This is a genomic window from Saccharopolyspora antibiotica, from assembly GCF_047200635.1.
Classification (GTDB): domain Bacteria; phylum Actinomycetota; class Actinomycetes; order Mycobacteriales; family Pseudonocardiaceae; genus Saccharopolyspora_C.
The window spans coordinates 1-57,671 of sequence record NZ_JBJZOI010000032.1; the positions used below are offsets into that span (position 1 = coordinate 1).

The 57,671-nt window shown below is 73.3% G+C and carries 49 protein-coding genes, 1 tRNA gene, 1 pseudogene and 1 riboswitch (1 of these 52 running past the window's edge); of the genes and pseudogenes, 5 read left to right on the forward strand and 46 right to left on the reverse strand.

Annotated features, from left to right (window positions below):
- Window positions 1-86 precede the first annotated feature (86 nt).
- From ACL03H_RS22040 to rsmI, 8 genes and pseudogenes are all read right to left on the reverse strand, one after another.
- Complete coding sequence (locus tag ACL03H_RS22040; RefSeq protein ID WP_412813206.1) at window positions 87-770, reverse strand: methionine ABC transporter permease; 684 nt, start codon at window positions 768-770, stop codon at window positions 87-89.
- Window positions 767-1,789: a methionine ABC transporter ATP-binding protein gene (locus ACL03H_RS22045; RefSeq protein WP_412813207.1), complete on the reverse strand. Its 1,023-nt coding sequence runs from the start codon at window positions 1,787-1,789 to the stop codon at window positions 767-769. The genes ACL03H_RS22040 and ACL03H_RS22045 overlap by 4 nt, the downstream gene beginning before the upstream one ends.
- A 109-nt stretch (window positions 1,790-1,898) precedes the next feature.
- Window positions 1,899-2,066 (reverse strand): hypothetical protein, encoded by a 168-nt coding sequence (locus tag ACL03H_RS22050; RefSeq protein ID WP_412813208.1) that lies wholly within the window; start codon window positions 2,064-2,066, stop codon window positions 1,899-1,901.
- Between the two features lie 4 nt (window positions 2,067-2,070).
- A riboswitch (SAM riboswitch) is annotated at window positions 2,071-2,162 on the reverse strand.
- Window positions 2,163-2,363: 201 nt separating this feature from the next.
- Complete coding sequence (rsmA, locus tag ACL03H_RS22055) at window positions 2,364-3,239, reverse strand: 16S rRNA (adenine(1518)-N(6)/adenine(1519)-N(6))-dimethyltransferase RsmA (protein WP_412813209.1); 876 nt, start codon at window positions 3,237-3,239, stop codon at window positions 2,364-2,366.
- 109 nt (window positions 3,240-3,348) lie between these two features.
- Entirely contained in the window at window positions 3,349-4,884 is a 1,536-nt protein-coding gene (locus ACL03H_RS22060; RefSeq protein ID WP_412813210.1) for a ubiquitin-like domain-containing protein, read from the reverse strand.
- A 784-nt stretch (window positions 4,885-5,668) separates the two neighbouring features.
- Window positions 5,669-5,920: pseudogene (locus ACL03H_RS22065) on the reverse strand (transglycosylase family protein); the annotation flags it as partial.
- 319 nt (window positions 5,921-6,239) lie between these two features.
- On the reverse strand, window positions 6,240-7,085 hold the full coding sequence (locus ACL03H_RS22070) for a TatD family hydrolase (RefSeq protein WP_412813211.1): 846 nt from the start codon (window positions 7,083-7,085) through the stop codon (window positions 6,240-6,242).
- 104 nt (window positions 7,086-7,189) lie between these two features.
- Complete coding sequence (gene rsmI, locus ACL03H_RS22075; protein ID WP_412813212.1) at window positions 7,190-8,035, reverse strand: 16S rRNA (cytidine(1402)-2'-O)-methyltransferase; 846 nt, start codon at window positions 8,033-8,035, stop codon at window positions 7,190-7,192.
- A gap of 23 nt (window positions 8,036-8,058) precedes the next feature.
- Here rsmI and ACL03H_RS22080 point away from each other — a divergent pair, with 23 nt between their 5' ends.
- Entirely contained in the window at window positions 8,059-9,633 is a 1,575-nt protein-coding gene (locus tag ACL03H_RS22080; protein WP_412813213.1) for a dolichyl-phosphate-mannose--protein mannosyltransferase, read from the forward strand.
- Between the two features lie 45 nt (window positions 9,634-9,678).
- Here ACL03H_RS22080 and lat read toward each other — a convergent pair whose 3' ends face one another.
- From lat to ACL03H_RS22265, 37 genes are all read right to left on the reverse strand, one after another.
- The gene (gene lat, locus ACL03H_RS22085) at window positions 9,679-11,034 is read right to left on the reverse strand and encodes an L-lysine 6-transaminase (RefSeq protein WP_412813214.1); all 1,356 of its coding nucleotides are present in this window, start codon (window positions 11,032-11,034) and stop codon (window positions 9,679-9,681) included.
- A 245-nt stretch (window positions 11,035-11,279) separates the two neighbouring features.
- Complete coding sequence (locus ACL03H_RS22090) at window positions 11,280-11,513, reverse strand: hypothetical protein (protein ID WP_412813215.1); 234 nt, start codon at window positions 11,511-11,513, stop codon at window positions 11,280-11,282.
- A 48-nt stretch (window positions 11,514-11,561) separates the two neighbouring features.
- Window positions 11,562-11,867 carry an ArsR/SmtB family transcription factor gene (locus tag ACL03H_RS22095; protein ID WP_412813216.1) on the reverse strand — a complete coding sequence of 102 codons (306 nt, stop codon included), beginning with the start codon at window positions 11,865-11,867 and terminating at the stop codon, window positions 11,562-11,564.
- Window positions 11,868-11,985: 118 nt separating this feature from the next.
- On the reverse strand, window positions 11,986-14,142 hold the full coding sequence (locus tag ACL03H_RS22100) for an MMPL family transporter (RefSeq protein WP_412813217.1): 2,157 nt from the start codon (window positions 14,140-14,142) through the stop codon (window positions 11,986-11,988).
- A 197-nt stretch (window positions 14,143-14,339) separates the two neighbouring features.
- Entirely contained in the window at window positions 14,340-15,104 is a 765-nt protein-coding gene (locus ACL03H_RS22105; RefSeq protein WP_412813218.1) for a sensor domain-containing protein, read from the reverse strand.
- The gene (locus tag ACL03H_RS22110) at window positions 15,101-15,322 is read right to left on the reverse strand and encodes a hypothetical protein (RefSeq protein WP_412813219.1); all 222 of its coding nucleotides are present in this window, start codon (window positions 15,320-15,322) and stop codon (window positions 15,101-15,103) included. Before ACL03H_RS22110 ends, ACL03H_RS22105 begins: the two co-directional genes overlap by 4 nt.
- 341 nt (window positions 15,323-15,663) lie before the next feature.
- On the reverse strand, window positions 15,664-16,599 hold the full coding sequence (locus ACL03H_RS22115) for an ATP-binding cassette domain-containing protein (protein WP_412813257.1): 936 nt from the start codon (window positions 16,597-16,599) through the stop codon (window positions 15,664-15,666).
- A gap of 65 nt (window positions 16,600-16,664) precedes the next feature.
- A complete protein-coding gene (locus ACL03H_RS22120; protein ID WP_412813220.1) occupies window positions 16,665-16,883 on the reverse strand; it encodes an MbtH family protein in 219 nt (72 codons plus the stop codon).
- Between the two features lie 182 nt (window positions 16,884-17,065).
- A complete protein-coding gene (locus ACL03H_RS22125; protein WP_412813221.1) occupies window positions 17,066-18,277 on the reverse strand; it encodes a cytochrome P450 in 1,212 nt (403 codons plus the stop codon).
- A gap of 267 nt (window positions 18,278-18,544) precedes the next feature.
- Window positions 18,545-19,366 (reverse strand): ABC transporter permease, encoded by an 822-nt coding sequence (locus tag ACL03H_RS22130; protein ID WP_412813222.1) that lies wholly within the window; start codon window positions 19,364-19,366, stop codon window positions 18,545-18,547.
- The gene (locus ACL03H_RS22135; protein ID WP_412813223.1) at window positions 19,363-31,146 is read right to left on the reverse strand and encodes an amino acid adenylation domain-containing protein; all 11,784 of its coding nucleotides are present in this window, start codon (window positions 31,144-31,146) and stop codon (window positions 19,363-19,365) included. Before ACL03H_RS22135 ends, ACL03H_RS22130 begins: the two co-directional genes overlap by 4 nt.
- Before the next feature lie 19 nt (window positions 31,147-31,165).
- The gene (gene sbnA / locus ACL03H_RS22140; RefSeq protein ID WP_412813224.1) at window positions 31,166-32,155 is read right to left on the reverse strand and encodes a 2,3-diaminopropionate biosynthesis protein SbnA; all 990 of its coding nucleotides are present in this window, start codon (window positions 32,153-32,155) and stop codon (window positions 31,166-31,168) included.
- Window positions 32,156-32,186: 31 nt separating this feature from the next.
- Window positions 32,187-33,218, reverse strand: coding sequence for a 2,3-diaminopropionate biosynthesis protein SbnB (gene sbnB / locus ACL03H_RS22145; RefSeq protein ID WP_412813225.1), 1,032 nt, complete (start codon window positions 33,216-33,218; stop codon window positions 32,187-32,189).
- A 360-nt stretch (window positions 33,219-33,578) separates the two neighbouring features.
- The gene (locus ACL03H_RS22150) at window positions 33,579-34,730 is read right to left on the reverse strand and encodes an acyl-CoA dehydrogenase family protein (RefSeq protein WP_412813226.1); all 1,152 of its coding nucleotides are present in this window, start codon (window positions 34,728-34,730) and stop codon (window positions 33,579-33,581) included.
- Window positions 34,727-35,320, reverse strand: coding sequence for a DUF2786 domain-containing protein (locus ACL03H_RS22155; RefSeq protein ID WP_412813227.1), 594 nt, complete (start codon window positions 35,318-35,320; stop codon window positions 34,727-34,729). The genes ACL03H_RS22150 and ACL03H_RS22155 overlap by 4 nt, the downstream gene beginning before the upstream one ends.
- A complete protein-coding gene (locus ACL03H_RS22160) occupies window positions 35,317-36,159 on the reverse strand; it encodes a hypothetical protein (RefSeq protein ID WP_412813228.1) in 843 nt (280 codons plus the stop codon). The genes ACL03H_RS22155 and ACL03H_RS22160 overlap by 4 nt, the downstream gene beginning before the upstream one ends.
- 2 nt (window positions 36,160-36,161) lie before the next feature.
- Entirely contained in the window at window positions 36,162-36,437 is a 276-nt protein-coding gene (locus tag ACL03H_RS22165; protein WP_412813229.1) for an acyl carrier protein, read from the reverse strand.
- Between the two features lie 32 nt (window positions 36,438-36,469).
- Window positions 36,470-37,756, reverse strand: coding sequence for a type III PLP-dependent enzyme (locus ACL03H_RS22170; RefSeq protein WP_412813230.1), 1,287 nt, complete (start codon window positions 37,754-37,756; stop codon window positions 36,470-36,472).
- Entirely contained in the window at window positions 37,753-39,123 is a 1,371-nt protein-coding gene (locus tag ACL03H_RS22175; RefSeq protein ID WP_412813231.1) for a preATP grasp domain-containing protein, read from the reverse strand. The genes ACL03H_RS22170 and ACL03H_RS22175 overlap by 4 nt, the downstream gene beginning before the upstream one ends.
- A gap of 110 nt (window positions 39,124-39,233) precedes the next feature.
- The gene (locus ACL03H_RS22180; protein ID WP_412813232.1) at window positions 39,234-40,163 is read right to left on the reverse strand and encodes a 3-oxoacyl-[acyl-carrier-protein] synthase III C-terminal domain-containing protein; all 930 of its coding nucleotides are present in this window, start codon (window positions 40,161-40,163) and stop codon (window positions 39,234-39,236) included.
- Window positions 40,164-40,413: 250 nt separating this feature from the next.
- The gene (locus ACL03H_RS22185) at window positions 40,414-41,394 is read right to left on the reverse strand and encodes a LysR family transcriptional regulator (protein ID WP_412813233.1); all 981 of its coding nucleotides are present in this window, start codon (window positions 41,392-41,394) and stop codon (window positions 40,414-40,416) included.
- 236 nt (window positions 41,395-41,630) lie between these two features.
- Window positions 41,631-42,332, reverse strand: coding sequence for a 2-hydroxychromene-2-carboxylate isomerase (locus ACL03H_RS22190; protein ID WP_412813234.1), 702 nt, complete (start codon window positions 42,330-42,332; stop codon window positions 41,631-41,633).
- Window positions 42,329-43,096 carry a 3-oxoacyl-ACP reductase FabG gene (fabG, locus tag ACL03H_RS22195; protein ID WP_412813235.1) on the reverse strand — a complete coding sequence of 256 codons (768 nt, stop codon included), beginning with the start codon at window positions 43,094-43,096 and terminating at the stop codon, window positions 42,329-42,331. Before fabG ends, ACL03H_RS22190 begins: the two co-directional genes overlap by 4 nt.
- Complete coding sequence (locus tag ACL03H_RS22200; RefSeq protein WP_412813236.1) at window positions 43,093-43,599, reverse strand: 3-hydroxyacyl-ACP dehydratase FabZ family protein; 507 nt, start codon at window positions 43,597-43,599, stop codon at window positions 43,093-43,095. The genes fabG and ACL03H_RS22200 overlap by 4 nt, the downstream gene beginning before the upstream one ends.
- A complete protein-coding gene (locus tag ACL03H_RS22205; protein ID WP_412813237.1) occupies window positions 43,596-43,952 on the reverse strand; it encodes a hypothetical protein in 357 nt (118 codons plus the stop codon). Before ACL03H_RS22205 ends, ACL03H_RS22200 begins: the two co-directional genes overlap by 4 nt.
- Window positions 43,949-45,067, reverse strand: a complete 1,119-nt coding sequence (locus ACL03H_RS22210) for a beta-ketoacyl synthase N-terminal-like domain-containing protein (protein ID WP_412813238.1) — start codon at window positions 45,065-45,067, stop codon at window positions 43,949-43,951. The genes ACL03H_RS22205 and ACL03H_RS22210 overlap by 4 nt, the downstream gene beginning before the upstream one ends.
- Window positions 45,064-46,041 carry an acyl-CoA thioesterase family protein gene (locus ACL03H_RS22215; RefSeq protein ID WP_412813239.1) on the reverse strand — a complete coding sequence of 326 codons (978 nt, stop codon included), beginning with the start codon at window positions 46,039-46,041 and terminating at the stop codon, window positions 45,064-45,066. Before ACL03H_RS22215 ends, ACL03H_RS22210 begins: the two co-directional genes overlap by 4 nt.
- Window positions 46,038-46,838 carry an alpha/beta fold hydrolase gene (locus ACL03H_RS22220; protein ID WP_412813240.1) on the reverse strand — a complete coding sequence of 267 codons (801 nt, stop codon included), beginning with the start codon at window positions 46,836-46,838 and terminating at the stop codon, window positions 46,038-46,040. Before ACL03H_RS22220 ends, ACL03H_RS22215 begins: the two co-directional genes overlap by 4 nt.
- Complete coding sequence (locus tag ACL03H_RS22225) at window positions 46,828-48,075, reverse strand: beta-ketoacyl-[acyl-carrier-protein] synthase family protein (RefSeq protein WP_412813241.1); 1,248 nt, start codon at window positions 48,073-48,075, stop codon at window positions 46,828-46,830. The genes ACL03H_RS22220 and ACL03H_RS22225 overlap by 11 nt, the downstream gene beginning before the upstream one ends.
- Window positions 48,076-48,102: 27 nt before the next feature.
- Entirely contained in the window at window positions 48,103-48,366 is a 264-nt protein-coding gene (locus ACL03H_RS22230) for an acyl carrier protein (RefSeq protein WP_412813242.1), read from the reverse strand.
- A 133-nt stretch (window positions 48,367-48,499) separates the two neighbouring features.
- Complete coding sequence (locus ACL03H_RS22235; protein WP_412813243.1) at window positions 48,500-49,297, reverse strand: AfsR/SARP family transcriptional regulator; 798 nt, start codon at window positions 49,295-49,297, stop codon at window positions 48,500-48,502.
- Window positions 49,298-49,362: 65 nt separating this feature from the next.
- Window positions 49,363-50,124 carry an AfsR/SARP family transcriptional regulator gene (locus ACL03H_RS22240; RefSeq protein WP_412813244.1) on the reverse strand — a complete coding sequence of 254 codons (762 nt, stop codon included), beginning with the start codon at window positions 50,122-50,124 and terminating at the stop codon, window positions 49,363-49,365.
- Window positions 50,125-50,964: 840 nt separating this feature from the next.
- Window positions 50,965-51,040, reverse strand: a tRNA-Ala gene (locus ACL03H_RS22245).
- Window positions 51,041-51,116: 76 nt separating this feature from the next.
- Entirely contained in the window at window positions 51,117-51,893 is a 777-nt protein-coding gene (gene sepX / locus ACL03H_RS22250; RefSeq protein ID WP_412813245.1) for a divisome protein SepX/GlpR, read from the reverse strand.
- 281 nt (window positions 51,894-52,174) lie between these two features.
- Window positions 52,175-52,837, reverse strand: a complete 663-nt coding sequence (locus tag ACL03H_RS22255; protein ID WP_412813246.1) for a GNAT family N-acetyltransferase — start codon at window positions 52,835-52,837, stop codon at window positions 52,175-52,177.
- A 2-nt stretch (window positions 52,838-52,839) separates the two neighbouring features.
- Window positions 52,840-54,063: a molybdotransferase-like divisome protein Glp gene (gene glp, locus ACL03H_RS22260; protein ID WP_412813247.1), complete on the reverse strand. Its 1,224-nt coding sequence runs from the start codon at window positions 54,061-54,063 to the stop codon at window positions 52,840-52,842.
- A gap of 42 nt (window positions 54,064-54,105) precedes the next feature.
- Window positions 54,106-55,014, reverse strand: a complete 909-nt coding sequence (locus ACL03H_RS22265; protein ID WP_412813248.1) for a UTP--glucose-1-phosphate uridylyltransferase — start codon at window positions 55,012-55,014, stop codon at window positions 54,106-54,108.
- A 37-nt stretch (window positions 55,015-55,051) separates the two neighbouring features.
- On the opposite strand from ACL03H_RS22265, the gene ACL03H_RS22270 reads away from it, so the two are divergent.
- Window positions 55,052-55,669 carry a 5-formyltetrahydrofolate cyclo-ligase gene (locus ACL03H_RS22270; protein WP_412813249.1) on the forward strand — a complete coding sequence of 206 codons (618 nt, stop codon included), beginning with the start codon at window positions 55,052-55,054 and terminating at the stop codon, window positions 55,667-55,669.
- A 99-nt stretch (window positions 55,670-55,768) separates the two neighbouring features.
- Window positions 55,769-56,122 carry an FmdB family zinc ribbon protein gene (locus ACL03H_RS22275; RefSeq protein ID WP_412813250.1) on the forward strand — a complete coding sequence of 118 codons (354 nt, stop codon included), beginning with the start codon at window positions 55,769-55,771 and terminating at the stop codon, window positions 56,120-56,122.
- Between the two features lie 80 nt (window positions 56,123-56,202).
- On the opposite strand, the gene ACL03H_RS22280 is transcribed toward ACL03H_RS22275, so the two are convergent.
- The gene (locus tag ACL03H_RS22280) at window positions 56,203-56,469 is read right to left on the reverse strand and encodes a helix-turn-helix domain-containing protein (protein ID WP_412813251.1); all 267 of its coding nucleotides are present in this window, start codon (window positions 56,467-56,469) and stop codon (window positions 56,203-56,205) included.
- A gap of 84 nt (window positions 56,470-56,553) precedes the next feature.
- Here ACL03H_RS22280 and map point away from each other — a divergent pair, with 84 nt between their 5' ends.
- Entirely contained in the window at window positions 56,554-57,336 is a 783-nt protein-coding gene (gene map, locus ACL03H_RS22285; protein ID WP_412813252.1) for a type I methionyl aminopeptidase, read from the forward strand.
- 150 nt (window positions 57,337-57,486) lie between these two features.
- Window positions 57,487-57,671, forward strand: the start of a protein-coding gene (locus tag ACL03H_RS22290; protein WP_412813253.1) for a hypothetical protein. It continues 370 nt past the right edge of the window; 185 of the gene's 555 nt are visible here — the first part of the coding sequence; its start codon is at window positions 57,487-57,489; the stop codon falls past the right edge of the window.

Consider the following 57,671-nt stretch of genomic DNA (forward strand, 5'->3'; position numbering starts at 1 on the left):
TTTCCTGGAGCTCCTTTCCGCGCCCACCGGTGGCGGCGGCGCCCGCGCGGGCGCCGCCGTGGTCCGATATGAGGGGAGGGGCCGGGTCAGGCCGCCGCGGAGCGACGGCGGTCCACGGCCTTCGCCGTGACGTCGGTGAGCAGCTGCATCCCGAAGGCCAGCGCCGCCAGCACGACCACCGAGCCCCACAGGACCCGCTGGTCGTAGCCCTGGTAGCCGTCCTGGATGGCGGTGGTCCCCAGCCCGCCGCCGCCGATCGCGCCCGCCATCGCCGCGTAGCCGATCAGGGCCACCGCCGTGACGCCGACCGCGCCGACCAGCGCCGCCCGGGCTTCCCCGAGCAGGACCGTCCACACGATCCGCCACCGGCTCGAACCGGTGGTGATCGCGGCCTCGACCACGGTGAAGCTCACCTCGCGCAGCGCGTTCTGCGTGAGGCGCGCGAAGAACGGGATCGCCCCGACCGTCAGCGGCACGATCACCGCCGTGCTGCCGATCGACGTGCCCACCAGCAACCGGGTGAACGAGGCCAGCACCACCAGCAGCACCACGAACGGCACGGACCGCACCACGTCGACGACCACACCGAGCGAGCGGTGCAGCGCCGGTCTCGGGTTCAGCCCGACCGGAGAGCTCAGGTGCAGGAACACCCCGAGCGGCAGTCCGCCGAGGACCGCCAGCGCGGTGGACACCAGCACCATGTAGAGCGTCTCGGCGGTGGCGACGCCGAGCAGCTCACCTACTTCCGCCCAAGGGGTCGGATCACTCACGCCGCGACTCCATCAACGCTGACCGGGGCGCGCCGCACGTGCGCGTCGCGGTCGACCATCCACTTCAGCGCCGACTCCGAGCGCTCGCCGGTGAGACCGATGCGGAACTTCGCCACCGGGGTGTCGCCGAGCCGGGTCAGGCCGCCGCCGAGGATGGACAGCTCCACCCCGAAGCGGCTGGCCGCCTCCGGCAGCAGCGCGCCCACGGCGGCGAAGCCGACGAGGACGACCTCGGCGACCACGTCGTGCCGCACCCCGGGCTGGCCGGTGGCCTGATCGGTCTCGGGCAGCAGGCTGCTGCTGACCCGGCTGCCGGGCTCGGCGACCAGGTCGAGCACCTTGCCGTGCTCGACGACGTGGCCGCCCTCCAGCACCGCCACGTCGTCGGCGATCCGGCGCACCACGGCCATGTCGTGCGTGACCACGAGGACGGTGACGCCGAGTTCGGAGCGCGCCCGGTCCAGCACGGTGAGCACCGAGTCGGTGGTGCCCGGGTCCAGCGCCGACGTCGGCTCGTCGGCGAGCAGCACCGACGGCTTCGCGGCCAGCGCGCGGGCGACCGCGATCCGCTGCCGCTGCCCGCCGGAGAGCCGGTCCGGGTAGACGGGCGCCTTGTCGGTGAGGCCGACGAGGTCGAGCAGCTCGGCGACGCGGCTGCGGCGCTGCGGCGCGGACATCCCCGCGGCCTCCAGCGGCAGCGCCACGTTCCCGGCCGCGGTGCGCTGCCGCAGCAGCGAGTCGCCCTGCGGCACGACACCGATGTGGCGACGGGCCGCGCGGAGCGCGGCGCCCTCCAGCGCGACCAGGTCGGTGCCGTCCACCCGGATGGCTCCCCGGTCGGGCTTCTCCAGCAGCGCGATGCACCGGGCCAGGGTGGACTTGCCCGCGCCGCTCGGGCCGACGACGCCGCACACCGCGCCGGCCGGGACCTCCAGCGAGACGTCGTCGAGGGCGAGGACGTCGGACTGGCCGGACTGCTCGTGCCGGAAGGACTTGCTGAGGTTCTCGACAGTGATCACGATCGCTCCGCATCAGCTCGCGCCGGATCCGCGGACGCATCCGCGACGAACCGGGGAAGGAGGAAACAGAAGGACTCTGGTGAGGTGTGGCCGACGAGGGCCTCGCCCGTCAGCCGATGCGGCGACAGGCCGTCGTGGTGCGGCGTCCGTGATCGATGACCCGGCGCTGGGTCAACGCGAGCTCCTGCGGGCCGGATCCGGCGCGGGCGCGGCCACCGCGGGCCTGCCGACGACCGGTCCGGGACGCGCGTTCGCCTGCGAGCAGAGTTTCAGCCACCACAACTCCATCGACCCTGGCGTTAGCACCTGCTCCGCGGTGGAGTGGTTGCTGCGGCGTCGTGGAGCCAGGACTCTCGGCCGCTCGGGATGGATTTCCCGATTAGTAGAACGCGGCGACGAGGGCGAGCGCAAGCCGCAAGCCGTCACTATGTGAAATCGTTCGACACATCACATCCCCCTCACGAGGCGAGATGTGAAGTTGCTCGATGTATTCCAGTGACCTTATGTGATCAGGGCAACGGTTTTCCGCCCGGACGGCCTATGGCGAGTTCGCGGGACGCGGGCTCTCGACGACTCAGCGCGCGAGCTCGGCGGCGGCCTCGGCCACCCGGGCGAAGTCCGCGACGGCCAGCTGCTCGCCCCGCGTCGTCGGCTCCACCCCGGCGGCGCGCAGCAGCTGCTCGGCGCGGGCGGCCCCTCCCGCCCATCCCGCCAGCGCGGCCCGCAGCGTCTTGCGCCGCTGGGCGAAGGCGGCGTCGATCGCGGCGAACACCTGGGCGCGCGGCGCCGCCGAGGGCGGCTCGACGCGGGAGAACGACACCAGTCCGGAGTCCACGTTCGGCACCGGCCAGAACACGGAGCGCGGCACCGGCCCGGCCCGGCGGACGTCGGCGAACCAGGCCGCCTTCGCGCTCGGCACCCCGTAGGTGCGCCCGCCCGGCTTGGCGGCGAGCCGCTCGGCCACCTCGGACTGCACCATCACCAGGCCGGTGCGCAGGGTCGGCAGCTCCGCCAGCAGGTGCAGCACCACCGGCACGGCGACGTTGTAGGGCAGGTTCGCGACCAGCGCGGTGGGCTGCCGCTCGGCGAAGTCGGCCGCCGTGACCCGCAGCGCGTCGGCGGGCAGCACCCGCAACCGGTCCCGCAACGCGGGGGCGAACTCGGCGGCGGTGCCCGGCAGCCGCTCGGCCAGCACCGGATCGATCTCCACCGCGACCACGGCCGCCGCGGCGGGCAGCAGCGCCAGGGTCAGCGAGCCGAGACCGGGGCCGACCTCCAGCACCACGTCCTCGGCGGTGAGCCCGGCCGCGCCCACGATGCGCCGCACCGTGTTCGGGTCGTGCACGAAGTTCTGCCCGAGCCGTTTCGTCGGGCGGATCCCCAGTTCGCCGGCCAGCCGCCGCACATCGGCCGGTCCGAGCAACCGCGCCCTGTCCGCGTGCTGTTCCACGAGGTCAAAGCTACCCGCGCGGGCGCGCGCGGCCGCGATCGCCCCCGGCAACGACGACGACCGGCCACCGGCTCGGGGCCGGTGACCGGTCGTGATCAGCTCTGCGGACTCAGCCCAGGCCGAGCTTGGACGAGCAGCCCGGCCAGGCGCCGTAGCTGCCGCCGCGCGCGTCGCGCACCTTGCTGGCGACCGAGATCTGCTGCTCCCGGCTGGCCTGGTGCGGGTACGCGGCGTACTGGTCGCCGCCGTAGGCGTCCCAGGTGCTCTTGTCGAACTGGAGACCGCCGTAGTAGCCGTTGCCGGTGTTGATCGACCAGTTGCCGCCGGCCTCGCACTGGACCAGCTTGTCCCAGACCGCGCCGTTCGGCGGGGGCTTGATGCCCACGCGCACGACCTTCTCGGTGGGCTCCTTGGTGACCTTCTCGCCCACGGCCTCGCGGCCGGTCTCCTCGCCGTTGCGGGTGGTGACCCGGGTGAAGACGATCTTCTCGCCGGGCGTGCCCTGGCTCTCGACCTTCTCCTCGCCCTTGAGCATCGAGGAGTCCTCGATCTCCTTCACCGGAGGCTCGATCGGCACGGTCACGTTCACGACGGTGCTGCCGGTGCGGTCGATCTGGACCTGGGCGCCGCTGACGATCTTCTGATCGCCGCCGGGCGTGATGTGGTCCTCCGGCCCGAGCTGGAGCTTCTGCTCCCGGACCAGCTCGTCCACGGTCACCGCGGTCGTGGTCAGCTGCCGGGGCTCGCCTGCGCCATCGGTGATGGTGATGTCCTTGGCGGTCTTGACCACCAGGTCCATTCCCTGCTCGGGCACGGCCGAGCTGCGGGAGGCGGAGACCCAGGCGCCGTCGTCGGCGACGCCGAGCTGTCGCAGCGCCTGGCCCACGGTCACCGACCGGACCCACTCCTCGCGCTGCTCCCCGTCGACGGTCATCTTGAGCAGACGGCCGCGGTCCAGGGTGATGGTGTCGTTGTGGCCGACCTTCGCCTGCGGCGAGGGGCTCAGCGCGTCGTGCTCGCCGACGCTGATGCCCTCGTCCTCGAGGACCTCGCCCACGGTCGACTCGTAGGTGTTGACCTGGCGTTCCTTGCCGTCGATCTCGACGGTCACGGACTTGTCCATCGCGGCGGCGGCGCCGCCGGTGCCGGTCAGGGTGAGGATGACCGCCGCGACCGCGCCCTTGAGGAAGCGCTGCTTCCACGACGTGATCGCCTCGACCACCTCGGGGGAAGGAGCGGCCGCGCCGTCGCCCTCGCCGAGCTCCTCGGGCAGCACCAGCGGCGGCATGACCACGGTCTCGGCGTTGATGAGCCGGATCAGCTCTTCGACGTCGATGTCCGCGGTGGCCAGCATCTCGTCGGCCTGCGGGCCGAGCGCCTCGAGCACGTCGTCCGGCGTGATCTCGAGCGCGCCGGGCGGGAAGCTCGGGTGGTCCTGGGCCGGGTACCGGCCGGTCAGGGGGGCGAAGGGCTGCTCCGCGGTGATCTCCGCGTCGCTCTCCCGGTCGAGCAGGCCGACCGCGGCCGACTGCTGCACCGGGCTGAACCAGTCCGTCGAAGCGTTGAAGGATTCGCCCCAGTAGCCGTCCGCCGAGTTCTCGGCGGGGGCGTTGCCATGGGCACCAGGGATGCCGCGTCCGTTCACAGGGTCGCTACCTCTCGAAAGCGAGAAGCCGCCCGCAGCGCGAGGGTGTTCGCGTGGAGTTCGCCGAACATGGGCCGTCGAACTCCTCCACCTGCCGCTGCGCGACTTCGTGCTTCGTTTCCGTATCCGACTCCCGTAGCCAAGCGCCGTCTTAGCCGATACCAGATGCGAACAGGTCTCGTTCCCAGTTCGATCCGCGGCACCGACTTCCCCGACGTACCCGGCGGCGACTAGCGGGCGTTCCCGTGACTGCGTTGTCATCGGTTACGAGGCCGAGACTCTAGCGTGATCCTCCGGACCCGCCAAGAGCCCGCCTCGCACTGTGATCTGGGTTACGCCGAAATGCCGCGCAACCGCGCACCGTCCGTGATCGCGAGGGCTGATCGTTCGCGTGCGAACCCCTGTTTTCCCATCGCTGCCCCGGATTCTCCGCCGTCCCGCCGAGCGCGCGGATCACGGCGACCCCTCCGGCGGTCGTTCCTGGTGAGCGGATCACGAGACCACCCGGCCGGGTCTCGGGCGGCGGCGGGTGGGGCGCGGGCGGCAGGAGAGCGGCGTCATCTCCCGCCGCCCGCGGCAGGGGCGGCACCGGTCACTCGGCTGCGCACGGTGATGACGAACATCACCTCGTCACACGGCCGAGCGATCTCGGGGCCCGAAGCCTGTCCGCCGTCCTCCGGAGACCGCGGGTCACCGGGGTCCGGGCGCTCGTCCGAGCCCGGATCGGCGGCGCGGGAGGGGAGAGATCCCGCCGTCCGCGCACCGGAGGTTCGACGGCAGGCGGTCAACGGGGGAGGCCCAGCTTCTCGGCGCAGGACGGCCAGGCGCCGTAGCCGTCCCGGTCGTCGCGCAGCGAGGTGGCCACCGAGATCTGCTGCTCGCGCGAGGCGCGGTGCGGGTAGGCGGAGAAGGACTGGCCGCCGTAGGCCACCCAGGTCCGGCGGTCGAACTGGAGCCCGCCGTAGTAGCCGTTGCCGGTGTTGGTCGACCAGTCGCCGCCGGACTCGCAGTGCGCGAGCCGGTCCCAGACCGAGCCGGAGCGGTCCTCGGCGGTGGATTCCGGTCGTGCCGGGTCGGCGGCGTTCGCCACCGGCGCCGCGCCCAGCGCGATGGTGGCGGCGAGACCGATCCTGGTGATGCCACGGATGTGCATGCGAGTCCTGACTGCCGTGCTTCCGGACCGGGGCCGCGGCGGGCCGGGCCCTCCGGCGCCCACTGCTCGCCGGAGTCCACTGTGGCCGATCGCCGAGCTGGTCCCCTCCCGGCTTCCGGGGAGGACGCTAGGTCGCCGGACGGGGGTCGCAAGTCCGTGCGCTCCCACGGCGACTTAGCACAGCACGCTCAGTCAGATCAGGTCAGGAACCCCCTACCTGATCGAGACCGAACACCCGCTCGGCCGTGGCGGTGGTGGACACGGCGAGTTCAGCGAGATCGGCGCCGCGCAGCTCCGCGAGATCCCTCAGGGTGTAATTGACGCAGTACGGCTCGTTCGGTCGTCCGCGGAACGGGTGCGGGGTGAGGAACGGGGCGTCGGTCTCGACCAGCATCTGCTCCACCGGCACCAGCCGCGCCGCTTCGCGCAGGCCCGCCGCGTTGGCGCCCCGGAACGTCGCGGTGCCCGCGAACGACAGCACGAAGCCGCGGTCGACGCAGGCCTTCGCGAACTCGGCGTCGCCGGAGAAGCAGTGGAAGACCACCTGCTCCGGTGCGCCTTCCTCGACGAGGATGCGCAGCACGTCCTCGTGCGCGTCCCGGTCGTGGATCATCAGCGGCTTGCCGGTGCGCTTGGCCAGGTCGATGTGCCAGCGGAACGCCTCGTGCTGCGGCTCCGGCGGGGAGAAGTCCCAGTAGTAGTCGAGGCCGGTCTCGCCGATGGCGACCACCCGGGGCCGCAGGGCCAGTTCCTCCAGCACCTGTCGCTCGGCCTCGCCGAAGTCCTTCGCCCGGGTGGGGTGCAGCGCCACGGCGGCGAACACCCGATCGTCCCAAGTGGACGCTTCGGCCGCCCAGCGCGCGGCCGCGACGTCGTCGGCGACGGTGATCACGCGGGTGATCCCGGCCGCCTCGGCCCGGTCGAGGAGCACCCGCACGTCGGCGGCGGTCTCGGCGCCGCAGGCGTCGAGGTGGGTGTGCGCGTCCACCGCGGGCGCGGGCAGCGCCTCGGGCTCCGGCGGCCGCTCCTTCTTGTCCTTCTTGCTCACCGTCCACCCTTCGCGAGCTCGTCCCGGCCGCGCGCAGCCTACGGTTCCCCGGCGGATCCCGGGGATCCCGGTCCGCGGCCCGGGACGAGCTCGCGGCCGGGCCGTCAGCCGCGAGCGGCCAAGACCGCCTGGTAGAGGTCGTTCTTGCGGACGCCCGAGAGCTCGGCGACCTCGGCGACCGCGTCCTTCAGGCGCATCCCCCCGGCGGCGCGCTCCTCGACGCGGGGAACGAGGTCGGCCGGGTCCCGCGAGACGGGTGCGGCGCCGGCGAGCACCACCGTGATCTCGCCGCGCACCTCGTCCGCGGCCCACTCCGCGAGCGAGCCGAGGTCGCCGCGGCGCACCTCCTCGTAGGTCTTGGTCAGCTCCCGGCACACCGCCGCCGCCCGCTCGGCGCCCAGCACCGCCACCGCGTCGGCGAGGGTGTCGGCGAGCCGCCGGGGCGATTCGAAGAACACGCAGGTCCGCTCCTCGGCCAGCAACCGCCCGAACCAGCGCCGCCGCTCCCCCTGCTTGCGCGGCGGGAAGCCCTCGAAGCAGAACCGGTCCGAGGGCAGGCCCGACAGCGCGAGCGCCGTGGTCACCGCGGACGGCCCGGGCAGGCAGGTCACCGGCAGGTCGGCGGCGACGCAGGCCGCGACCAGCCGGTACCCGGGGTCGGAGACGCTGGGCATCCCGGCGTCGGTCACCAGCAGCACGTCCTGCCCGCCGCGCAGCGATTCGAGCAGGCGCGGGGTGCGGGCCGCCTCCACGTCCTCGTAGTAGCTGATGACCTTGCCGGCCGGGGTCACGCCGAGCGAGCTCGCGAGCGCGCGCACCCGGCGGGTGTCCTCGGCGGCGACGATCGCGGACGAGGACAGGGCGTCGACCAGCCGGGCCGAGGCGTCGCGGGCGTCACCGAGCGGGGTCGCGGCGAGCACGAGCGTGCCCGATCCGGATTCGAGGTCCATGAGCACAACCCTACGATTCAGGGGTGACCGTGCTCGTGCCGAACTCCGCAGGCGGCCAAGCCGAGAACCTGACCGGCCCGGGGCAGGTGCCGCCCGCGCGCGAACCCGGATCCCGGGACGCCCGGGCGCTGCTCGCCCCGAAGCTGCCGGCCGACCGGACGCGCGGCTGGATCGTGACGGTGGTGATCGGTCTGATCGCCGGGGTGGTGCGGCTCTGGGACCTGGGCCACGCCACCGACAAGGGGACGCCGGTCTTCGACGAGAAGTACTACGCGATCCAGGCGTGGCAGATGCTGCGCAACGGCGGCTACGAGGACAACCCCGGCTACGAGGTCGTGGCGCACCCACCGGTGGGCAAGCAGCTGATCGCGATCGGCGAGTGGTTGTTCGGGTACGGCCCGTTCGGCTGGCGGGTCTCGGCCGCGCTGGCGGGCGCGGTGATGGTCGTGCTGCTGGTGCGCATCGCGCGGCGGCTCACCCGCTCCACGCTGCTCGGGGCGCTCGCCGGGATCCTGCTGATCTGCGACGGCCTCAGCCACGTGCAGTCCCGGGTCGGGATGCTGGACGTCTTCCAGGCGCTGTTCGTGCTCGCGGCGTTCGCGCTGCTGCTGGTGGACCGCGATCAGGTGCGGCAGCGGCTGGCCGACGTGGTCGCCGAGGGCCGGATCGGCGACAGCCGGTGGGGGCCTCGGCTGGGGTTCCGGTGGTGGCGCTTCGCCGCCGGGCTCTCGCTCGGTCTCACCTGCGGGGTGAAGTGGAACGGCATCTACTACATCATGGCGTTCGGCCTGCTCAGCGTGCTCTGGGACGCGCTGGCGCGGCGGACGGCCGGGGTGGAGCGGCCGTGGGCGGGCGCGCTGGTGCGGGACGTGGTGCCCGCGCTGGGCTCGCTGCTGGCGCTGCCGCTCGCGGTGTACTTCGCGACCTGGGCGAACTGGTTCGCCAGCGAGACCGCCACCGACCGGCACGCGGCGATCATCGCCGACGACGTGGGGTTCGGCTTCCTGCCCGCCCCGCTGCGGTCGCTGCTGTACTACCAGCTCAACGTGCTCGACTTCCACACCCACCTGTCCACCGGGAGCAACCCGCACCCGTGGGAGTCGAAGCCGTGGGCGTGGCCGATGGGCATGCGCCCGATGCTCTACTACTACGAGTCGGGCCTGCCGGGCTGCGGTGAGTCGAACTGCGTGCAGGCGACGATGCTGCTGGGAACGCCCGCGCTGTGGTGGTTGTCGCTGCCGGTGGCGGCCTGGGCGATCTGGCGGGCGGTGAGCCGGTTGGACTGGCGCTACACCGCGGTCCTGGTCGGCTACGCCGCCGGGTACCTGCCCTGGTTCGTGAACCTGGACCGGCAGATGTACTACTTCTACGCGACGCCGATGGCGCCGTTCCTGGTGCTGGGGATCGTGCTGGTGCTCGGCGAGGTGCTGGGCGCCGCACCCGAGCACACCGAGCGGCGCCGGACGGGACTGCTGCTGGTCGCGCTCTACGTGGGCCTCGTCGTGGCGAACTTCGTCTGGCTCTGGCCGATCCTGAACGGGTTCCCGATCACCCAGGAGCACTGGCAAGCGGAGCTCTGGCTCCCCTCCTGGCGGTGACGCGGGCCCCCGCCCGGTCGTGCCGGCCGGGCGGGGGCGCTCCGCTCAGGACAGTTCGGCGAGCGCGGCCCGGAGGGCGGCCACGGACTCGGTGATCTCCTCCGGGGTGACCGTGAGCGCGGGGCGGAAGCGCAGCGAGTCCGGGCCCGAGGGCAGGAACAGCGTGCGGTGCCGGTCGCGGGCCAGGCCGATCGCGGCGTCCCGGGACCGCGCGTCGCGGAAGGTCACCGCGCACATCAGCCCGCGCCCGCGCGGCGAGCTGATCAGCCCGTCGAACTCCACGGCCAGCGCGCCGAGCTCGCCGAGCAGCAGCTCGCCCATCCGGCGGCTGTGCTCGAACAGCCCGTCCCGCTCGACGACCTCCAGGATCCGGGTCGCTCGCACCATGTCGACCAGCGAGCCGCCCCAGGTGGAGCTGATCCGGCTGGCCTCGCGGAAGGCGTTGTCCTCGATCTCCAGCACCCGGCGCCCGCCCATCACGCCGCACACCTGCAACCTCTTGCCGAAGGCCACCAGGTCGGGCTCCAGCCCGAGCTCCTGGTGCGCCCAGGCTCCGCCGGTGAGCGCACCGGTCTGCACCTCGTCGGCGACGGTGAGCACGTCGTGACGTCGGCAGAGCTCCTGCACCGCGCCGAGGAACAGCGGCCGCAGGTGCCGGTCGCCGCCCTCGCCCTGCACGGGCTCGTAGACGAAGCAGGCGATCTCGTGCCCGTAGCGGCGCAGCGCGGCCTCGGCCGCGTCCAGCGCGACCCGCTCCTCCGCCAGCAGCTCCGGCTCGTCCCAGCGGGGGCCGGGGGCGATGGCGGGGCTGGGGATGCGCGGCCAGTCGAACATCGGGTAGTCGCGGACCTTCGCCGGGTCCGTGTTGGTCAGCGAGAGGGTGTAGCCGCTGCGCCCGTGGAACGCGCGCTCCAGGTGCAGCACCCGGCTGCCGCGGGCACCGATGCCGTGCCGGGCGTTGTGCTTGGTCTTCCAGTCGAAGGCGACCTTGAGCGCGTTCTCGACGGCGAGCGTCCCGCCGTCGATGAAGAACAGCAGCGGCAGCTCCGGCACGCCGACCACGCGGCGGAAGGTCTCGGCGAAGCGGGCCTGCTCGACGGTGGCGAAGTCCGGGTTGGCCGGCTTGACGCGGGCGGTGCGCAGCAGGGCCTCCTCGAACCGCGGGTCGCGCAGGTCCGGGTGGCCGTGCCCGAGGGGCGCGGAGCTGAAGAACATCGTCATGTCCAGGTACTCGGTGCCGTCGCGCAGGTCGCGCAGGCGGCAGCCGTCCCCGGAGTCGAGGTCCACGACGATGTCCAGCAGGTCTCCGGTGACCTGCGCGCGGAGCGCGGGCACCACGTGCCGGACGTCGTCGTCGGTGCCGGTGGTCTTCTCGAGTGCGGCTTCCTGCTGGGTGGTCATGTCAGCCTCCTCGTGCGCGGTGCGGTCGCGGTGACGCCGTCCTACTCACGAAAAATTATGACCATCGACCCATCAAGATCACAATAATATTCAGCCAAAACGCCGCATCGCGAAAATATTTCTTTCGCTCAGCGTCAACGCGGCATCGTCGGCCCCTGAACGCGGAACCGCCCGGCCGGTCCCGGGGTTCCGGGGCCGACCGGGCGGTCGCCGAGGTGTCGCGCCCCGGGAACCGGGGCGGCGGGTCAGTCGATGCTCTTGAGCAGCCGCTCGACCTCCGCGAGCCGCTCGCTCAGCCGCGCCAGCTCCTCGCGCAGGGAGTCCTGCTTGGCCACGGCCTCCTCGGCGAGCTTCCGGTAGGCGGCCATCGCCACGGCGTCGGCGCGATGCCGTTGCAGGCGGAAGTAAGCGCTGACGCTGACCGTGATGCCGACCACGACGATCAGCACGATCACGATGGCCACGAACGCTCCGGACATGTCGAGATTTCCTCCCCAGGGTCGACCGCGCGCGTCGCCGACGAGCGGTCAGTGGTCCTCCTCCTCGTCCGCGCGGAGCGCGGCGAGGACCGTGTCCACCGTCAGGTCCAACTCGAACGGCACCAGTTCGAAGTACTTCATCGCCTTGCCGTCCGAGGAGAGCTCGAGCTTACCGGTGACCAAGCCCGCACCCTCCAGACGTTCCAGGTGCATGTAGAGCAGCGGGCGGGAAAGCCGGAGCCTGCGGGCGAGCTCGCTCACGTGCACCCGGCCCTCGGACAGACCGGCGATGATCCGCAGCCGCTGGGTGTGCCCGATCGCGGAGAGCAGGGCCAGCAGTTCTTCGCTGTTCACGACCCCTCCTCCCCGATTTCGGACGTCGATCCCGGCGACGCCAAGATACGTGATTCCGGCATCCGCCCTCCTCGGCGGACGCGGTGCCCCGACCCGCTCGCCGGGGCACCGCCCGCGATCACCCCGCCGAGGCGGGGACCGCCTCCCGGTCCCGGTCCCGGCCGCCGCGCGACGTCCGGATCCGGCCGGGCCACCAGCTGCGCTCGCCGAGCAGCACCATGAGCGAGGGCAGCACCAGCACGCGGATCACGAACGCGTCCAGCAGCACCGCCACGGCCAGCCCCAGCCCGAGCTGCTTCATCTCCGGCAGGCCGGTGAACACGAAGCTCAGGAACACCGAGACCATGACGATCGCCGCGCTGGTGACCACCCCGGCCGAGGACGTGATGCCCTCGTGCACTGCCTTCGAGGTGGGCAGGCCGCGCTCCACCGCTTCCTTGATCCGGCTGACCACGAAGACGTGGTAGTCCATCGACAGCCCGAACAGGATCACGAACAGGAACAGCGGCACCCGCGAGACGATGAACCCGCCGGACTCGAAGCCCAGCAGCCCCTCGGCCCAGCTGCTCTGGAAGACCAGCACCAGCACGCCGAAGGTGGCGCCCGCGGACAGCAGGTTCAGCAGGATCGACATCCCCGCCAGCACCGCCGAGCGGAACGAGATCAGCATCATCACGAAGGTCAGCAGCAGCACGAAGGCGACCACCCCGGGCAGCGTCTCGGACTGGTGCCCGGCGGTGTCGACGTTGCGGGCGACCCCGCCGCCGACGGCGAACTCGGTGCTGGGCACCCCGCCCAGCTCCGCGAGGGTGAGCTCGCGCAGCTGGTGCAGCGAGGCCGCGGCCTCCGGCGAGTCCGTCGCGTACGGGATGCCGAGCTGCGCGGTGCGCACCAACCCGTCGGCGGAGGTGCGCACCTCGGCGTCGTCCTCGCGGGTGATCGTCGGGTCCTGCTGGGCGCGCTCCACCAGCCGCCGCAGAGCCGCCTCGGCGTCCGCCGCGTGCGCGGAGTCGGAGCGGACGGCGACGAAGTTCGAGGCGCCCTCGGCCGGGAACTCCTCGACGAGGCGCTCGTTCACCTGGATCCCGGGGATGCCCTCGGGCAGCGTGTTGTTGCCCGGCAGTCCCAGTCGCATCGTCAGCGCGGGAGCGGCCAGCAGCAGCATCGCCAGCGCGGAGACCGCGAGGGTCACCCCGGGGCGCTTCATCGACGGCCGCAGCATCGCGGGCCAGAACCGGCCGGGGCCCGGCCGCTCGGCGAGCCGCCCGAAGAACGGAACCCGGGGCCGGTCGATGCGCGGCCCCAGCTTCGCCAGCACGGCGGGCAGCACGGTCAGCGAGCTGATCACCGCCACCAGCACCACCGCGATCGATCCGGTGGCCAGCGAGGCGAACACGACGTCCCCGGCCAGGTAGAGGCTCGCCATCGAGACCATCACGGCGATGCCGGAGACGACCACGGTGTGCCCGGAGGTCGCGGCGGCCAGCTCGATGGCCGCGAAGTGCGAGAGCCTGCCGCCGGAGCGGGCCCGCTCCTCCCGCTCCCGCTTGATGTAGAACAGCGAGTAGTCCACGCCGACGGCCATGCCCAGCAGCAGGATGATGTTCTTGACCGTCCCCACGTCGGGGATGAGGTGCGAGGTCAGCGCGGACAGCGACATCGCCGTGACCACGCAGGACAGCGCCAGCAGCACCGGCACCCCGGCGCCGAGCAGCGAACCGAACACCATCAGCAGGATGATCACCGTGACCGGCAGGGTGATCTTCTCCCCGAGCGCCAGGTCCTCGCCGAGCTGCTCGTCGATGCCCTGGTCGATGGAGACCGCGCCGGTCTGCTCGACCCGGAGGCCCGGGTGGGCCTGCTGCACCGAGGCGGTCTGCTCCAGCAACGCGCCGACCTCGGGCAGGGCCTGCTTGTCGTCGCCGGTCATCCGCACCGGGACCAGGAGCGCGTTGCCGCTGGGAGCGCGGACCGGCTCGCCGACCTCGGCGACCGCGGGCAGCGCGCGCATCCGCTCCGAGACTTCGCGCGCCGCCGCGTCGGCCTCCGGCGTCAGTCCGCCGCCCGGCGAGGTGATCAGCACCTTCTCCACGACCGGGTCGGTCATGCCGCCCTCGGCCAGCAGCGTCTCGGCGCGGCCCGCCTCGCCGATGCGGTAGTCGGCGCTGGTGGCGTCGACCGTTCCCGCGATGCCGCTGGCGACGACGCAGGCGGCCACGAAGACCACCCAGCCGACGATCGCCTTCCACGGATGGGTGGCACTCCATCGGGCCATCCGCACTGTCACGGATCGCTTCTGCACGTTGCTCAACTCCTATCCGGCGAGCTGCCGGAGCGGTCGCGTCATCACTCCGGTCGGGATGTTTCGCGGACACGTCTTCCCGCGCGTGCGTCGCGGTTCGGCGCATGCGGGGCGGATCTCGGTTCAGTTCTGGGGGGGGAGGTGCGCCGGGGCTCAGCCCCGGCGCCGGATCACTCGGCGGCCGAGCGGGACAGCGGTCCGGCCTCGTCGAGCGTCCGCCTGGCCGCGTCCAGCGGATCGGCGTGCGGCGCGAGCAGGGCGCGGGCGATCCCGGCGTGCAGCCGGGCCGCTCCGGTGACCACGTAGGACAGCGCGAGGCCGAGCACGAAGAACACCGCGGCGACGCCGAGCGCGGTCGGCAGGTCGCCGACCCAGATGCCGAACTCCCCGCCGCCGAAGGCGTTCCGCGGCTGCTCCAGGTAGCCGATCATCACGCCGTGCGTGGTGATCCCGCCGGCGAAGTCCTGCGGGATCGACCAGAACCACAGCGGAACGGTGATCATGCCGACGAAGGCGAGCCACACCGCGAGCACCACGGCGTCCAGCACCAGCAGCGGGACGTAGAGCAGCACCAGGTACACCAGGTCCCGCAGCGTGGCCGGGTCCGCCCAGCGCGTCTTGAGCTGGGCGAACAGCCCGCTGCCCACGACCTCCCGGTACGCGGCCGGGATCGGCTCGATGACCATGGCGGCGCGGAAGCGCTCCACGTTCGCGCTGCCGCGCACCACGACCGCGGCCGCCACGAGCAGCGGGAGCCCGATCCAGACGATGCTCAGCACCCCGGCGGTGAGCACGACGGTGAGGGCGACGGAGAACAGCAGGGTTCCGGTGAACAGGTAGGTGGCGAGGTATCCGGTCGCCGCCCAGGGGGCGGGCGAGAAGAACATCCGGAGGGGGTTGCCGTGCGTTCGGTGCGCACTGCCGACGGCGGTCATTCGTAGCTCCTCAACAACTGCTCCACGGATTCCACCCGGGCGGAGAGCTCACCCAACCGGAACCGCAGCCCGGCCTGCTCCGCCACGGATCGTTCGACGAAGGTGCGGTAGTGGGCGTTCGCCACGGCGTCGATCCGGTGCGCTTGCAACCGGAAGTACGACACGAGGCTCACCGAGATTCCCCCCACGACCACCAGCACGATCAAGGCGCCGACCATACCGGGATCCCTTCCTTGTCCGGGGCTTCTTCCACCGCGTTCCACCCGGTCGTCGACGTGCCCGGCGCCGGCCGTTCGGCGAGCGCCGCACCGAGCGGGACGCGGCGGTGCTCCCCGGGACGGGGCGCGCCCCGGGCTCCGTGCCGGTCGCGCTCGTCCCGGGAACATTCGTTCATCCCCAGTGCTTCATCTGTAAGAACAGACTGACACGTGACCTGATGACTGTCAACGGCGGGTGCCCCGAACTCCCCCGCACCCCTACTGATCAGGGTTTTTCCCGCGGCACAACGCGAAACGGCGCCCCGGCGGATGCATCGCCGGGGCGCCGTCGGGCACCGGGGTCACTTCGCCGAGCGCCCCACCAGGTCGAAGAACACGTCGTCCAGCGTCGGCCGGCGCAGCGCGAAGTCGCTGACCTCCACCCCCGCCTCCCGCAGCGCGCCCGCGGCCCGCTCGATGCCGCCGACGCCGTCGCGCAACCGCAGCCGGATCCGGCCGTCCACCTCGTCCCGCACCGGACGCTCCACCGCCACCGGGTGCAGCGCCGCCAGCGCGGCGCCCGCGCGCTCCGGCGCGGCCACCACGACCTCCAGCCACTCGCCGCCGACCTTGCGCTTGAGCTCGTCGGGGGTGCCGTCGGCGACGACCTCCCCGGCGGAGATCACCGCGATCCGGTCCGCGAGCTGGTCGGCCTCCTCCAGGTACTGCGTGGTCAGCAGCACCGCCACCCCGTCGCGCACCAGCTCCCGCACCATCTCCCACAGCGTCGCCCGGCTGGCCGGGTCCAGACCGGTGGTCGGCTCGTCCAGGAACAGCACCGCCGGATCGCCCACCAGGCAGCTCGCCAGGTCGAGGCGGCGGCGCATCCCGCCGGAGTAGGTGCCCAGCGGGCGGTCGGCGGCTTCGGTGAGTTCGAAGCGCTCCAGCAGCTCAGCCGCCCGCTCGCGGGCGCGGCGGCGCCCCAGGTGCAGCAGGCGGCCGATCAGGACCAGGTTCTCCCGGCCGGTCAGCAGCTCGTCCACCGCCGCGTGCTGCCCGGCGAGACCGATTCGCCTGCGCACCTCGTTCGGTTCCCGGACGACGTCGTGGCCCGCGACGCGCGCCCGGCCCTCGTCCGGCGCCAGCAGCGTCGCCAGCGTCCGCACCGCCGTCGTCTTGCCCGCGCCGTTCGGCCCGAGCAACCCCAGCACGGAGCCCGGCGGCACCGAGAGGTCGACGCCGCGCAGCGCCTCGTGCCCCCGGTAGCGCTTGCGGAGGCCTTCGGCCTCGATCCCCATGTCCACGCGCACTCCCACGCGTCGCCGCGCCACCGCGGTTCCGCTGCTCGAAGGACCGCCCGGGGTCACCGGGCGGAGGTACCCGACTGCTCGCGGAGGCTCCGGGGCCGCAGGTCGGTCCAGTGCTCCGCGACGTGGTCCAGCGCGGCCTGCCGGCTCACCCCGTCCAGCGCGACCCGCCAGCCCGCGGGCACCGCCGCGAAGGACGGCCACAGGCTGTGCTGCTCCTCGTCGTTGACCAGCACCGCGAAGGTGCCGTCCTGGTCGTCGAAAGGATTCGTCATCTCGAACGCTCCTCCAGTTCGCTCCCGCCATCGGCCTCCGCGCGCGGGCCGCTCTGCCATGCTCGCCACCTGGGCTGACGCTCCGCTGACGAATCCCTGACGCCCGGTGCCCGCCCTCGCGCGGGCGACCGAAGCCGGCCCCGCGCACGTCGGCCCGGAGCCGGGGAGAGCGGAGCCGGGGGTCAGGCCGTGAACTCGACCGGGAGGCTGCTGAAGCCGTGGACGAAGTTGGAGTAGAGGCGCTTCGGCTCACCGGTGACGCGGACCTCGGCGACCCGGTCCCGGAGTCCTTCGAGCATCGCGCCGACGTGGGCGCGGCCGAGGAAGGCGCCGACGCAGAAGTGCGGGCCGAAGCCGAAGGCGAGGTGCTTGTTCGGCTGCCGCGACAGGTCGAAGCGCTCCGGAGCGGTGTAGACGTCCTCGTCGAAGTTCGCCGAGGAGTTCCACAGCGTCACGACGTCCCCGGCCTCGACCACCTGGTCGCCGACCGGCACGTCCTGCAGCGCGCGGCGGCCGAAGTGCATCGCCGGGGTGGTCCAGCGCAGCACCTCCTCGGTCGCGCCGTCCACGTCGGCCTCGCCCGCCTTCAGCGCGGCCCACTGCTCGGGGAATTCCGAGAACGCCTTCACCGCCCCGATCGACGACATCCGGCTGGACTCGTCGCCGCCGAGGATGAGGCTGTAGCAGTTGAAGACGATCTCGTCCTCGGTGAGCGGTTCGCCGTCCACCAGACCGGTGGCCAGCGCGCTGATCACGTCCTCGCCCGGTCGGCGCCGCCTGCGGCGCGCCAGGTCGGAGAAGTACATCAGGATCTCGTTGCGGGCCATCAGCTCGTCCTGGGCCGCCTCGTCCGAGCTGTGCCTGCTGAGGGTGAGGGTGTTCCAGCGCACCAGCGGTGGCCGGTCGGCCGGCGGGATGTCCATCAGGTCCCCGATGGTGCCGATCGGCACGTGGTCGGCGACGTCGGTGGCGAAGTCGAACCGGCCCAGTTCGAGCGCCTGGTCCAGCAGCGCGCGGGTGCGCTCGTGGATGCCGCCGACGACGTGCTTGAGCACCCGCGGGGAGAAGGACTCCAGCACCAGCTTGCGGATCGCCTTGTGCCGCGGGCCGTCGGTGACCGCCATCATCTTGCCCGCGGCGGAGTCGTGTCCCTGCAGCAGCGTGGCCAGCACGTTGCCGCGCTCGGAGGTGAACCGCTTGTTGTCCCGGTACACCGACATCAGGTCGGCGTGCCGGGTGACCGCCCAGAACCCGGGCGCCCCGCCGACCGCGCGGTGCCGGTGCACCGGGCGCTCGGCGCGGAACCGGCGCCACATGTCGATCGGGTCCAGGTCCAGGAAGGTCTGCGGATCGGTCAGGTCGATCTCGGTCAGATCCGCGGGGATCGCGTTCATCGGCGCACTACCCGTCCTTCAACTCGACTCGTGCTCACAATTCCTCGTCCGGTCACCAGCGGGTCTCCACGTTCATGGTCCCTGTCCTGTCAGCGGCGAAGCCGCTCAGCAGCGACCGAGCACGCAGCCGGACCACCCGCGGGTTCTCAGCTGTTTCCTCGCGAGGACAGCTTTTCCCCCGTGGCGGAGCCACTCGGGAAAAAGATCCCGCAGCGAGGAAACAGCTGAGGTTCCGCCACCCGGCCACCTGTGCAACAGGTCCGCAGCTCATCGAGAAGCGTCGCGGTAGCGGCGCAGGCTGATCCAGGTGGTCACCGCGAACAGCGCGGCCAGCGTCACCAGCACCACGATTCCCGGGTGCTCGGAGGGAAATCCGGTGCCGGTGGTGACCGGATTGCCCCACAGCTGCCTGCACGCGGTGGCCACGGCGCTGATCGGGTTCCACGCGGCCAGCGGCACCAGCCAGCCCGGCAGGTTCTGCTCGGACAGGAAGGCGTTGGACAGGAACGGGAAGACCACCGCGATCAGCGGCGCCAGCGAGTCGATGGACTCCAGGCTGTGCAGCACCATGCCCAGCAGCACGCCGACCCAGAGCATCACGTAGAGGAACACGGCCAGCAGCCCGAAGCCCGCGATCACCTGCACCGGCCCGGTGTGCGGGCGCCAGCCCAGCAGCAGGCCGACCGCGGTGACCACGATCAACCCGACCAGCCCGACCAGGAAGTCCGCGCAGGTGTGTCCGAAGAGGACGGACGCGCGGGAGATCGGCAGCGACCGGAACCGGTCGATCAGCCCGCCCTGCCGGTCCGAGGCGACCGCGATCGCGGTCGGTCCCACCCCCGCCAGCCCGACCTGGAGCGCGGCGCCCGCGAACAGGTACTCCTGGTAGTCGCCCCCGCCGGGGATGGTGATCGAGCTCTGGAACAGGTAGCCCAGCACCAGGATCGACACCAGCGGGTTCAGCGTGATCCCGATGAACCGGCCGGGAGCCCGGCGCAGGTGGCGCAGCCTCCGCCCGGCCACGGCGGCCACCTCGGTGAGCACGGCACCGGGTCCGCCCGGCACCGCGATGCCGGCTGTTGCGCTCACGATCGCTCTCCTCCCGCCTGCGACCGGTCCGCCCGGTCGAGCTCGGCGGCCACCGCGACCCCGATCCGGGCCAGCGGTTCCGCCTCCATCATGTCGTCGTGCCCGCACTCGATCGGGTGGGCGAGCACGGCACCGTCCACGTGCGGCGCCCACCGCAGGGCCTTCGCCTCGATCTCCCGCTCCGAGAGCCCGTCGGTGGCGGTGAACAGCAGCATCGAGCCGCGCAGCACCCCGGGCCGGTGGCGCACCGACATCCGCGAGTGGGCGCGCATCACCCGAAGCATGGCCAGCACCCGGTCGCGGCCCATCTCGGCCAGCGGGTTGCCGTCCTGCTCCAGGGTGTCGGCGATGCGGTCGTCGGTGAGCTGGTCACCGGTGAGCTCGGCCCGCTCGTGGCCGATCAGCTCCCAGACCCAGCCGAGCATCGCCTGCTCGTCGTCATCGCCCTCGTCCGGTTCCGGCGGGTAGGCGTCGAGATCGGCGACCACGCCGACCTCCGCGCCCTCGGCCTGCAACCGCACCGCGATCTCGTGCGCGAGCACTCCGCCGAAGGACCAGCCGAGCAGGTGGTACGGGCCCTCCGGGCGGATCTGCCGAATCCGGCGGGCGTAGTCGGCGGCCAGCTCGGGCAGCGTCTCCGGGATCTCGGCGAGCTCGGTGATCCCCGGCGCCTGGAGGCCGTAGATCGGGCGATCGCCCAGGTGCGCGGTCAGCCCCACGTACGGGAGGCTGAATCCGACCCCGCTGTGCAGGCAGAACACCGGGGCCAGCGGGCGGTCCGGGCGCAGCGCGAGCACGGTGCCGAACGGGTCGGTGCCCTCGGTGTCGCGGACCTCGTCGAAGACCCGCTCCATCGCTTCGACCGCGTCCTCGCCCGCCTCCTGCTCGCGCTGCCGAGCGATGAGGGCGAGCGCGGCGACGTTCTGGTGCGCGAACAGGTCGGCGACCGCCAGCGGGATCCCCGCCGCGCGGGCCCTGCTGACCACCTGGATCGAGGTGATGCTGTCGCCGCCGACGGTGAAGAAGTTCTCCTCCGCACCGACCCCGGGCAGCCCGAGCACCTCGGCGAGGATGCCGCACAGCGCCTCCTCCACCGGACCGCGCGGTCCCCGGCCCCGCGCCTCGCCGGCGAGATCGGGGGCGGGCAGCGCGGCGCGGTCGACCTTGCCGTGCGCGGTGACCGGCATCGCCGCCAGCACCGCCCAGGCCGAGGGCACCATGTACTCCGGCAGCACCTGGGCGAGCCGGTCGCGGACCTGCTCCACCTCGACGCCGTCCGCGTCGGCGGCGACCAGGTAGCCGACGAGCCGCTTGTGCCCGCCGGAGTCGGCGACCACGTCCACCACGGCGTCGCCGATGCGCTCCAGCCCCCGCAGGGCGACCTCGATCTCGCCGAGCTCGATGCGGTGACCGCGGATCTTGACCTGGAAGTCGCGCCGCTCCAGGAACTCCAGCTGCCCGTCCGGACGCAGCACCACCCGGTCACCGGTGCGGTACATCCGCGAACCGTCCGCGGCGAACGGATCGGGCACGAAGGCCAGCGCCGTCTTCGCCGGATCACCCAGGTAACCCCGACCGACCCCGACCCCGGCGACGTAGAGCTCACCGACCACGCCGGCGGGCACCGGCCGCAGGTGGTCGTCGAGCAGGTGCAACCGGGTGCCGCGCACCGGGCGCCCGATCGGGGCGCGGCTGCGGCCGATCACGTCGGAGGCGGTGAGCACCGCGTGCGTGACGTCGTCGGAGCACTCGGTCGGCCCGTAGGCGTTCATCAGCGGGATCCCCGGGAACCGGGCGAACCAGCGAGCGCACAGGTCCGGCGGCAACGCCTCCCCGGTCACGACCAGCCAGCGCAGCCCGGTCAGGTCCGGTGCGGTTCCCGCGTCCCAGGAGTCCAGGGCGGCCCGCAGCAGCGTGGGCACCACCTCCAGCACGCTCACGCCGTCCGAGCCGACCAGCGCGAACAGCGCGTCCGGGTTCGCGGCGACCTCCCGGGGGACGACCCGGACGCGGGCGCCGGCCAGCAGCCCGGCCAACATCTGCCACACCGCGATGTCGAAGGTCACCGGAGCGTTGTGCACCAGCACATCACCCTCGACCAACCCCAAGTCCTCCACCTTCGCGAGCAAGTGGTTCACCATCCCCAGCCGGTGCACCATCGCCCCCTTCGGACGACCCGTCGAACCCGACGTGAAGATCACGTAGCCCAAGTCGAGACCGGAGCCCAGCGGTGGCGCGAGCTCCGCGTCCTCCACGCCGTCGAGCACCACCACCTCGACCGCCGCGCCCGAGTCCGCGACGACCTCCCCGGCGAGCTCCGCGTGCGCGGCGTCGGCCACCACGTGCCGGGCTCCGCTGTCGGTGAGCAGCCCGGCGAGCCGGGAACGCGGGGCGTGCACGTCCAGCGGGACGAACGCGCCACCGGCGCCGAGCACGCCCAGCACGCTGGTGACGAAGCCCGCGCCGGGGGAGGCCAGCACGCCGATCGGTCCCGCGCCCGCCAGCCGGCGGGACAGCGCGCTGGCCCTCGCCACCAGCGCCGCGTAGCTCACCTCACCGGTGTCGTCGGCGACGGCGATCGCGTCCGGAGTGCGGGTGGCGCGCTCGCGCACCAGCTCCACCACGCCGTCGGGAACGTCCTCGACCACCGCTCCGGTGCCGGTGGCGCGCAGTTCCTCCTCCTCGCCGGGGAGCAGCGCGTCCAGTTCGCTGAGCCGCCGGTACGGGTCCTCGGCGACGGCGGCGAGCACCCCCAGGAACCGCTGGGCCAGCGCGGCCACCGTCTCGCGGCGGAACAGGTCGGTGCTGTACTCCAGCGCGCCCCGCACGCGGTCCGGCGCGCCACCCGCGTGCAGCTCGTCGAGCTGCACCGTGAGGTCGAACTTGGCCCGCGGCGAGACCACCGGCTGCACCCGCGCCTCCAGGCCCGGCAGCGCCGCGGGCTCGTCCTGGTCGTTCTGCAGCACCAGCATCACCTGGAACAGCGGGTGCCGGGACAGCGAGCGACGCGGGTTCAACGCCTCCACGACGTGCTCGAAGGGCACCTCCTGGTGGGCGTAGGCGCCGAGATCGGCCTCGCGAACCCGGTGCAGCAGCTCGCCGAACTCCGGGTCCCCGGAGGTGTCGGTGCGCAGCACGATGGTGTTGACGAAGAAGCCCACCAGGTCGTCGGTGGCCTCGTCGGTGCGGCCCGCGATGGGGCTGCCCACCGGGATGTCGGTCCCGGCGCCGAGCTTGGTCAGCAGCACCGCCAGCGCGGCCTGGAAGACCATGAACGCGGTGACCCCGGACTCCCGGGCGACCGCCAGCAGCCCCTGGTACAGCTCGGGTTCCACGACGAACTCGACCTCGTCGCCGTGGTTGCCGCCGACGGCGGGGCGCGGGAAGTCCGTCGGCAGCGCCAGTTCCTCGGGCAGCCCGGCCAGCGTGCTCGTCCAGTGCTCCAGCTGGCGGGAGAGCGCGCTGTCCGGGTCGTCCGGCGCGCCCAGCACCTCCCGCTGCCAGATCGCGTAGTCGGCGTACTGCACCGGCAGCGGCGTCCAGCGCGGCGCCTTCCCGGCGCACCGCGCCCGGTAGGCCGCGGTGAGGTCGCGGGTCAGCGGCGCGATCGACCAGCCGTCGAAGGCGGTGTGGTGCAGCACCAGCAGCAGCACGTGCTCCTCCGGCGCGAGCCGGAACACCTGGGCCCGCAGCGGCGCGTCGGCGCTCAGGTCGAAGCCGCGGTCGGCCTCGGCGGTCAGCCGCGGCCCCAGCTCGTCGGCCGGGAGGTCGACCACCGGGAGGTCCGGGCGCGCGGCGGCCGCGGCGAGCACCTGCTGGTGCGGCAGGCCGTCGTGGTCCGGGATGACGGTGCGCAGGCTCTCGTGCCGGGCGACCACGTCGCCCAGGGCCGCGCGCATCGCCGTCACGTCCAGCTCCCCGGTCAGCCGCAGCGCGAGCGGAACGTTGTAGGTGCCGGTGCTCGCCGCCTCCAGCCGGTTGAGGAACCAGAGCCTGCGCTGCGCGTAGGACAGCGGCAGCTGCCCCGACCTGTCGGCCGGTGCCAGCGGCCGCCGCGCCCGCTCGGCCCCGCCGACCCGCTCCGCGAGCCCGGCGACGGTGCGCGCCTCGAACAGGTCCTTGATCGGCAGCTCCACGTTCAGGGCCGAGCGCGCCCGGCCCACGACGCGCGTCGCCAGCAGCGAATGCCCACCGGAGGCGAAGAAGTCGTCGTCGATGCTCACCTGCGGCACCCCGAGCACGTCCGCGAAGACGTGGCAGAGGATCTCCTCCACCGGGGTGCGCGGGGCGCGGCCCGCCCGCGGCGCGGTCTCCGGTTCCGGCAGCGCGGCCCGGTCCACCTTGCCCTGCGAGGTCAGCGGGAAGGAACCGAGCGCCACCAGCGCGGCCGGGACCATGTAGTCCGGCAGCGTGTCGGCCAGGTGCTCGCGCAGGCCGCGCGGCAGCACGCCTTCACCCCCGGCGGTGACCGCGTAGCCGACCAGCCGCTTGTCGCCCGCCTCGTCCTCGCGGACCACGACCACGGCCTGCTCGACCTCGGGATGGGAGCCGAGCACCGACTCCACCTCGCCGAGCTCGATGCGGAACCCGCGCAGCTGCACCTGGTCGTCGGAGCGGCCCGCGTAGTCCAGCTGGCCGTCCGGGCGCCACCGGCCGAGGTCGCCGGTGCGGTACATCCGCTCGCCGCCCTCCCGGAACGGGTCGGCCACGAACCGCTCGGCGGTGAGACCGGGGCGGTCCAGGTAGCCGCGGGCGAGCCCGCCGCTGAGGTAGATCTCGCCGACGGTGCCGACCGGGACGGGGCGCAGCGCCGCGTCGAGCACGTGCACCCGGTGGGCGGTGGTGGGTTCGCCGATCGGCGGGCGCTGGTCGCCGGCGAGCGGCCCGCTGATCGTCGCGCCGACCACGGCCTCGGTGGGCCCGTAGCCGTTGAACAGCCGCACCCGGTCGGCCCAGCGGGCCACCACCTCGGCGGAGCAGGCCTCGCCCGCGACCACCACGGTGAGCCCGGCGGGCAGCTCGCTGCCCGGGGGCAGCGACGCGGCGACCACGGGCGGGATGCCGACGTGCGTGATGCGCGCGGCGGAGATCAGGTCCACCAGCGGCTGACCCGGCATCCGGGTCTCGTCGTCGGTGAGCACCAGGGTGCCGCCGCGCAGCAGCGCGAGGCCGATCTCCCACACCGAGGCGTCGAAGCTGAACGAGGCGAACAGCAGCATCCGGCTGTCACGACCCAGCCCGAAGCGCTCCCCGTGGCTGGCGATCATCGCGCACAACGACCCGTGCGGGACCAGCACGCCCTTCGGGCGCCCGGTGGAGCCGGAGGTGTAGATGACGTAGGCCGGGTGCCCGGGCAGCAGCGGGCGGGCCCGCTCCGCGTCGGTCACCGGGCCGTCGTCGAACCCGGCGAGCTCGTCCTCGACCTCGTCCAGCGCCACCGCGGGCACGTCCCCACCGGAGAGCTCGGCGAGGGTGGCACCGGTGCCGAGCACCAGCGCGGGCCGGGCGTCGGCGAGCATGTGCTCGATTCGCTCGGCGGGCAGCTTCGGGTCCACCGGCAGGTAGGCCGCGCCGCTGGCCAGCACCCCGGCCACCGCCTCCACCATCAGGTGCGAGCGCGGCAGCACCAGCGCGACCAGCCCCTCCGGTTCGGCGCCGCGCGCGATGAGCCAACGGGCCAGCCGGTTCGCCCGCCCGGCGAGCTCGCCGTAGCTGCGGGAGTCCTCGCCGAAGACCACGGCCTCGTGCTCCGGGCGCTCGCGGGCCTGCTCGGCCAGCAGGTCCGGGGCGACCGCGCGCGGCTCGTCGGTGATCGTCCCGCCGAAGCGCAGCACCCGCAGCCGCTGCTCCGGGGTGAGCGACTCCAGCGCGCCCACCCGGGTCTCCGGCTCGGCGAGCGCGGTGCGCAGCAGCTGGACGAAGCGGTCGACGATCGCGGCGGCGGCCGGGGCGTCCAGCAGCGCGGGCTGGAACTGCGCCTCCAGCCGCATCGGCTCGCCGGGGTAGACGCCCAGCGCCAGCGGGTACTCGGCGACGACCCTGGCCAGGCCGCCGAGGGCGCGGACGCCGGGGACGATGCCGCTGAGCTCGCGGGCGTCGGACATCGGGTAGTTGTGGAAGCTCAGCACGGTGTCGAACAGCGCCGCGCCGGTCCCCGCCGTTCGCTGCACCTCGGGCAGGCCCAGGTGCCGGTGCGGGTCCAGCGCGAACTGCTGTTCCTGCAGCTCGGCGAGCAGCGCGCCGACCGTGCGGTCCGGGGCGGTGTCGACCCGGACGGGCAGCGTCGTCAGGAACGAGCCGAGCACCGCCTCCACCCCGGGCAGCTCGGCCGGACGACCGGAGTGCACCGCGCCGAACACGACGTCCCGGCGGCCGGTGAGCTGGCCCAGCAGGATCGCCCACACGCCCTGCACGACGGTGTTCGGGGTGAGCTCGCGGTCCCGGGCGAACTCGGCGAGCCGGCCGGTGAGCCCGTCCGGCAGGTCCACCACGAGCGCCTCGGGCAGCTCCGGGGTGTGTCCGGCGGCACCGGGGGCCAGCAGCGTCGGTTCGTCGAGGGTGCCCAGCGCCGCGCGCCAGGCCTCCTCGGCGGCTTCGACGTCCTGGCGGGCCAGCCATTCCAGGTAGCCGGAGTAGCGGGCCACCTCGGGCAGCGCCCGCGCGTCGCCGCCGCTGGCGGTGAGTTCGAACAGCTCCCGGCCGAAGATCGGGTTCGACCAGCCGTCCAGCACCACGTGGTGCACCGTCCACATCAGGCGGAACAGCTCGTCCCCGGTGCGCACCACGCCGAGCCGCACCAGCGGGGGACGCGCGAGGTCGAAGCGGCGGGCCCACTCCCGCTCGGTGAGCCGCTCCAGCTCGGCGGCGCGCTCCTCCTCCGGCAGGTGCGACAGGTCGGTCTCCTGCCAGGGCAGCTCGACCTCCGGCAGCACCACTTGCACAGGTTCACCGGAGCCGAGGCGGTGGAAGCCGGAGCGCAGCGCGGGGTGCCTGCGCAGCAGTGCCTCCCCGGCGGCGCGCACGGCGGCGGTGTCCAGCGGCCCTTCCAGGTCCACGGTCACCTGCAGCGTGTAGACGTCCAGTCCCTCCTGGTCCCGCTCGGCCTGCAGCAGCAGCCCCCGCTGCAGCGGCGTCGGCGGCAGCAGGTCCTCGATCGGGCCGAGCTCCCGCTCCAGGGCGGTGATCTCCCGCTGCCGCAACGGGATCAGCGGGAAGTCCGAGGGGGTGCGACCCCCGGCGCCCGGGGTGGCGGCGTGCCGGGCCAGCGCTTCCAGCGCGCGCAGCCAGCCCTCGGTGAGCTCGCGGGCGTCCTGCTCGGACAGCAGTTCCCCGGCCCACGTGCAGTCCACCACCAGGTGCGGGCCGTCGGCCCGGTCCTCGGTGAGCGAGGCGAACTCCGCCACGTAGCGCAGCGGCACGTCCGGGTGCTCGCCGACGCCGACGGCCTCGCCACCACCGGTGAACGACCACTCGGCCTCCTCGTCGACGCCGAAGCGGCCGAGGTAGTTGAAGCCGATCTCGGGGTGCCCGGCGGCGGCGAGCGCGCCGCGGGTCTGCGGGTTGACGTAGCGCAGCAGCCCGTAGCCCAGCCCGTCGTCCGGCAGCGCGCGCAACTGCTCCTTGACCAGCTTGAACGCCTCGGCGATCGCCGGTCCGCCCGCGAAGGCCTCGGCCGCGTCGAACTCGCCGGGGTCCAGCCGAACCGGGAACGCGGAGGTGAACCACCCCACGGTCCGGCTCGGATCCAGGTCCTCGGACAGGCCGGTGCGGCCGTGACCCTCCAGCTCGATCCGGGAGGCGGTGCCGCTCAGGCCGAGCCGGTGGCGCCGCTCGGCCAGCGCGACCGCGAGGCCGGTCAGCAGCACCGGGTTGATCTCGGCGTGGAAGGCGGCGGGCACGTCGGTGAGCAGCGCGGAGGTGAGCTCGGCGGACAGCTCCGCCCGCAGCGAGCGGGCGGTGCCGCGCACGTCGCGCGCCGGGTCCAGCGGGCGGTCCCCGAGCGGTCCGGCGTCGCGCAGCTGCTCGGTCCACACCGGCAGCTCGCGCATCCGCTCGGTGGAGCGGGCCTGCTCGCCGAGGGCCTGCGCCCAGCGCCGCAGCGAGGTGCCCACCGCGCCCAGCTCCACGGGATCGCCCGCCTCGCCGGCCCGCCAGGCGGCGGCCAGGTCGGGGACGAGCACCCGCCAGGACACCCCGTCCACGGCGAGGTGGTGCACCACCAGCACCAGCCGGTCCCGGCGCCCCTCCCCGGCGCGCACCAGCACCGCGCGCAGCACCGTCCCGTCCTGCGGAGCGAGCTCGGCGCGGGCCTCGCGGATCAGCCGGGCGCACTCGGCGTCCAGGTCGGTGGCGGCGGAGGCGTCGGCGGTGCGCAGCAGCGCGGCCGCGTCGACCGAACCGGTGGGCGCCGTCTCCAGCGCCCAGAAGCCCTCGGCGGGCACGTGCAGCACCAGGCGCAGCGCGTCGTGGTGGTCGAGCACGGCTCGCAGCGCGGTGACCAGCGAGTCGGCGGTCACCCCGGCGGGCAGCGCGAGCACGACGTGCTGGCTGAACTCGCGGACCTGCTCGGTCCGGGTGCCCACGTCCTCGCGGAGCTGCTCGGCGATCGGGGTCAGCTCGACCGCGCCCACTCCGTCCGAGGCGTCCGGCAGCGCCCGGCCGCCGATCGGCTGCACGACCTTCGCCAGTTCGGCGACGGTCTTGCGGCGGAAGATCTCGCGCGGGGTGAGCGCCAGCCCGGCGCCGCGGGCGCGGCTGACGACCTGGATGGAGCTGATGCTGTCGCCGCCGATGGCGAAGAAGTTGTCGTCCACGTCGACCGAGGGCAGCCCCAGCACCTCGGCGAGCACGGTGCACAGCACCTCCTCCTGCGGCGTCCGGGAGCGGGTGGCCGAGGCGGCGGCGAGTTCCGGCTTGGGCAGTGCGCTGCGATCCACTTTTCCATTCCCCGTCAACGGCAACCGGTCCAAGATCAGCGCCACCGCCGGGACCATGTACGACGGCAGTGCGGTGCCGAGCTCCGCGCGCACCCGCGCGGGGTCCGGCGGCGTTCCGGGCTCGGTCGCCACCAGGTAGGCGACGAGCCGCTTGTGCCCTGCCGGGTCCGGGACCACGGCGACGGCGGCGTCCGCCACGCCCGCGATCTCGCGCAGGGCGACCTCGATCTCGCCGAGCTCGATGCGGTGACCGCGGATCTTGACCTGGAAGTCCCGTCGCTCCAGGAACTCCAGCTGCCCGTCCGGACGCAGCACCACCCGGTCACCGGTGCGGTACATCCGCGAACCGTCCGCGGCGAACGGATCCGGCAGGAAGGCCAACGCCGTCTTCGCCGGATCACCCAGGTAACCCCGACCGACCCCGACCCCGGCGACGTACAACTCCCCCGGCACCCCGGCGGGCACCGGGCGGAGCTGGTCGCCGAGCACGTGGAGCCGGGTGCCGCGCACCGGGCGCCCGATGGGCACCCGCACGCCGAAGTCCTGCTCCCGGGCGGAGAAGACGCCGTGGGTGACGTCGTCGGAGCACTCGGTCGGCCCGTAGGCGTTCATCAGCGGGATCCCCGGGAACCGGGCGAACCAACGGGCGCACAGGTCCGGCGGCAGCGGCTCGCCGGTCACGACCAGCCAGCGCAGCGCGGTCAGCTCGGGGACCGCCAGCCCGGCGTCCCAGCCGTCCAGCGCGGCCCGCAGCAGCGACGGCACGACCTCCAGCACCGTCACGGACTCCGCCGAGGCCAGCGGGAACAGCGAGTCCGGATCGGCGGCGACGTCCCGCCGCACCACCCGGACGCGGGCGCCGGCCAGCAGCCCGGCCAACATCTGCCACACCGCGATGTCGAAGGTCACCGGAGCGTTGTGCACCAGCACATCACCCTCGACCAACCCCAAGTCCTCCACCTTCGCGAGCAAGTGGTTCACCATCCCCAGCCGGTGCACCATCGCCCCCTTCGGACGACCCGTCGAACCCGACGTGAAGATCACGTAGCCCAAGTCGAGACCGGAGCCCAGCACCGGCGCCAACACCTCGTCGACGGCGCCGTCCAGCTCCAGCACCTCCGCATCGCCCGCCACCTCGGCGGCGAGCTCGCGGTGCCCGGCATCGGTGATCACGCGGGCGCAACCGGCGTCGGCGATCAGCCCGGCGGTGCGGGCCGCGGGCGCGTTCACGTCCAGCGGCAGGAAGGCCGCGCCCGCGCCGAGGACGCCGAGCACCGCCGTGACGAACCCGGTCCCCGGCGCGGCCAGCACCCCCACCACGCCCGGCCGCACGCGGCGGGACACGGCGCTCGCCCGGGCCACCAGCTCCGCGTAGCCCAGCTCGCCCGCCTCATCGGCGACCGCGACGGCGTCGGGGGTGCGCGCCGCGCACTCGCGCACCCGCGCCACCACGTCCGTCGGCTCCACCGGCCCGTCCGGACCGGTTCCGGCGTCCAGCAGCCGCTCCCGCTCCCGCTCGTCGACCAGCTCCAGCTGCGCGAGCCTGCCGCCCGGATCCAGCTCGGCGAACCGGCGCAGGAACGCGCAGAACCGCTCCAGGTGCTCCCGGGCCTCCTGTTCGGAGTACCGGGCGCGGTTGGCGCTCAGGTGCACCTCGACCCCGCCGTCGGGGGCGTCGACGACGGTGACCTCCAGGTCGTCGACCAGTCCGGTGGACAGGTTGTGCACCACGACCTCGCAGCCCCCGAGGCTCGGGCGGGTCTCCTGCGGCAGCACGTTCACGAACGGCCCGAACGGCCGGTTGTCGTCGCTGGCCAGGCCCATGCCCTGCCGGATGCGGCTGACGCGGTGCCGCTGATGCTTGATCGCTCCGGCGAGCTCGCCGGAGAGCTGCTTGAGCAGTTCGGCGCGGGACATCGCGGGGTGCACCCGCAACCGCAGCGGCACGTAGTTGTTCACCATGCCCGGGATCGCGCGCATCCGGCGGTTCACCCGCGCGGTCACCGGCATCGACAGCAGCACGTCCGGCCCGCCGGTCATCCGCTGCGTGTAGACGCCGAAGGCGGCCAGCAGCACGGTCGGCACGGTCACCTTCGCCTCGCGCGCGGCGGCCCGCACCCGCTCCAGCACCCGCCACCCCACCACCTCGGTGACGCGGTGGAAGCGCTGCGCGGGCGCGGCGTCCGCGCGGGAGAGCGTGACGAGCTCGGGGGTCGCGGGGAAGCGCTTCGCCCAGAACTCACGATCCCGCTCGGCCTGCCCGGACACCGCGTACGAGGCCTCGGCGTCGATGAGCTCGCGCAGCGGCGGCAGCGCGCCGTCGGCGGCGGACTCCCCGGTCAGCAGGGCGTCGTAGAGCTCGCCCAGCCGACGCCAGAACACCACCTGGCTGAACCCGTCGCACAGCAGGTGGTGGATGCACATCGAGAAGAACACCCGGTCCGGCCCGACCCGCACCAGGGCCAGCCGGAACAGCGGGAACTCGGTGAGCGCGAACGGCCGGTCCAGCTCCCCGCCGATCCAGTCGCGGGCGGCGGCGACCGGATCGGCCTCGCCGCTGAAGTCCCGCAGCCGCAGCGGCGGCTCGGGCAGCGGCTCCACGCACTGCCGGGGCTCGCCGTCGACCTCGGTGAACCGGCAGCGCACGCACTCGGCCTCGGCCACCAGACCGGCCACCGCGCGGGTGAACAGCTCCACGTCCAGCGGCCCGGAGATGTCCAGGTAGCCGGCGGTGTTGTAGGCCGCGCTCCCGCCGGTGCCGCCGCTCGTCGCCGCCACCTCGTCGAACCAGATGTCGCGCTGCCCGGCGGACAGCGGCAGGCTCGGCGTCTCGACTGCCGTCATCGCACTCCCCTCGAAGACCTCACGCCCCGGTCACCCCTCCGCCGAGATCGGCCGAGGCGATGGCGTCCGCGCCGTAGATGTCGCTGACCCACTGCTCGTTGTGCACCGTGTCCAGGTACCGCTCCCCCAGGTCCGGGGCGAGCGCCACGGCGGTCGTCTCCGGCCCGGCGCCGTTGCGCTCCAGCCAGCGCGCCGCGCCGCACACCACCGTTCCGGTGGAGCCGCCGAACACGAACCCGCCGGCCACCAGCCGCCGCACCGTGCGCACCGTGTCCACCTCCGCCACGTGCACCACGTCGTCCACGAAGGACTCGTCGAGCAGCTGCGGGCGGACCCCGGTGCCCAGGCCGGGGATCATGCGGGGGCCGGGCGGGGTGCCGAAGGTGACCGACCCCTCCGAGTCGATCGCCACCACCCGCACCGCGGGCCGCACCTCGCGCAGGTAGCGGGCGCAGCCCATCAACGTCCCGGTGGTGCCCGCGCCGACGAACAGCACGTCCAGGTCCGGGAAGTCGCGCAGCACCTCCGGTCCGGTCGCGCGGTAGTGCGCGAGCCAGTTCGCCGGGTTCGCGTACTGGTTGAGCCAGACGCTGCCGTCGTTCTCCGCGCAGATCCGCTTCACCCGGCGCAGCCGCGCGCCGAGCAGGCCGCCCTCGGCGTCCGGTTCCCCGATCACCTGGACCTCGGCGCCCAGCGACTGCATCAGCTGGCGGGCGCCCAGGTTGCAGCGCGCGTCGGTGACGCAGACGAAGCGGTAGCCTCGGCTGGCCGCGACCAGGCTCAGCGCGACGCCGAGGTTCCCGGAGGAGCTCTCGACCAGCATGGTGCCGGGGACCAGCTGCCCCGCTCGTTCGGCGGCGGCGATCATCTCGGCGGCCGCCTTCAGCTTGATGGAACCGGCGAAGTTGAACCCCTCGCACTTGAGGAACAACCGGTGACCGGTCACCCGCAGCAGGTCCACGTAGAGGTCGTCCACGTTGAACTCGTGCGGTCTCGTGATGACAGGCACGCGACGTCTCCCGCCCACGCCGAGCCGAGGCTCAGCGCTTCCCGTAGCGATCCAGCTCGTAGAAGAAGTCCTCGACCACCCGCAGCCCGCCGCCGCGGGCCAGCTCGTCGTGGACGTACTTGCCCACCGCCAGGTCCAGCACCCCGAGGCCGAACGGCGAGAACACGACCGGCCGCCCGGTGTCGAGCCGGACCCGGCCGTCCATCACCTCGGCGAGGGTGCCGTCGAGGAAGTCCCGGTTCCCGGTGCGCTGCTCGGCCAGGTGCACCGAGGTGTTCGCCTTGAGGCAGTGCTCCACGTCGTCCACCACGTTCTGCGCGGACAGCACCACCTCCGGCGACAGGTCGCGCAGCGAGATGTTCAGCACCAGCGGCGCGTGCTCGAACCAGGAGGGTTCGGACACGTGCGGGACCCCGGCGACGGTGGCGAACACGACGAGGTCGCTGGCGCGCACCAGCTCCTCGCAGCTCTCGTGCACCGTGATCCGGCCCGCGGCGGTGGTGTTCTCCAGGTAGGACCGGAAGCCCTCGGCGTGCCCGGCGTCCAGGTCGTGCACCCCGACCTCGTCGAAGTCCCAGCCGGAGCCCAGCAGGTAGGTGTGGATGTAGCGGGCGATGAGCCCCGTGCCCACGAACCCGACCCGGCGCGGTCGGCGGTCCTGCGCGCTGAGCCGCTCGGCGGCCAGCGCCGCCGAGGCGGCGGTGCGCACGGCGCTGATGATGGAGCTCTCCAGGCACGCCAGCGGGTAGCCGGTGGCCGGGTCGTTGAGCACCAGCACCGCCGAGGCGCGCGGCAGCCCGGAGTCGATGTTGCGCGGGAAGCTGGAGATCCACTTGATGCCGTCCACCGCGACCGCTCCGCCCACCGAGGCGGGCAGCGCGATGATCCGCGACTCCGGCCGGTCCGCGAAGCGCAGGAAGTACGACGGCGGGTTCACCGTGTCACCGGCGCCGTGCAACCGGTAGGTGTCGGCGACCAGGTCCACCAGCTCGCGCTCCCGGCCGCTGAGCACCTCGTGCACCTGGGCACCGGGCACGACCGCGAACGTCGGCTTCTCGGGCATGGGGTCTCCGTTGCTGCTCGGGCGGCCCGGCTGGGCCGGCGTGGCTGCGGGCGGCCTCGCGGCGCGCTCGGCCGGTGCCGGGGTTCTCCCCGTCGCGGCGCGGAATCCGGGTCTCGCGACCGCCTCTCGCACCGGCTCTCCCGATGCTGCCCGCATCCGCTGACACCGAGCTGACTTCGAGCTGACGTCCCGGTTCGGGCGGGGTCGCCGGGGCGGGGCGGCCGCTCGGCCCACCGGTGCGACCGGGACCGAGCGGGTTCCCCGCGCTCGCCCGCCAGGGCGGCGATGCCGTCGCGCGGACGCACCGGAGGGGGTCGCTCCCCCTCTGAGAGGGCCGCTGGGGCGCCGCCCCCCGTCCCGCTAGGTCGTGGAGACCTTGCCGGAGACGAGCCCCTGGGCCAGGTTGAGCTGCTGCACGTGCGTGGTGCCCTCGATGAACTCCAGCGACTTCGAATCCCGCACCAGCTTGTCCAGCAGGGGGTGCTCCAGCCTGGCCGCGGGACCGAAGAACTCGCAGGCCAGCAGCGCGGCCTCCTCGGCGAGGTGCCCGGCGCGCAACTTCGCCGCCGAGGCGAGGTGCCCGTCCGAGGTGCGCGCGTCCACCGCTTCGGCGGCCCGCTCGGTCAGCGCCCGGGCGCCGTCGACGCGCCTGCCCAGCGCGTCGATCCGGTGCCGCTCGTCCTTGGACAGCGCGCCGCGGTGCGCGAGCACGTACTCGTGCGCGGCGCGGGCCATCCCGACGCCGATCGCCGCGACCCCGGGCCGCAGCAGGTTGAAGGTCTGCACGAACGCCCACATCCCGCGCCGGGTCGGCGACAGGTGCCGGCCGAGCACGTTCTCCTCCGGCACCCGCACCTCGTCCAGCTCGATGGAGCTGATCCGCGCCCCGCGCAACCCGATGCTGGGCAGCGGTGCCGCGGTGAAACCAGCGGCCGGGGTCTCCAGCAGCACCGGCACGATCCCGAGCGGGCCGGGTCCCGTGCGGGCGAACACCACGCCGAGCTGCGCGCGGCAGGCGTTGCCGACGTAGCGCTTCGCCCCGGTCAGCAGGTAGCCCCCGTCGTCGGCGGGCCGCAGCTCGGTGCCGAGCCCGGCGGCGTCGGAGCCGCGGTCCGGTTCGGTGAGCGCGAAGAAGGTCCACAGCGGACGTTCCAGCATCCGGCCGTAGAACAGCTCCCGCTGCCGCTCGTCGGCGACCAGGCCGACCAGCACCCCGGCCAGCAGCGGTCCCGGTGCGGCCACGAGCATCCCGGCGTCCGCCGCGGCCAGCTCCTCCATGATCACTACCCGCTCCCGGGCCAGCGCGCCGTGACAGGGCCGGCCGGCGACCGGGTCCGGATCGTGGCCGTGCTCCGGCGGGACGCCCATCGCGGCCAGGTAGCGCACGGCGGGCAGGTCGAAGTGCTCCCGGATCGCCTCCGGGTCGCGGTCCAGCTCCAGCGCGTGCGGGAGCAGGTCCGCGCCCAGCTCGCGGAAGTGCTGCCGCAGCTGTCGGTACCAGCGGTCGGTCATGGCCCCTCCGGGTGGGCGTAGGCGGCGGCCAGCAGCGCGGAGACGTCCGCGACGTGCCCGGGTCCGCCGAGGAGGTAACCGCTCGCGCCGAGCAGCCGCGCCAGCCCGCGATCGGCCGCGCCGAGCCGGTCGTGCGCGTGGGTCAGGTCCCCGGCGGTGCGCGGCTCGTCCCGGCCCAGCACGGCCCGCACCTCCAGTTGCCCGGTGAGCGCCTCGGCGAGCTGCGCGCGCACGAGCTGCCGGTGCAGCAGCGCGGAGTCCCCGGAAGTGCGCTCGCCGAGGTACCGGACGGCGGCCTCCCGCAGCGCCTCGGAGCACCCGAGCCGCAGCCACACCACCGCCTCGCCCCAGCCCTCCGGCTCGGCGCCGGGACGGCCCCGCAGCACCGCGACAGCACCACCGGGCAACCGCTCGGTGCGCTCCGCGCCGCCGCCGGCGAGCTCGGCGGGGACCACCGCGAACCCGGTGGGTCCGTGGTGCGGTGCGCGCGGGCTCAGCTCCGCGTGCAACCCGGCCAGCGCCGGGGCCAGGCCCTCCTGCCGCGCCCGCCCGCGCAGCAGCGGACCGAGCTCCCCGCCGGCGCCCGTCACCGGGGCCCCGCAACCACGCAGACGCCGAGGTCGCGGGTGGTCTCGTCGTAGTCCACCAGCGCCAGCGGGCCGGGGCGCTCGGCCAGCTCCGCCCACACCCCGGTGCACGGCTGGCCCGGGACCACCGAACGCACCTCGCGGCCGGGCAGGTCGCGCTCGGGATCGAGCGCGGGACCGGCCACGACCACCGGCCGCTCGTCCCCGGACAGCTCGTCGAGCACGGCCTCGATCGCGGCGGGCACCTCCGGGCGAGCCACGCCCGGCCGCTCGCGCACCGCGACCGGCGGATGCCCCCGGTCGCGCTCCAGCAGCAGCACCACCGCGGCGTCGCCGCTGGCCACCGCCGCCGGGGCGCAGTCCGGTTCGTAGGGCAGCGCCGCCTGGTCCGCCAGCACCACCAGCGCGCGTTCCCAGCCGTGCCGCTGGGCGTAGCAGCTCGCCAGCCGCAGCGCGGCGAACGGGGCGCACACCCCGTTGTCGGTGAGCGTGAACGAGAGCCCGTCCGGCACCAGCACCTCGGACAGGTAGGTCGGCGCCGCCAGCCTGCAGTCCAGGTCCGGCGTCGCGTGCGCGACGACGCCCAGCCGCACCGGCTCGGCCACCAGGTCGTGCTCGGTGATCAGCGCCGCCGCCATCGCCGCGAACGGGTTGCCGCGCTCGGCCAGCTCCGGCCGGTGCGCCACGCCGTAGGCACCGGTGAGGTCCTGGAAGTGCCGCAGCGAGAACTCGTCGTCGATCCGGTGCTGGCCCGCCGGGAAGCGGCGGTGCACGATGCGGCGGAGGCCCAGCGCCGAGGAGCTGAGCCCGTGCGGCGCGAGGGCCGCCGAGGTCCGGTACATGCTCAGCTCCCCGACTCGCCGAGGACGAAGTCGGTCAGCGTGCCCACCGTCTCGAAGTGGCCCATCTCCAGGCTGTCGGTGTCGAACTCGATGTCCAGCGCCTCCTCCAGGCGCATCATCAGCTCGAAGACACCGGTGGAGTCCAGCCCCAGCTCCTCGAAGATCTTCGACTGCTCGGTGAGCTCGGGCAGCTCGTAGTCCAGCACCGCCTTGAGCTCGGTGATCACGCTCGCGACGGTGGCCGCGCGATCGGGCGTGGTGGTGGGGTTCTGCGGCATGGGTTCGCCCTCTCCAGGTGGGTTGTCGTCGATCAGGAGCGCGCCGGCTCCGCGGGCGCGCCCTCCGGTTCCTGCGCCCGCAGCAGGTCCGCGGGCTCGTCCCGGCGGCGCACCAGCCGGGCGCGGCCGTCGCGGACCAGCACCTCGGCCGGGTGGCCGTGGCTGAGGAACAGCACCGGGGAGGCGCTGGGCCCGTAGGCTCCGGAGCGCAGCACCCCGATCAGGTCGCCCGCGCGCAGCGGCGGCAGCTCGACCTTCTTGCCGATCACGTCGTTCGGGGTGCACAGCGGGCCGGTGATGTTCCAGGTCTCGCTCGCGGGCTCGTCCCAGCGGCTCAGCACCCGGATCGGGAAGTTCCGCTTCACGAAGGACCCGATGCCGACCGCGGCCATGTGGTGATTGGTGCCGCCGTCGGCGACGGCGAACCGCTCCCCGTGCGAGGTCTTCACGTACTGCACGCGGGTGACGTAGGTCCCGGCCTTGGCGGTGAGGAACCGGCCCAGCTCCATCACCAGCCGGGTCCCCGGGTGCCGCGCGGCGAAGTCGTCGATCAGCGGGTTCACCAGCGCGGTGAGCACGTCCACGTCCAGGTCGGACTCGCCGTCGAAGTAGGCCACGCCGAGCCCGCCGCCGACGTCCACCAGCTCGGGCGGGAAGCCCAGGTGCGCCGAGAGCCGGTCGGCGAGCTCCAGGATCTGCCGGGTGTTCTCGGCGACGCTGTCCTCGGTCAGGATCCGGGTCCCCATGTAGACCTGGACGCCCATCAGCCGCACGTGCGGGTGGCGGGTCGCCAGCTCGGGGTCGGCGAGCAGCTGGTCCTCGTCGAATCCGAACTGACGGGGCTTGCCGCCCATCGTCAGGCCCGAGCCCTTCACCGAGAAGTTCGGGTTCACCCGCAGCACGACCCGCGCGGTCCGGCCGCGCCGCGCCGCCAGCTCGTCGATCACCGCCAGCTCGGGGAAGGACTCGCAGATGATCGCGCAGATGTCCTCGTCCAGGCAGGCCTCGATCTCCGCGCGGCTCTTGCCCGGTCCGAGGAACAGGATGTCGCGGGGTTCGACCCCGGCGCGGCGGGCGGTGATCAGCTCCGCCATCGAGGAGACCTCGGCTCGCGCCCCGCTCTCGTGCAGCAGGCGGCAGATCGCGACGTTCGGGTTGGCCTTGAGCGAGAAGAACACCTCCAGCGCCGGGTGCAGCCGCTCGCGCAGCGCGGTCATCCCGCCCGCCAGCTCGTCGCCGTCGTAGAGGTACATCGGGGTGCCGAACTCGGCTGCCAGGTCGGAAATCCCGTTGCCCTGCACGGTGAACTCCGCGCTCATCCGGTTGCCTCCATCCCCGCCAGGCGGGAGCTGATCTCGGCGTCGAGCGCGCCGAGCTGATCGGTCGAGTCGGCCACCAGGAAGCCGTAGAGCCTGCCGTCGAAGGGCTCGCCGGCCCCCGCGGCGGCGTTCACGGTGGCGAAGTTGTCCACCACCAGGCCGATGCCGTCCTTCCAGAGCAGCCCGTCGAGCGCGGCCCGGACCTCGGCGAACGGCAGCGGCGCGGTGAGCCGCAGCGCGTGGTGCCGGGCGAGCGCGACCTGGCCCTCGGACGTGAGCCGCTCCTGCAGGGGCAGCTGGTACGTGGACATGTTGTTCCGGGCGTTGATCTCCAGCAGCGGGAACAACCCGCCGTCCGGCTCGACCAGCGCGTCCACGCCCACCACGCCCCGGTAGCCGTCGGCGGCGAGCCGGGCGCCGATCAGCGCGGCGGCCTTCTCCACCACCGCCAGCTGCTCGACGTCCAGCTCCGCCGGGAAGCGATGTCCCTTGTGGACGCCGCCCTCGGTGAGCGCCTCCTTGACGAAGTCGAACCGCACCGATCCGTCGCCGTGCACGGTGAACTGGTAGTTCAGGTCGGCGCGCTTGGCCACCCACTGCTCGATCACGAAGGCCAGCCGGCCCCCGGTCTCCTCCGCCTTCCGGGCGAGCATCCGGTGCAGCCGGTCCAGGCGGCGGACCGAGTCCACCACCGCGATTCCCTTGCCGGAGACCCCGAACGCTTCCTTCACCACGACCGTCGTGCCCGCCGCCACCAGCTCGCGGGCTCCCGCGATGGCCGCGTCCAGCTCAGCGGTGGTCTCGCAGGTCCAGCCGCGCGGTTGCCGCAAGCCGAGCTCGTCGGCGGCGAGCCGGCTGTAGACCTTGCTGTTGACCGCCTTGCACAACGCGGCGCCCGGGGTGGCCAGCGGGATCCCCGCCTCGGCGGCGAGCCGCTCCTCCAGCTCGGAGACGCCGTGCGGCGCCAGCCGGGCGCCCCGCTCCGCGAGCCCCCGCAGCACCTCCAGCAGCGCCGGGTCGCCGAGCACGTCCTCGGTCACGATCCGCTGCGCGTCCTGGTGCGCGACCGCGTGCACGGTCGGCACCGGCAGCCCGAGCTCGCGCAGGTGCGCCAGGTGGTCCGGATCCGGCGGTGCCTTGACGAGCACGTGGTCGTCGGAGCTCGCGGGCAGCAGCGCGAACTGGTCCATGCGGTTGACCACCGCGGTCCCGCCGGGCGCCGAGAACCGGGGCAGCCCCAGCTCGCCGCGCGCCCACAGCTGCTCGACCTCGAAGTTGCCCAGGAACACCAGCGGCGTCCCCGGATCACCGGTCAGGGCCTCCTTGAGCCGCCGGTTGAAGTCCTGCCCCATCTCGCCCCCGCTCACTACCTACCGTTGATCACGCATGGTGTGCCTCGCGCCTGCTCCTCGTCAGCGGCGAAGCCGTCGAGACCCACCGCCCGACCTCCTGCGCGGACCGAGAACGACAGGCGCTCTCAGTGCTGGAAGACCATCGCCGCGAACGTCTGCCCGAGCCCGACCGACGTCATCAGGTAGCGGTCTCCGGGGCGCAGCACGCCGCCGTCCACCACGGACCGGTAGTTGATGAAGGGGTCGGCGCAGAAGCAGTGCCCCGTGCGCGGCAGGTTGTCCATGAACAGCTTCCGCTTCGGGACGCCGAGGTTGTCCGCCGCGACGGTCCAGGAAACCCGGTTCACGTTGTGCGGCAGCAACAGGTCGATGTCGTCGAGCTCCAGGCCCGCCTCGGCGACGGCCGCGAGCACGACCTCCGCGAGCACGTCCTGGTAGATCTTGCGGGCGTCCGCGGCGACCTCGGCGTTCATGTCGATGACGCCGTCCGCGCGGCCGTAGATCCGGCTGGCGTAGCCGAGCATCCGGTCCCGCTCGCCGCCCGCGCGCACCAGCACCGCGGCCGTGCCCTCACCCATGATCGAGACGTCCGTGACCCACTGGGTGAACGGGGTGAAGGTCTTCTCCCCGGTGAGGATGAGCGCCAGCGCGTCGGGATCGCCGTCGGCGGACAGCAGCGTGTCGCACACGTCGATGGCGAGCAGCCCGGTGGCGCAGCCGTGGTCGGCGACCCCGAACCCGTGGGCGTGGCCCAGCCCCAGTTCCTCCCGCACCCGCTGCAACGGGCTGTGCGGGTAGGGCGCGGTGGTGCGCAGTCCCTTGCCCCGCACCACGTAGCGGACCCGGTGCTCGTTGCCGCGCAGCGAGTTCAACCCGCGCGCCGCCGCCAGCAGCAGGTCGGTCTCGGACTCCCGCGGCGCCTTGCAGATCTGGTCCAGCCCGTAGAGCCGGGTGAACCGCCGCAGCTGGAGGTCGTTGAGCCCCAGGGGCTCCTGCAGCGCGGCGACCGGTTCGGTCGAGGGCAGGTGCCGGGCCACCTCGACCAACGACGTCATCGCCGCACCGCCGGAACGCGGCCGTGACCGCACCTGCTGGAGTTCATGGGTTTCCTCCTCGTCGAGCGCCGCGCGAACACGAGCGAACGGATCGACTCCCACCCTCCAACCCGACGCTGACGAAGGGCTGACGCACCGCTGACGCCCGCTGACCACCCCGTCCCGCGCGGGGTCGGGCACCGGCCGGGCCGGCGGGCTCCGCCGCTGTCACCCGCCGCGGATTCGGCGGCGGGCCGGTCAGCGGTCGGGCTCAGAAGGGGGAGGTGACCGCGTCGAGGTGGGCGTCCAGCTCGCGGAACTCGGACCGGTGCGCCCGCAGCCAGCTCCAGTAGGCGGGGACCCTGCGGGCGAGCGCGCAGTAGTTCTCGCGCACCGCCTCGGCGATGCCGCGCAGCCGGTCCGGGGAGACCGCGCCGCGACGGGACACCAGCAGCACCTTGCGCCAGACCGCCTCCTCCGGGGCCACCAGCGCCACCCCGGGCACCAGCGGTCCGGTCGGGCTCACCAGCGCGGCCGCTCCGGCGCCGGTCACCCAGGCCATCGCCTCCGCCTGGCCCGCGGCGTGGTGCACCACCTCGGGCTCCGCGAGCTCCAGCCGGCCGAAGAACTCCCGCTCCAGGACGTGGAACCAGTGCCCGCGCTGGTGGCGCACCCAGGTCAGCGAGTCCAGCCGCGCCCGGTCCGCCAGCTCGGCCCCGGCCAGCGGGTGCCCGGAGGGCAGCGCGAGCCACATCGGTTCCCGGAAGATCACCTCGGACAGCAGGTCGGCGTCCACGCCGCGCAGCGGGTCCTCGGTCTCCGCGCAGGGCACCACGCAGGCGGTGTGCGCGTCGTCGCTGACCGCCTGCACGCACCGCGCCGCGTCCAGGGTGACCGTCTGCAGCTCGACGTCCGGCAACCGCTCGGCCAGCTCGGAGCGCAGCCCGACCGGGGTCCACTCGGCGGTGGCCACCCGGATCACGCCGGAGGACATCGAACTCGACTCCGACACGATCTCGTCGGCCCGCTCGGCCAGCTCCACCATCAGCGGGATGATCCGCTCCCCGAGCACCGTGGGACTGATGCCGGAGTTGGAGCGCACGAACAGCGGGCCGCCCAGCGCCGACTCGATGCGCCGGAGCTGCATGGTCAGGCTCGGCTGCGGGAGGGTGAGGCGTTGCGCGGCGCGCGAGATGCTGCCCGCTTCCGCGAGCGCCGCGACCACCCGTGCATGGCGTACCTCGATCTGCATCTTCGGCCGACCTCGCATCCTCCGGGCCTCAACGGCGGCGGTCTGCGAGTTCCGGTGGTGCGCCTGCCTCCAGCGCGCAGGCGAGCTGAACGCACCGTCAGCACGACGGCGCGTTGCGCAGGAACACCATGAACCCCCAGAACATGTTGCTCACCGAAGATCATACCCGGCGGGGAGCGTTCACACAGCTCGAAGGCGTTTTGATGCGGTTCCGAGAGCTGCTGGGAGGACCGGTTTCAGCCGCAACCCCCCGCATGGCCGCTTTCGACCGCCCCCCAACCCGATTCGGGCCCCGCCGCGGGCGTCGCGACGGGCTCGGGGGCGCCGCGCAGCGCCGCGAGGAACGGCTCCAGCCGGTCCAAGCCCCAGAACCTCTCGCGCCCGGCGATGAGGAACGGCACCCCGAACACACCCTCCCGGCAGACGCGCAGCAGGCTCGCCAGCCCCTCCGCGCGCAGCGCGTCGTCGTCCGCGGCCCCGGCGACCCGCGCGGGGTCCAGGCCGAGCTCCGCCCCGATACCGGCGATCACCGCCGGGTCGCTGATGTCGCGGCCCTGCTCCCAGCGCGCCCGGTACACCGCCGCGAGGTAGTCGTGCCCGCGCCCGGCCCGCACCGCCAGCGGGTACGGCAGGTGCGCGACCTCCCACACCGGCTCCCGGTCCACCGGCCAGGCCACCGCCAGCCCGCGCGCCTTCGCCAGCCGGGCCACGTCCTGCAGCACGTAGAGGTGCTTGGCCCGGGACATCGCCGCGTACGGGAACCGGGCGCCCCGCTCGGCCAGCAGCGCGGCGAAGCGCTCGTCGGGTTCCCAGAACGGGATCCACTCCAGCCGCGCCAGCAGCTCCGGGTGCCGCTCGCGGATCTCCCGGTAGGCCAACCAGGAGTACGGGCTGCGCAACGAGAAGTAGAACCGGGGCGCGCGTCCGGCGGGGCTCACAGGACCAGCCCGCCGTCGAGCTGCAGCACCTGGCCGGTCAGGTAGGACGCGCGGTCCGAGACCACGAACTCCACCAGGTCGGCGACCTCCTCCGGGCGCCCCAGCCTGCCCAGCGGGATCGCCGCCGTCTGCGCCGCCAGGGTCTGCTCGGAGAGGCCGGCGAGCATGTCGGTCCCGATGAACCCGGGCGCGACCGCGTTGACCCGGATCCCGTAGCGCCCCACCTCCTTGGCCAGCGCCTTGCTGAGCCCGATGATCCCGGCCTTGGAGGCCGAGTAGTTCGCCTGCGTCGCGTTGCCGTGCACCCCGGCCACCGAGGACAGCGTCACCACGGATCCGCGCTTGCGCTTGATCATCGGGAACAGCACGGACTTGCACAGGTTGTAGGTGCCGTCCAGGTTCACCCGCAGCACCCGGGACCAGTCCTCGTCCTTGAGCAGCGCCATCGGGTTGTCCTTGACGATCCCGGCGCAGGCCACCGCGGACGCCACGGGGCCGAGCTCCTTCTCGGTCTCCTTGACGAACCGGTCCACCTCGGCGCGCTCGGCCACGTCGACCTGCCGGACCAGCACCGACGCGCCCGCTCCGGCGGCCAGCTCCGCCACCTCCTCCGCGGCGGCCGCATCCGACTGGTAGCACAGCGCCACGTCGTGCCCGGCGGCGGCGAGCCTGGTCACCACGTGCCGCCCGATCCCCCGCGAGCCGCCGGTCACCAGCGCCACGGGCCGCGTGCTCGCGGACATCCCCACCTCTTTCGTCGTCATGCCCGGGACCCCGTCCCCGTCGGCCCCGGCACCGCCGGGCGCAGGACCTCGGCCCCGCGCCGCGCCACGGTCAGCTGCCCGATCCGGACCGCGGTGCGGCCGTCCACCGCGCACTCACCGCGGAAGATCGCCGCGTCGGGCAGCTCCCGCACCGCGATCACCTCGTGCTCCACCACGTCCCCGGGGCGGACCGGCTCCAGCAGCTCGACCCCCCGCAACCCCGTCAGCAGCTCCACCTGGCCGCTGAGCACGTCCGCGTTCGGCCGCTCCCAGCTCGCCAGCAGCACCGCGGACTGCGCCCAGGACTCCAGCAGCCTGCTCAGCGGGTAGGCGTACTCCTCCTCGGGCGCGTCCTCCGGCAGGCCCGCGTAGCAGGACTCCGTCGCGCTGATCGCCTTGCGAGTGCGGATCCGGACCCCCTGCTCGACCGAGACGACCCGGTCCACCAGCAGGACCGGATACCGGTGCGGGATCGTCGCCCGGATCCGCGCCAGCCCGTTCACGCGACCACCTCCGGCATCGCCAGCGCGCAGCGCAGCTGCGCGACCCGTCCCCGCTCGCCGGTGATCGCGACCGAGCAGCCGCCGTCGGCGCCGAACTCCACCTCGACGGCGAGCTCGTCGCCCGGCCGGACCTCGTGGAAGAAGCGCACCCGGTCCACGCCCGACAACCGCGCCGCCTCCCGGCCGGGACAGGTGCGCACCACCGCCTGCACCACGTCCAGCAGCGCGAGGCCCGGCAGCAGCGGGAAACCCGGGTAGTGCCCGGCGAACACCGGCTCCGCCGGATCGACCCGCACCGTCGCGGACACCCCGCCGCCGGAGCGCACGGCGTCCCGCGCCACGACCCGGATCACGATCCGCCCCCGAGCGCCAGCAGCACGGACCCGACGGTGCCGTCCCGCTCGACGCCGGTGATCAGCGCGAGATCGCCCGGTTCCGGGTCTCGCGCCTGCGCCCAGGCCAGCACGGCGGCCAGCTGCATCGCCCCAGCAGCGGCCGAGGTGTCCCCGATGAGCTGGCGCGGCCGCACCCGCTCGGCGTCCGGGACGAGCTCGTCGAGCGCCCCGCGCTCCCGCTCGCCCCACTCGCCCGCGTCGTCCAGCGGGGCCACCACCCGCACCGAACCGGCCCGCGCACCGGTGTCGGCCAGGTTCCCCCGCACGCACTCGGCCAGCGCCCGGCCGGCCTGGTCCGGCTCGCCGAACGCCCGGAACCGGCTGCCGAGCACCCGCGCCAGCGCTGCCCGGCCCGCCCCGGCGGCGGCTTCCGCGCGCTCCAGCAGGAAGGCCGCGCCGCCCTCCCCGAGCACCCAGCCGTCCGCGCCGCCGCCCGCCGCCCGCCACTCCAGCCAGGAGCGCTGCGGCGTGTGCTCCTCGGAGGCGCCGAACACGACCCGGTCGCAGTGCCCGCCGCGCACCAGCCGGACCCCGTTGCGCAGCGCCAGCGATCCGGTCAGCGCACCCCCGGCGATGGTGGTGTTCGGGCCCTTGATCGAGTGCCAGATGGCGCTCTGCCCGGCGGCCCGGTTCATCACGGTGTTCGGGAACCGGGCCGGGTCCACGTGGAACGGCTTCGCACCGGTCAGCGAGTCCCGGGTGAAGTCCATGATGCTCTGCGCGCTGCCCGACCCGGTCCCCCAGGTCAGCGCCAGCCGGTCGGGCTCGGCGGTGAGCTCCGGGCCGCACTCCGACAGCAGCGCACCGACGGTCTTCACGGTGATCGCGGTGACCCGGTCCATCGAGCGGGTTCCCTTGCGCCCCAGCTGCTCGGCGGCGACGAAGTCCGGGATCACCCCGCCCCGGCGGAACGGCCCGGCCCGCTCGTCCAACTCCGCCACGCAGGGCCGGCCGCCCGTGACGCCCGCCGCGAACGCCTCGCGGCCGACGCCGAACGGGGACACCGCCGACCACGCCGAGAGCACCAGCTCACCGCCCCCGGCCCGGTGGTCGTTCGCGGCGACCGCGGTCATCGCCCGCGCCCCGCCGCCGCGCCCCGCCCGCCGCCCAGGGCCGCGAGCATCTGGTCGTCGAAGTCCACCAGGGACCAGTCGCGGCGGTTGTCGATCACCGCGTAGCCGTGCGTGATCCGCCCGGTCGCCGTCGGCACCAGCACGCCGTCGCGCAGCACGTAGCAGTCCATCCGCGCGGTGTAGGTGAGGCGCTTGAACACCCGCTCCACGGTGAAGATCGTGTAGAGCTCCTCCTCCATCCGCGCCTCGCCGAGCAGCTCGATCCGGGAGTGCGGGACGACCGGGATCCAGTCCTGCTCGTCCAGCAGCTTCTTGATGGACACCCCGCGGTCGGCGAGGAACAGGTCCACGACCTCCTCCATCTGCCGCAGGTAACCGGACATCTGCACCCGCTCGGTGAAGTGGCAGTAGAAGTACGGCATCCGCCAGACCCAGCCGAAGGCGTTCGCCCCCTCGGTGAGCAGCTCGACCGGGTCCCGGTCACCGACCTCGACGGCCTCGGCGGGGCGACCCAGCTCGGCGACGACGTGCGCGGCCAGCTCCGCCGGGACCGGTTCCACCGGCAGCCCGCGGTCGTCGGAGCGGAAGGCGACGGAGACCTTCGCGGTCACCGCCTTGATCAGCTCGGCCCGCCGCACCGTCATCTCCACCTCGAAGGACATGCCCGGGCCCGACCCGTCGACCTGGCGGACCTCGGCGACGGCGAGGTCGTCGATGTGGAAGGCGGTGAGGATCTTGGTGTCGATCGCGGCGATGTCGGTGCACAACCCGAACCGCTCGTAGAGCCCGCCCGCCGGGAACCCGCGCTGGCGCAGGTGGTCCAGCACGGCCTCCTCGACCATGTAGTTGACGTGCTTGAAGCCGATCCAGGTGCAGATGTTCGAGCCCTCGTAGCGGGGCCGCAGCTCGGTCCGGGTGGCGTCCGGCGCGGTGCCGCGCTCGATGGTCGCGGCGGCGGTGCTGTTGGCAGTCACGTCAACTCCATGCTCGGTTCGGGTTCGTGCCGCCGGCCTTCGCTCGGCAGCGTGGTCAGGAAGTCCGCGACGGCGCGGGCGAACCCGTCGGCGTCCTGCGCCATCGGGAAGTGCCCGCACCCGGGCAGCCGCGCGAGCCGCCCGTCCGGCAGCGCCGCGGCCAGCGCCCGCCCGTCCTCCGGGCGCGCGGCGATGTCCTGCTCGCCCACCACGACCAGCCGGGGGGCGGTCGTCGTGGACAGCTCCAGCAGCGGGCTGCGCAGGTAGGTGTCGAAGAAGCGCATCCAGCCGTAGGGCCCGACCCAGTCGCGCAGCCGGTGCGCCATCCAGGTCCGGTAGCTCTGCGGGAACCGCGCGGTCTCGCCGAGGGTCATCGCCTCCAGGAACGTGCGGTGGAACTCGTTGAGGTAGTAGCTGATCGAGGTCCAGTCGAACTCGTCGGCGCGGGACCGGTAGAACGGGCTGACCAGCACGGCGGGCAGCTCGCGGAACCGACCGCGGGATCCGGCCTCGGTGAGCAGGTTCGCGGTGAAGGAGTGCGCGACGACCAGGTCGAAGCGCTGCCCGTCCAGGACCTCGGCCAGCAGGTCCACCGGATCGCTCCGCTGCGCCCAGGCGGTGTCGGTCATGCCCGCCCAGGGCAGCTCGACGTCCCACCACTCCCAGCCGCCGGGAGCGCGGTCCAGGAACGGGCGCCACACGTCCGCCCGGCCCGCCAGCCCGTGCAGCAGGATCGCCTTCGGCGCGCCCGCCGCCCCGGCGGGACGGCGCAGCCGCGGCGACCCGTCACGAGGCACTGGCCGCCACCTCCCGGTCGTGCCTGCCCAGCAGCAGCACCGCGTTGTTCCCCGCGAACGCCAGCGCGTTGTTCTGCACCACCGACAGCCGCGCGGGCCGCGCCTCGTTCGGCACGCAGTCCACGCCGCAGTCCGGGTCCGTCTCCCGGTGGTTGATCGTCGGTGGGATGAAGCCCTCGGTGAGCGCCAGCGCGCACGCCGCCGACGCCAGCGCGCTGGCCGCGCCCATCGTGTGACCGATCATCGACTTGATGGAGACCGTGGGCGGCGGGGTGCCGAACACCTGCCGGATCGCCCCGGCCTCGGTGACGTCGTTGGCCTTCGTCCCCGTGCCGTGCGCGGAGATGAAGTCCACCTCCTCCGGGGTGACCCCGGCGTTGCGGTGGGCCAGCTCCTGGCACCGCGCGATGCTGCCCTGGTCCGGCGCGACCGGGTGGTGGGCGTCGCAGTTGAGCCCGTAGCCCAGCACCTCGGCGTAGATCCGCGCGCCGCGCGCCCGCGCCGACTCCAGGCTCTCCATCAGCAGGATCCCGGCCCCCTCACCGGTGAGGATGCCCTTGCGGTCCAGGTCGAACGGCTGGCACACCTCGGGCGCGATGGTGCCGAGCCGGTAGAAGCCGGTGAAGGTCTTGCGGCACACCGCGTCGGCACCGCCGCACAGCGCGACCTCCACGTCCCCTTCGCGGATCGCGTCGAAGCCGTAGCCGATGGCGTAGTTGCCCGCCGCGCAGGCGGTGGGGATGGTGACGGCCTCGACGTCGGTCAGCTCCAGCTCGCGAACGATGCTGGTGGACAACCGGCCCGCGGTGGCCCGCCGCGCCCGCACCGGGTCCCAGTGCTCCGGCCCGGTCGCGAGCTGATCGGCCACCAGGCCGTCGAGGTCGCGGGACTCGGCGTCGGTGGTGCCCACCGAGACCAGCGCCCGCTGCCGCCGCAACCGCTCCAGCGGCATCCCCGCGTCCTCGGCGGCCATCCGCGCCGCGGCCACCGAGAACTGGCTGGCCCGCCCCAGCTCCTCGGGGGCGACCCGCCGCATGTGCTCGGCCGGGTCGAACCCGGTGATCTCACAACTGTTCGCGTGCGCGAACCCGGTGGTGTCGAAGCTGGTGAGCGGTGTCACCCCGCTGCGCCCGGAACGCAGTCCGTCGCGGAACTCCTCGACGCCGACCCCCAGGCAGGTCACCACGCCCAGGCCGGTGATCACGACCCGGCGGCGGGTCTGCTGCTGCTCGCTCACTGCTCGCCCCGTTCCCCGGTGGACGGTTCAGTTGGCCGGCGCGTCGTTGACGACCGCGACCACGCTGTCCAGGTTGACCATGCGGGTGAGCTCGGACTGCTCGATGGTGACGTCGAAGGTGCTCTCCAGGGCGGAGAGGATCTCGATGGCCCCCATCGAATCGGCGCCGTGGTCGTCCTTGAACAGACTGGTGTCGGTCATGTCGCCGGGCTCGATCTCAAGAATGTCGCAAACGATTTCCTTGATCTTCTCGCGACCGGCCTCGTCGACCCGAGCATTCGTGGTGGTCATGTCAACTCCCGTTCTCGTGGAATAGCGGAATTCGACCCGGGTGACGCGGCACCGCACCAGCGGAATGGGGCGCCCCCAGCGCACCCGGACCGTTCTGCCGAGTCCAACACTGCGACCCGGGGTTATGGGATTTCTATATCCGCAGCGTGGACGCCCCGGCTGAGACCGCCTCGCGCGGCAGTTCCGGCGCGATGAGGTCCGCCGCGTCGGTCAGCACCGCGTGGTGGGCGCGGCGCAGCCGCACGCCCGGGTCCACGCCCAGCTCCTCGGCCAGCAGCCGTCGCCCCTCGTCGTAGAGGGCCAGCGCCTCGGCCTGCCGGTCGCAGCGGTGCAGGGCGATCATCAGCTGCGCGCGGAACCGCTCCCGCAACGGGTGCAGCCGCACCAGCGCGAACAGCTCCGCGGTGAGCCGCGCGTGCCTGCCCAGCACCAGGTCGGCCTCCGCGAGCCCCTCCAGCGCGACCAGCCGCAGCTCCTGCAACCGGCCGCCCTCCTCGTCGGCCAGCGACTCCGCGACGTCGGCCAGCGCGGGACCGCGCCACAGCGCCAGCGCCCGCCGCAGGTGCCGCGCCGCCTCCTCGCAGCGGGCCGCCGCCAGCGCGTCCTGCCCCACCCGGACGTGCTGCTCGAACTCGGCCAGGTCCAGCCTGCCGTCCCCGATGTCCAGCACGTACCCGGGCGAGCGGCGCCCGATGGTCACCTCGTCGCCGAGCAGCTTCCGCAGCCGCGAGACGTAGGTGTAGATCTGCGCGGTGCTCGTCGCGGGCGGGCGCTGCCCCCACAGGAACTCGCTGAGCCGCCCGTCCGAGAGCAGGTTCGGACCGGAGATCAGCAGCGCGGCCAGCACCGTCCGCTGCTTCGTCCCGTCCAGCACGACCCGCTCGCCGTCGTCCCGCAGCACCTCCGCGGGGCCCAGAATCCGGTACTCCACGTGTCACCCCCTCCACGAATCGTCCGATGCCGGCGTGCGCGCCGGGTCCTGCCGGGCCCCGGGACTCAGCCGAGCACCTGGTCTTGAACGAGGATCGATTCGTAGAGCTTGCGCAGCTCGCGGCCGGGCTCCAGCCCCAGGTCGCGCACCAGCCGCTGCCGCGTGCGGTGGAAGACGTTGATCGCCTCGGTCTGCCTGCCGTTGCGGTAGAGCGCGACCATCAGCTGCCCGCTGAAGCGCTCGCGCTCCGGGTACTCGGTGGTGAGCCTGCGCAGCTCCGAGACGACGGCGCGCTCCTGGCCGGTGGCCAGCTTGGCGGTGATCAGGTCCTCCTGGGCGCTCAGCCTGCGTTCGTCGAGCCGCACCGCCTCCAGCCTGCAGCGCAGGGTGTCGGTGTCCAGCAGCGCGGGCCCGCGCCACAACCGCAGCGCGCGCTCCAGCAGCACGACGGCCTGCTCCGGGTGCGAGTCGACGAGCTCGCCGCCCCGTTCGGCCAGCGCCACGAACCGCTCGGCGTCCACGGTCTGCGGATCCACGTCCAGCCGATAACCGCCCTGCACCGTGCGCACCAGCTCGTCCCCGGCGCGCCCGGTGCGCCGCTCCAGGAAGCGGCGCAGCCGCACGATGTTGGCCTGCAGCGCGTTGCGCGCGTTGCCGATCGGCTTGTCCAACCAGAGCTCGTCGACGAATTGTTCGGAAGGAATCGCCTTGGCCGGTGACAGCGCCAGCACGGCCAGGACCGTGCGAACTTTTCCCGACGGAACCCCGAAGAGCGAGTCCTCACCGCCGGAACCCAATGCCACCGAACCGAGCAAACGGATCTCCATGCACCTATCCCCCAGCGCATGCACGCGAATTCTCCGGTACTCCCCAGGAACAAAGCGACCGGGAACCCCGTGCAGACAACAGTTCACAGTACAGATCGCTGACCGGATACTGCCGCAGCGGCCGGAATGCCTGGAAATACCTCATCTCCGCGCGGGCCCCTCCGGCCGCGATATACCCGCTGGACGCGGCCGGTCACGGACCGCGCGGGCCACCCGGCACTGGCGACTTCCCGACATCCGGTCCGGATACCGGCCGCCCCCGCTTTCACCAGCGATTTCGACTCTTCCCCGAACGGTGGCGTTGCCGTTCTTCCCACACCTCCGGTGTTACCGGGACCGCGGTCGAGGTTCGCTCGCGGGGAAAGGAGAACGGCGATTCGCGAATGCGCGCGGCACCCGCTCGGGTGTTCCGGCCGCATCGGCCCCGGGCACCCCGCGAGGCGGTGGTGCTCAGGCCGCGACGGGGCGCCGCTCCTGCGGCACGGGGACCCGACCGGTGGCGTCGTCACCGGGTTTCGACCGGAGCCGCGGGTCCCGAAGCGAGCCGGCTCGGGCTGCCTGCTGCCCCCGGGGGGGGGCTCAGCGCGGCCGTGGCCCCGAGCCGGCTGAACGCGCGCGACGATCCGGCCGTTCGCCGAGCGGTCGGCAGGGGCAGGCACGTCGAGGTCGCGAGGACCACGCCGAAGACGTCGACCTCGAACGGCGCGCGCATCTACCGGGAGCATCGCCGCCGTCCCGAAAAGCGAAAAGACCACCCGCTGAGCGGATGGTCTTCCCTGATCGCCGACTCCGGGTTTTCCGGGGAACCGGCGTGGCCGGGATTCGTTCACTACGAACCCTTGGTGGAGCTGAGGGGAATCGAACCCCTGACCTTCTCGATGCGAACGAGACGCGCTACCAACTGCGCTACAGCCCCTTGCCTGAGTGCTGTTGTAGCTTAGCAGGGCCCGAACAGCACTCCGCACACCCCCCTCCCGAGAGGGGTGCGAGACCTATTCGCCCACCGCACGGCGGTACGGCTGCCAGGTCCGCTCGTCGAGCTCGTCGAACATCGGGTCCTCGTCGTCGATCTCGACGACGACGGCCCCGGTGCTCCGCGGCGCCGGGCCGCGGAGGTCGTCGACCTCGTCCCGCTCGTCGTACTCGTCGAGGGGCTCGGCGTGGTCGAGCTCGTCGTCCTCGTCCTCCTCGCGCGCACCCGACAGCCGGGCGAGCCTGCGCTCCCGGACGGTCTGCTCGATGCGGACCTGGTGCCGGAGATAGGCGAGGTAGCCCACGATCGCCACGTCCACGATCCCGTGCACCCACCACAGCGCGCTCGACACCAGGGCGGCGAGCAGCGCGGTGGTGATCGACAACAGCACCATCGCGATGGTGATCCGCTGCCGGCGGGCGTACTTGGTGCGGGCCGCGAGCGCGGCGGCCTCCGGGTCGAAGCCACCCCGGCCGGGGCGGTAGCGGCGCCCGGCGCGCACGTCGTCGCTGTGCACCCGGCGGCGCTGGTCGTCGTCCTCCGGCTCCTCGTCGACGTGGTCGTCGAGCTCCTCCGGATCGATGTCCTCGTGCCGGTCGGTGTCGGCCATGCCGTGCGCCTCCGCCCTCGTCGTTCCCGCGCCGGCCGCGGAACGGTCGCTGCCCCGGCGGACCACTCGCGCCGCCAGCGCTGAGTCCGTCGTCTTGGACACTTCCTGCCGGCGACGGGCGAACATCGGCACCAGCACGACCAACCACGCCGCCGCAAGCGCCGCGAAGATCAAAGAACTGGGCACGCCTCGCCACCTCCCCCTGGCTGCCTGCCGCACACTGCTGCGGACGCAACGCTAGCCACTTCCGTCACATCTGTCTCTGAGCCACGCCGCAACCGTTCCGTTCCGCCGTGCGGGCAGAAAACCGCACGTGCGGGGGGCGGGAGGGGACGCACCGGCCCGCGTGTCGGCGCCCGCACGCCTGCGAACTGCGGAAATACACCCGTACGGGGGATGGCGTTCGGCGCTTCGGTGATGGAGATCTCGCCCGCGTCAGCGTCGTGTTCTCCCTGCGCGAACGCGCCTCAGGCGTAGTCGGCGCGACGCTCCCGGACCAGAGCCGCGACCGCGCCTTCCGGGTGATCTTCAGCGGTGAGCCCGAAGACGTAGTGGTCCCGCCAGTCGCCCTCCACGTCGAGGTAGCGCTCGAAGAGCCCCTCGCGCCGGAACCCGGTCTTCTCCAGCACCCGCAGGCTCGGCGCGTTCTCCGGCCGCACCGTCGCCTCCAGCCGGTGCAGCGCCGCCCGGGTGAAGCAGTGGTCCACCGCCAGCGCCACCGCCGCCGTGGCGACCCCGCCGCCGGAACGGCTCTCGGCGACCCAGTACCCGACCCACGCCGAGCGCAGCGCCCCGCGCACCACGTTGCCGATGGTGAGCTGCCCGGCGAACCGGCCGTCCACCGTGATCGCGAACGGCAGCGCGCTCCCGCGCCGGGCGAGGCCGCGCAGCGCGCTCCACTGCGCGGGCCAGGCCAGCACCGCGTTGCGATCCCGCCAGTCCCCGGTGGTCGTGGGCTCCCAGCGCTGCAGGTAGGCGCGGTCCCGAAGCCGCAGCGCGCTCCACGCCGAGGCGTCCCGCAACCGCGTCGGCCGCAGCGCGACGGTGCCCGCGGCCACCCGCAGCGGTCCCGGGCTGGCCGGCCAGCCCGGGTGGCGGGAGGGGAAGAGCTCCTCGGCGGCCTCGGACATGGTCAGGCGCGCTGGGACAGGAACCGGACCTGGACGTCCTCCCCCGTGCCGACCTCGGTCACGTCCTCGTCGACCAGGATCAGGCAGTTCGCCTCGGCCAGGGACGCCAGCAGGTGCGAGCCGGACGTGCCCAGCGGCTGCACCAGGTAGGAGTCGGTCTCGGGATCGCGCAGCAGCTGGCCGCGCAGGAACCCGCGCCGCCCGGGGGTGGAGCTGACCGGCGAGAGCAGGTTCGCGGTGACGGTGCGGCGATGCGGGTTCTCGCGCCCGAGCGCGGCGCGGATCAGGGGCCGCACCAGCACCTCGAAGACCACCAGCGCGCTCACCGCGTTGCCCGGCAGCAGGAACGTCGGCACCTCGTCCGGACCGAGCCTGCCGAAGGCCTGCATCGAGCCCGGGTGCATCGCCACCCGGGTGTCGTCCAGGTCGCCGAGGTCCTCCAGCGCGGCGCGGACCTCGCCGCCGAGCGCCCCGCCGACACCGCCCGCGATCACCACGATCTCCGAGAGCAGCAGCCGCCCCTCGATGACCTCGCGCAACCGGGTCGGCTCGGTGCTGACGATGCCCACCCGGGCCACCTCGGCGCCCGCGTCCCGGGCGGCGGCGGCCAGCGCGTAGGAGTTCACGTCGTAGACCTGGCCCTGCCCGGGTGTCCGGTCCACGTCGACCAGCTCGTCGCCGAGCGAGAGGACCGAGACCCGCGGCCTCGGGTGCACCAGCACCTTGTCCCTGCCCACCGCGGCGAGCAGGCCGACCTGGGCGGAGCCGATCGCGGCGCCGCGGCGCACCGCCACGTCCCCGGTCTGCACGTCCTCCCCGGCCCGGCGGACGAACGCGGCCGAGGGCACGCCCCGGCGGACGGTGACCTTCGCGGGGTGCTCGTCGGTGTAGTCCGCCGGGACCACGGCGTCGGCCAGCGTCGGCAGCGGTGCCCCGGCCGCGACCCGCACGGCCTGCCCGGGCTGCAACCGGCGCGGCTGCCGGGAGCCGGAGAGGATCTCGCCGACCACCGGCAGCACCGAGGTCTCGTCGTCCTCGCGGTGCACGTCCACGCTGCGGACCGCGTAGCCGTCCACCGCGGCCTGATCGAAGCCGGGAAGTGCCTGACCGGCCACGATCTCCTCGGCGCAGAGCAGACCCTGCGCCTCGGAGATCGCCACTCGCACCGGCGCCGGCCGCACCGCGGCGGTGAGGACACGCGCGAGCTGTTCGTCCACTGACCTCATGGCACTCGACCTCTTCCGGGTGGAGCCGAGGCCCCCGCGGCGTCAGCTCCTGTTCAGCCTCTCACCGAGCCAGTCCCGCAGACCCGGCCCGTACTCGGGATCGTCCAGGGCGAAGTCCACCGCAGCTTTGAGGAAACCGCCAGGATTTCCCAAGTCGTGTCGCGCCCCTCGGTGCACGACGACGTGCACCGGATGACCTTCCGAGATCAGCAACGCTACGGCATCGGTGAGTTGCAGCTCACCTCCGGCACCGGGTTCGATCCGCTTCAGCGCGTCGAAGACCGCCCGGTCGAGCAGGTAGCGCCCGGCGGCGGCGAGGCTGGACGGCGCGTCCTCGGGGGCGGGCTTCTCCACCATGCCGCGCACCTGCTTGACGTCGGGCTCATCGGTGTCGGCGACGTCGAACACCCCGTAGGAGGACACCTGATCGAGTGGGACGTCGAAGGCGCACAGCACGCTCCCGCCGTAGCGGGCCCGGGCCTCGGCCATCTTGGTCAGCGCGCCGCCGGGCAGCACGAGGTCGTCGGGCAGCAGGACCGCCACGGCATCGTCGTGCTCGTCGAGGTTCGGTTCCGCGCAGCTCACCGCGTGCCCGAGGCCGAGGGCCTCGTGCTGCTCGGCGGTCTCGGCGCGGATGAGCTCGGGAGCGCGGCGGATCTTCGCGAGCTGGTCGTCCTTGCCCCGCTCCCGCAGAGTCGCCTCCAGTTCGGGAGCGGACTGGAAGTAGTCGGTCACCGCCTTCTTGTCGGGCGAGGTCACGATCACGAGGCGCTCGGCACCCGCCTCGGCGGCTTCGGTCGCCACCAGTTCGATCCCGGGCGTGTCGACGACGGGGAGCAGTTCCTTGGGCACGGCCTTCGTGGTCGGGAGGAACCGGGTTCCCAGGCCCGCGGCGGGCACGATGGCGGTGCGGAACGCAGCGGGAGCGGGATTGCTGGCAGCGCTGTTCATGACCCGGGAGCCTATCGGTCGCGCCTAAGGTGGAGCTGTGACCTCGGTCGGAGATCTACGGGAATCCAAGGCCCGCTGGCGCCGCGCGCTGGCCGAACGCAGACGGAGCACCGGCGAAACCACTCGAACAGCGGAGGCGGACGCGCTTCGTTCGGCGGTGCTCGACTGGGCCGCCCGGTCGTGCCCGCGCGTGGTCGCGGCCTACGTGCCGGTCCGGGGCGAGCCGGGTTCGACGGCGATCCTCGACGCGCTGCGCGAACTCGGCTGCCGGGTGCTGCTGCCGGTCGTGGTCGGCGCGGCGCCGCTGGACTGGGCGCGGTACACCGGCGCGGAGTCGCTGGACGAAGCGCGCTACGGACTGCTGGAGCCGAACGGCCCCCGGCTCGGTGCCGCCGCGATCCGCCGGGCGGAGGCGATCCTGGTGCCCGCGCTCGGGGTGGACCTGCGGGGCGTCCGGCTGGGCCGGGGCGCCGGGCACTACGACCGCTCGCTGCCGCTGGCGGACCCGGCGGCGCGGCTGATCGGGGTGGTCCGCGACGAGGAGTTCGTGGCAGAACTCCCGGGCGAGGAGCACGACGTGCTGCTGCACGCGGTGATCACACCTGGTCGCGGGCTGATTCCGCTCGGTGCGACCGCCGACGGCCCGCCGATGTGACCGAGGCGTGTTTGCGCTGGGCACCCGGAGTGGCGCATCATCGTGCTGGCACTCTGTTCATTCGAGTGCCAACACCATGACGCCCGGAGGTTGACGGCCGTGCCCACCTACCAGTACGCCTGCACCGAATGCGACCACCGCTTCGAGGCGGTGCAGTCCTTCAGCGAGGACTCGCTGACCGAGTGCCCGAAGTGCACCGGCAGGCTCCGGAAGCTGTTCAACGCGGTGGGCATCGTGTTCAAGGGCAGCGGCTTCTACCGGACCGACAGCCGGTCGAACTCCTCTTCCTCGTCGAGCGGGTCTTCCTCGTCGAGCTCCACCTCCGGGGACTCGAGCTCCTCGGGAGGGTCCTCCGGCTCGGACTCGTCGTCGTCCAGCTCCTCGTCGTCCAGTTCGTCGTCGTCCAGCTCCTCGTCGAGCTCGTCGTCCTCGACGACCGCGGCCGCGTCCTGACCCGACCCCCTCGCACACCTGATCGCCGATCGCGCCTCAGCGGTCGGCGATCGTGCTTCGCGGCTCAGTTCGCGCCGACGCTACGAGACGGCTTCCAGCGGCACGCCGCCGCGCCAGGTGGCCGCCAGCTCCTCCACCGGAAGAGCGAGGGCCTCGCCGAGGCAGATGATCGTGCCGAAGCCGGGCGAGGGCAGCCGACCGGTCTCGATCTTGCGCAGCGTCTCCGGGGAGATCCCCGCCGCGCGCGCCACGTCTCCGAGCTCCCGCCCCGCGCGCGCTCGGCGCAGCAGCGCCCCGAGTCGCCTGCCTGCTTCGATCTGCTCGGGCGTCAGCGGTTGGCGGACCATGCGGCCAGGATACGGTGGTATTTCTGTACCGTCCACGGCTAAGGTGTCGGTATACTAATACCACTCTTGGGACGTGAGGTTGTCGTGATCGAGTTGAAGGCGGCTGCGGAGATCGAGCGCATGGGCACGACGGGCCGCTTCGTGGCCGAGGTGCTCTCCGAGGTCGGCGGGCTCGCCGACGTGGGCGTCAACCTGATGGACCTGGAGCACCACGCGCGCGGCATGGTCGAGCGCCGGGGCGCGGAGTCCTGCTACTGGGACTACGCGCCGTCCTTCGGCCGGGGCCCGTTCCGCAACGTGCTGTGCCTGGCCGTCAACGACGCCGTGCTGCACGGCCTCCCCCACGATTACGCGCTGCGCGACGGCGACGTGCTCACCGCCGACTTCGCGGTGATGATCGACGGCTGGGCCGCCGACTCGGCGCGCACGGTCATCGTCGGGACACCCGCCGCGGAGGACCAGCGGCTCATCCGCGCCACCGAGGAGGCGTTGGAGGCGGCGATCGAGGCGGCGCGCCCCGGTAACCGACTGGGCGACATCTCCGCGGCGATCTGGGCGGTGGCCTGCGACTACGGCTATCCGGTCAACACCGAGTTCGGCGGGCACGGCATCGGCCGCACCATGCACGAGGACCTGCACGTGCCCAACCGCGGCCGGGCCGGGCGCGGCCTGAAGCTGCGGCCGGGCCTGACCCTCGCGCTGGAGCCCTGGTTCGCCCGGACGACCGACCAGATCGTCTACGACCCCGACGGCTGGACCATCCGGTCGGCCGATGGCTCGCGCACGGCCCACTCCGAGCACACGGTGGCCATCACCGAGGACGGCCCGCTGGTGCTCACCCGGCGCGAAGCCGAGGTGCCCGCCTGAACGGCGCGCCGTTGAACGCGAATTCTCATTAGCGGCGGAAGAAACCATCCACAGGTCGTCGATCCGTCCACAGATTCCGAACTCGACCCTGCCCGCGGTTCCCGGAGACCCCTAGCGTCGATCTCAGCTGGTCGACGACGAGGAGGAACCATGAGCGGACGGCACGGATCCACGACCGGGGACCCACTGTCCCCCGGGCCGGCGAATCGGCTCGGCGCACTGCTGCGCGGACGGCGACGGCCGCGCGGAGCCCGGGCACTGCTCGCCCGCCGCCTCGCCGCCGGCGCCCTGCTGCTGCTCGCCGCGGTGCTCTCGGTGCTGCCCGCGGCTCCGCC

Coding starts and splice junctions, on each gene's coding strand:
- rsmI (WP_412813212.1), bottom strand. CDS start 8,035: ATGGACCTCGAATCCGGATCGGGCACGCTCGTGCTCGCCGCGACCCCG.
- lat (WP_412813214.1), bottom strand. CDS start 11,034: ATGACCACCCAGCAGGAAGCCGCACTCGAGAAGACCACCGGCACCGAC.
- ACL03H_RS22090 (WP_412813215.1), bottom strand. CDS start 11,513: ATGTCCGGAGCGTTCGTGGCCATCGTGATCGTGCTGATCGTCGTGGTC.
- ACL03H_RS22100 (WP_412813217.1), bottom strand. CDS start 14,142: ATGGCCCGATGGAGTGCCACCCATCCGTGGAAGGCGATCGTCGGCTGG.
- ACL03H_RS22105 (WP_412813218.1), bottom strand. CDS start 15,104: ATGACCGCCGTCGGCAGTGCGCACCGAACGCACGGCAACCCCCTCCGG.
- ACL03H_RS22110 (WP_412813219.1), bottom strand. CDS start 15,322: ATGGTCGGCGCCTTGATCGTGCTGGTGGTCGTGGGGGGAATCTCGGTG.
- ACL03H_RS22115 (WP_412813257.1), bottom strand. CDS start 16,599: ATGGGGATCGAGGCCGAAGGCCTCCGCAAGCGCTACCGGGGGCACGAG.
- ACL03H_RS22120 (WP_412813220.1), bottom strand. CDS start 16,883: ATGACGAATCCTTTCGACGACCAGGACGGCACCTTCGCGGTGCTGGTC.
- ACL03H_RS22125 (WP_412813221.1), bottom strand. CDS start 18,277: ATGAACGCGATCCCCGCGGATCTGACCGAGATCGACCTGACCGATCCG.
- ACL03H_RS22135 (WP_412813223.1), bottom strand. CDS start 31,146: ATGACGGCAGTCGAGACGCCGAGCCTGCCGCTGTCCGCCGGGCAGCGC.
- sbnB (WP_412813225.1), bottom strand. CDS start 33,218: ATGCCCGAGAAGCCGACGTTCGCGGTCGTGCCCGGTGCCCAGGTGCAC.
- ACL03H_RS22150 (WP_412813226.1), bottom strand. CDS start 34,730: ATGACCGACCGCTGGTACCGACAGCTGCGGCAGCACTTCCGCGAGCTG.
- ACL03H_RS22160 (WP_412813228.1), bottom strand. CDS start 36,159: ATGTACCGGACCTCGGCGGCCCTCGCGCCGCACGGGCTCAGCTCCTCG.
- ACL03H_RS22165 (WP_412813229.1), bottom strand. CDS start 36,437: ATGCCGCAGAACCCCACCACCACGCCCGATCGCGCGGCCACCGTCGCG.
- ACL03H_RS22170 (WP_412813230.1), bottom strand. CDS start 37,756: ATGAGCGCGGAGTTCACCGTGCAGGGCAACGGGATTTCCGACCTGGCA.
- ACL03H_RS22180 (WP_412813232.1), bottom strand. CDS start 40,163: ATGACGTCGTTGGTCGAGGTGGCCCGGCACCTGCCCTCGACCGAACCG.
- ACL03H_RS22185 (WP_412813233.1), bottom strand. CDS start 41,394: ATGCAGATCGAGGTACGCCATGCACGGGTGGTCGCGGCGCTCGCGGAA.
- fabG (WP_412813235.1), bottom strand. CDS start 43,096: ATGACGACGAAAGAGGTGGGGATGTCCGCGAGCACGCGGCCCGTGGCG.
- ACL03H_RS22210 (WP_412813238.1), bottom strand. CDS start 45,067: ATGACCGCGGTCGCCGCGAACGACCACCGGGCCGGGGGCGGTGAGCTG.
- ACL03H_RS22230 (WP_412813242.1), bottom strand. CDS start 48,366: ATGACCACCACGAATGCTCGGGTCGACGAGGCCGGTCGCGAGAAGATC.
- ACL03H_RS22240 (WP_412813244.1), bottom strand. CDS start 50,124: ATGGAGATCCGTTTGCTCGGTTCGGTGGCATTGGGTTCCGGCGGTGAG.
- ACL03H_RS22255 (WP_412813246.1), bottom strand. CDS start 52,837: ATGTCCGAGGCCGCCGAGGAGCTCTTCCCCTCCCGCCACCCGGGCTGG.
- glp (WP_412813247.1), bottom strand. CDS start 54,063: ATGAGGTCAGTGGACGAACAGCTCGCGCGTGTCCTCACCGCCGCGGTG.
- ACL03H_RS22265 (WP_412813248.1), bottom strand. CDS start 55,014: ATGAACAGCGCTGCCAGCAATCCCGCTCCCGCTGCGTTCCGCACCGCC.
- ACL03H_RS22280 (WP_412813251.1), bottom strand. CDS start 56,469: ATGGTCCGCCAACCGCTGACGCCCGAGCAGATCGAAGCAGGCAGGCGA.